Raw genomic sequence first — 57,671 nt, 5'->3', positions numbered from 1 at the left:
ACACCCGGTCAGCAGAAGGACCGCCGCCAAGAGAGCGGTTCCAGGGTGAAATGCGGGTCTGTTCAGGGTTTTTCCCCGATCTCGCGCGTGAGATCCGGTTCTACCATTCACAGCATGGGCGAGGAAGAGCAGCCGACGACCGAAACCAAGCCGTTGACCGGGCGCGACATCCGGGTCTCCGACGCGGAACGCGAACACGTCGTCGAAGTGCTGCAGAAGGCGATCGGCCTCGGGATGCTGAACCTCGACGAGTTCACCGAGCGGACCGACCGCGCCCTCGCCTCGAAGAACCGCGGTGAGCTGAACGCGGTGCTCACGGATCTGCCCGGGCTGGTGCACCCCGAAGCGGCGATGGTGCCCCGACAGCAGCAGCAGGACCCTTGGGCGCCGCCGCAACACCAGCAACAGCAGCAGTACTACGGCGCGCCGTCCGGTGAGGTCATGGAGCTCAGGGGCCAGTACTCGGCGTTGCAGCGCAACGGCCACTGGCTGGTACCGCAGTCGCTGGTGGTCCGGAACAAGTACGGGGCCACGAAGCTGGACTTCTCGCAGGCCGACATCCGCCACCCGGTGGTGCATATCGACCTGCACGCCAAATGGGGCCCGGTGGAGATCACCATCCCCGAGAGCGGCGCCGTCGACACCAACTCGATCACCGAGATCAAATTCGGCAGCCTCGACGACCGGACGCAATCGAACGGCCGCCCCGGCACGCCCCGGTTCGTCATCACCGGGCGCGTGCACGGAGGGGCCTTGATCATCAAATACCCGCGTCGGGGCTTCTTCGGCTAGGCGCCTACTGGGCTGATGTGCCGGAGGTGCTTCAGCACGAAGTACACGACTCCGGCCAGCACCAGCGCGGCCAGCCCGGACACCGCGTGCATCCCGCTGGCGAAGGCGTCGGGCGCAGGGACCGCGTCGGCGAGCTGGGCGCGGGTGACGGCGTTGCCCAGCGTCCCGACGGTCGCGATGCCCAGCGCATACCCGAACTCGTTGCCGGTCTGCGAAAGCGAAGCCGCCGAACCGGCCTTCTCCGGCGGCACGGAACCGACGATCAGGTCCGTGCCCAGGGTGACCAGCGGGCCGCCGCACAGGCAGGTGATCGCGAAGGCGATCGACGGGATCACCGGACCGGCTCCGGCGTCGACCTGGGTCAGCAGCAGGAACCCGGCGATCGCGCCGGCCAGCCCGGTGGCGATCAGGGTCGCGGGGCGGAACCGGCGGGCGAGGATCGGGGCGGACAGGAAGCTGACGGTCGAGGCGACCATGCCCGGCAGCAGCGCCAGCGCGGCGCCGACCGGCGAAAGCTCCAGCACGATCTGGAAGAACTGCGCCACGAACAGCATGGTCGTGCCGCCCAGCATGGTGAACGCGCACATCCCGCCCAGCGCCGTCGAAAACGCGCGGCTGCGGAACAGCTTCAGGTCGATCAGCGGGTCTTCGAGGACACGCTGGCGCCGCACGAACACCGCTCCGAAGCCGAGTCCGATCAGCAGCGAGGCCACCGGGATCAGGTGGACGCCTTCACGAGCGAGTTCCTTGATGCCGTAGACCGCGGGCAGGATCGTGACCAGGGACAACGCGACACTCGGCAGATCGAGGCGGCCGGCGTTCTCGTTGCGGAATTCGGGCAGGAACCTGGGTCCGACGACGAGCAGCAGCACCATCGCGGGGACGCCGAGCAGGAAGACCGAGCCCCACCAGAAGTGTTCCAGCATCACGCCGCCGACCATCGGCCCGACGATCGCGCCGACGGTGAAGCAGCCCGCCCAGATGCCGATCGCGAGCGAACGCTGGCGGGCGTCGGTGAACAGGTTGCTGATCAGGGCGAGCGTCGACGGCGCCAGCGTCGCACCGGCGATGCCGAGGATCGCGCGGGCTGCGATCAGCATCAGCGCGCTGGTGGAGAACGCCGCGAGCACCGACGCGAGGCCGAACGCCACCGCGCCGATGAGCAGCAGTTTCCGGCGGCCGATGCGATCGCCGAGGGTGCCCATGGTGACCATGAACCCGGCGATCATGAAGCCGTAGACGTCCATGATCCACAGCTGCTGGGTGCTGTCGGCGCCGAGGCTCTGGGTGAGCTTCGGCAGCGCGAGGATCAGCACGAAGACGTCGAGGGAGACCAGAAAGGCGGGGAGGGCCAGTACGGCCAGCCCGACCCACTCCCGGCGTCCTGCCCGTGTCGGGGTCTCGGTGGTCGTCATGGTCCGGTCCTTCCGTCGCTTCGACTGCTTTCACCAATGCGTCGAAGCGGTGGACCGGATTTCGACATGCCCCCCGATCCGATTTTCCGGATCGGGGGAGCAAGGGACCTTTGCTATCGCTTCGCGGCGGCTTGCCTTGCCGCCGCGGGGGTCGCCGTGGCCAGCGCGGCCTCGGCGAGCGCCTCGCATTCGGTCAGCGTCGTGGCGGCCAGGCTCGCGCCGACCGCGCGCACCGCGGGCGCGTTCATCGAGAGGCTGGTCAGGCCGAGACCGGCCAGGACGAGCGCGAGCCGCGGGTCGGCGGCGGCCTCACCGCAGACACCGGCGGGCTTGCCGGTGTCCTTCGCGGCCTGGCCGATGACCTTGAGCAGGCGCAGCAGCCCGGGCTGCCACGGGTCGTTGAGCTTGGCGACCGCGCCGAGCTGGCGATCCGCGGCGAAGGTGTACTGCGCGAGGTCGTTGGTGCCGACGGAGACGAAGTCGACCGCGTCGAGGATCTCGCGGGCGGTCAGCGCGGCGGCCGGCACCTCGATCATCACGCCCGCACGGGCGATCCCGGCGGCACGCACGCGCTCGGCGAACCAGGCGGCCTCTTCGACGGTGGCGACCATCGGCGCCATGACCGAAACCTCGGCGCCGGAGTCCTGCGCGGCACCCGCGATCGCCTCGAGCTGACGGTCGAGCACCTCGGGCCGGTCGAACGCGACGCGAAGGCCGCGTACGCCGAGCGCCGGGTTGGGCTCGACCTCGGGCGAAAGGAAGGCGAGCGGCTTGTCGGCACCCGCGTCGAGGGTCCGGACGATCACCGGCTTGCCACGGAACGGCGAGAGCACGGCGGTGTAGGCCTTGCGCTGCTCTTCGACGGTCGGTTCGGCGGAGGCGTCGAGGTAGCAGAACTCGGTGCGGAACAGACCGACGCCTTCGGCACCCGCCTCGGCCGCGGCCTGGGCGTCCGTCGCGGAACCGACGTTGCCGAGCACCTTCACCCGGTGGCCGTCGGCGGTCGCGCCGGTGCCGTCCCACTCGATGGCGCCGGCCTTGGCGGCCGTGACCACGGCGGCGTTCGGGTCGGCGACCTCGACGACGCCGGTGTCACCGTCCACCGCAAGCGCTTGCGCGTCGAGGGCGAGCACTCCTCGGACGGCGACGACGGCCGGGATGCCGAGCGCGCGGGCGAGGATCGCGGTGTGGCTGGTGGGGCCGCCCTCTTCGGTGACGAGAGCGAGCACCTGGTCCGGGTTCAGCCCGGCGGTGTCGGCCGGTGCGAGGTCGCGCGCGACCAGAACACTCGGCGACTCCAGATCGGGCACACCCGGAGGCGCGATGCCGAGCAGTTCGGCGACAAGCCTGTCGCGCACGTCTCGGACGTCGCGGGCGCGTTCGGCCATGTACCCACCGGCGGCGATCAGCGCCTCGGCGAATTTCTCGGCCGCCTGGTACACCGCACGAGGAGCCGGCAGATTCTGGGTTTTGACGAGCTGCTCGGCCGAGGAGACCAGCGCCGGGTCGGCCGCCATCGCCGCGGTGGTGATGAGGATCGTCGCGGCCTCGCCGGTCGCGATCTCGGCCAGCTTTTCGAGCCTGGCCGCCACGATCTGCGCGGCCGGGGCGATCCGGGAGGCCTCGGCGGCCGGATCGGCTGGGGCGGGCGTGCTCGCGGGCTCGCCGAGCGGCTCGGCGACCCGGACGACAGGACCGCTCGCGCGGCCGGGACTGACGGCGACCCCGGTCAGTGACTCAGACGGCATGGTCTAGACCATATCTCATAGGGGGCGTGACCTGGCTCATACCGGACAGCACAACACAGAAGAGAGCATCATTCCAGCTCAGCCGCCGTCGGGTACGAAGGCTGGGCGCCCTGGCGCGTCACGGTGATCGCCGCGACCTTCACCGCCTTACGCGCCGCGTCGGCCAGTTCCTCGCCCTTCGCGAGCGAAGCAGCGAGCGCGCCCGCGAACGCGTCACCAGCACCCGTGGTGTCGATGGCCTCGACCTTCGGCGACGACACCTCGGTGACCCCGTCCGAGGTCACCACTGCCGCACCCTTCGCGCCCAGCGTCACGACAGCGGCCTTCGGGCCGAGATCGAGCAACTGGGAGAACTCGGCGTCGTCGCCAAGAAGGAAGGCCGCTTCGTGCTCGTTGACCAGGAGAACGTCGAGCCACTGAAGCGTCTTCTTCGAAAGCTCGGCCGCAGGCGAAAGATTCAGCAGCGTTCGAACCCCGGCCTCGGCCGCCTTCGCCACCGCGTGTTCAACCGTCTCGAGTGGAATCTCCAGCGACAGCACCACGATTTCGGCGCCGTCGAGGTCGATGTCCTCGGGACGCAGACTGGAATTGGCGCCCGGCGAGACGAGAATCGAGTTCTCGCCGTCGGGAGTGACGGTGATGTACGCGATGCCAGTGGGCCGCTCGCTCGTGCGCAGCGTCGCCGTGCCGACACCGGACTCGGTCAGCGACCGTTTCAACAGCTCGCCGTAGGGGTCGTCGCCGACCGCGCCGAGCAGGGCGACGTCGGCCCCGAGCCGCGCCGCGGCGACCGCGGTGTTGGCTCCTTTGCCACCCGGCGACAAGACCGTGTCGCCACCGAGTACGGTTTCGCCACCACCAGGCCTCCGGTCGACCGGGACGACCAGATCAGCGTTGGCGGAGCCGATGACCAGTACCTGAGAAGTCATGGAGGAGACCATGCCATGACCGGAAGTTGTCCGGTCATCTCCCTTCCCAGGGCGAAGATGTGAAGAACTTTGTAACTTTCCTGGCGCGTAGTGCGACAATCATGCGAGCAGCGGAACGCCGTCACTCTTTCGGGGGATAACCTTCCCCCGGACGTCACTTCGGCGATCGTGCCCGCTCTTCAGGTGCGTTGCCGCGTTCACGCGGTGACGTTGCCCCAACCCGGCGAAAGCCGGTGCAGGGCATCGGGTCGCCGGCGTCGATCACGTAGCCCCCCGAGTGATCGGCGTCGGCGGCGCCCGGTTCGTCGCGTCTTGCCTCGTGAGCGGTAATGACGGTTAGAACCATCATTACCGCTCACGAGGCTTGAAACCGACCCATAGGTTCGCCAGACCACCTCTTCGTGCGGCAACGGGCGATCAGACCGTTTCCCGGAACTCCACACGTTCGGACTTCCGCATGCTGGTCTCGAACTCGCGCCGCGCATTCACCGTGAACGGTCTCGCCAACCGGTACCAGCCGCCACTGAGACTCTCGGACTCGTCGTCGTACGGGTTCTGCCTGGTCAACTTGGCAAGACGCGGATGCCGAAGCGGGAACATGTCCGAGCCGGGCAGGAAGTCCAGGTACGTGGAGCCATGGTCCACTCCCCACCGGACGGCTTCGATCTCATGCCACCACGCCCCTACGAAGGTGCCGTACGTCCGGAAATAGAAACCTCGAGGCCCAAGCTCAAGCACGACCTTTTGTTTCTTCTCGTGCGTCGCGCCTTCCATCCCTTCGACCAAGATGGTCACTACAAAGAGCGCGAAGAGCACCGCTAACGCGTACACGCGCATCGCAGTGCCAGCCGTGGTCGCGACGATTACCAGGCCACACACTTCGATCATCAGACACGAAAACCGAAAGGCCCACATCTTGCGCTTGTCCCAGCCGTTGACATGAATCTTCACCACATCGTCCACGACGTCGAGTGCTGCCTCGCGGGCGGAGGTCACCACCGGTTCGTCCGGAACCGTCGGCACAGCAGTGTTGTCATCCTCGATCGCTACATCGACGTGCCTGACGAGAAGAGGCAACATCTGCTCGGCGTCACGAGGCCTGAGAGCGATGTCCGATACCTGGAGATCGCCGTCAGGTTCTCGGGCCAATCCTGCGGCTTGGGCATCGAAACTCGCCCCAGGGCGAAGCACCAGCGTGAACTGATCCGAGCCACGGTTCAGACGGGAGTACTCACGGAACTTGAGGCTCAAGAAGACCTTCTCGATGTCCTCCCACCGCGCGATCCATGCCACCACACCACCCGTGATGCGAGTGATTCCGGTCACCTCGAAAATCAGCTCATCAGAAGGAGGAGGGGTGCGGAAGTTGCGTAACTCGATGGTTGCGCAATAGATGAACACCGCGCAGAGAACCCCGCCGACGATACGGACCGCCAGCTGGTAGTCGCCGAACATCGCGAAGGCCATGACCACGGTCAATGTGCCGAACAGAACGACCAGCACCAGGTGACCGATGACCCCTGGCGTTCGCGAGATCACCAGCCGATCGTCGGCCATCAAGGTTCCTCTCAGGGCTGACGATCCATCAGGTCTCAAGAACAAGGTCGTGCCCAGCCGCACGCAGAACCCGCTTCACTGCAGGCCTGCCGACCTTGTCGACAAGCTGATACTCGTCGCCCGCGCGAGGACGTACGTGCAGGGCGTAGTACCACCTGCCATTGCCGGGAGTCGACGGCTTCACGACGATGCCGTCGATGCTCGCGAGGTCGACGAAGACCTCGTTCTTCCCGGTTTCGCGCCAGGCCAGGGAATCACCGCGAACCACGAAAGTTCCGCGCCGGCCCCGATACACGGACACGGCGAGGTAGACCACCATCAGCGCGGAGATGATGAACAGATTCATGGACGTCCCGCCCGATGCGCCGATGGACAAGGACCAGATCACCAGAACGCAGGCCGTCAGCATCAGCAAGACACGGAACGCCGATGGCCGGCTTGAGGAAACCCGAGTGTCTACCTGAGTGGTTGTCCCGGCCTTCCGCCTCAGCCTGACAACCGTGCTCTTGACCGGCCTGAGCAAGCCGAGCCCGCCTCTGGTGACTTCGCGAGTCGGCCATCTCGTCAGCCCTGGCTTGAAGTTCTCGACCACTGCGGACAAGTGCTCTGCTTCTTGAAGCGGCAGGAAAGGAGTGAGGAGATATCCGTGTTCGGAAGGAGCACGGAACGGTTCGGCCAGGCCGTCAGCCGCCTCTTCGTTCACCACGGCGAGATGGACCTCGACCAAGGCATCCGACCGCTCCACGAAGACGAAGCGTTCGATCTTCGACCAGTGGATCCGACGCGGTGAGCCGTCTCGTGCGGTCTGCACGAAACCTCGAGAGGTCAACCGCGCAGGAATGTTCGTTGCCCCGTGCGCAGTCCGGACCCTTCGGCGCGCCGAAGGGATCGCCTTGAGCATCCAGGCTCCCAACAGCGCGAACGGAAGCGCGACAACGTAAACAGGCCAGTTTCCCGGCATCAACCGGAACGCGGCGATGGCCATCGCCCCGGCCAACCCAAGGAAGGCGAGGGCTGCGGCAGTGAGGACGGCGAAAGCCGCGAACATGCCGGGACGGTTTCCGCCTTCAGGAACCGGCAGTTTCAGGTCGACCGGCAGGTCGACCGACCTCATGGCAGCCTGGGAGCTTCTTGTTTCCCGCCTCATCAATGGAACAAACCAGCTGAGGACGGTCTTGTAGCCGATGACGTAACCGATCGCCCCGAGGAGTGCGATCGCCATGGGGACGATAGGGCGCATGAAAAGATAGGGGTGCGCGACGTTTCGTTGCCACTCACGATCGGCATACTTGACGAGCACTGTTTTTCCATTGTCCGCAGGCGTTAGCTCGTCAGAACTAAACTCGATCAGCCGTGTCCGGTCTCCCGCACTCGGCTTGACCTCAGCAGCGCATTCCCAGTAGTAGCCGGCGCCGAAGCCGGAAAGCGGTCCATGCCGCTCGCACTCGGTGACAGTCGCACTGGCCTCTGCACCGACCGAGTCATAGCCGTCTGTGGTGATGGGAGCACCGGACAACCGGAGCAGCGTCATCACGCCGATCACGACCAAGACGAGCAGGAACCAAGCCGCAGCACAGGCGACAAGGGGTCTGGCGGCTACCTTCATGTTGCCTCCGCGGCGACCGTCCATGCGGTGATGCCCTTGGGGGTCTTCCTGAAAGGAGACTCGGTCAATGGTCAAGTCAGCCACCCTGCGCGGTTGCCGGATCGGGCACAACACTGCCGGCGAAGTCGGATCGTGACGTCAGCGTCTCGGCCAGACGCGACGCCGCAGCAGTCGTGACCTTCTCTGCGAGAACTGACTGGGCGCCGTCACGGCGTACCGAAACCTTGACGTACTTCCGGCCGTGCTCGGGTCGAAGACTTTCCAACCGGATCTGCTGGATGCTCTCGAGGAGAACATCGACCGGCGGGATTTCGCGCGGTATGACATGTCTCGCTGGCCTGTCCCGCTCGAACCAGGTCAGAGAATCTTCGTCCAACTCGAACACGCCGGGAGTTCCGCGGAATCGAGTCTTGTGAAGCATGACTCCCCAGGAAATGGCCACAAGCGTAATGCCCGGCGACAGCCACAGGGGGATGGAATCGGCGAACTGACGAAGGGCGAACAGCAGGACGATCAGGGCGTAAAGCCCAGCGAAGCCAAGGATTCTTGCCCCTGGCATCCGCCCAGCTCGAATCCTGACCGGCTCATCTGGTCGCGTGACGTCGGCTACCGCCTCACTTGCTGCGGTCGCTCCGTCCTTCCATCGGACCAAACGCGGGCCGGAATTCTTGCCGGGCCCGAAACCACTGCGTGCGAGTTCGCGCGAGCGCCAGTGCGCCAAGCCAGGACAGAAACCTTCGATCGCCTCCGACGCCAGCTCTGCCTGTTCCCTCGTGATCTCCGGGGTCAGCAGAACTCCGTGCTTCGAGGGACGTCTGTACTCCTTGAGGAGCTTCTCCTTTGAGGCGTCGTCGACCAACGTCAGATGTGCGCTGATCCGACCGGGCCGTCCACGGTCGTCGAATACGACCGAACGGAGGGCTTCCCATGGCAGAGTCGACTCTTCTGAATCGCTGCTCTGCTTGATCCCTGCTTCTGTGAGCTCGATCGTTCGAATGTCGCCCGGCCTCTCTGGCGCGAATGCCCACCAACCAGCGGCGATCAGAGATACCAGTCCGAACAGGATGATCGTCGAGGCTGCCGCACCACCCCATACGTCAGCGCTCAGCTGTGCGTTGATGTAGAGCATCCAACCGCCGACCGCAAGCAAGAACACGCCGCTGAGCCCGAGCACCGCAGTAAGTATCGGAGTACGGCGCTTCGAGGTTCCAGGCGTCATGAATTCGACTGAAGTCCAACTTTTCGGCGCATCGCTGTTCGCTGCCTCGTCGCTTGCCGGTTTTCGGCGGAACTGAGCGATGAGCAGGAGAACCAGCCCGAGAAGGGGAACCAGAGCGGCGAGCGCGACAATGAAGTCGACCGCCACGATCGCCAGACCGGCGACATGCAGAAGGCGATAAGGATGGCTGACGTCACGTCTCCAGCTGTCGCCGCTTCGCTGGACTCCGACTCTTTCCGCCGCATCTGCCGGAGTCAGCTCGTCGGGATCGAATTTGACCGTGCCGACCGAGTGCCCGTTCACAGCGACCTCAGCGTCGCACTCCCAAAAATAACCGAACCCTTCAGAAGAAACCGGCCCGCGCCGATCGCAGGACTTGATCACCGCCGAACTCTCGCCAACCCGGGTCGGCCCGATGTTGACCTCCGGAGCACCCGCCAGCCGGAACATCGTGAGGCACACGCCAAAGAGCACGACGGCGACGAGCGGAAGCACCACTGCCGCGACCAACCACGCCCCAGCCCCGATGACTTCCTTCTTGATCCCGATCGCCACTAGAGGGAGCCTGAGATCCGTCGCCCGCCAGGCCGATCGAAGACCGGCTCTACCTTGGCTTCCCTGCCCGCGGGGTCACCGGTGTCGGCGCGCTTGCCGACGACACCGGCGTCCTTCGGGTCGATCGTGGTGTTCGTCCGGTCACGGCGCTTGTCGAGATCACTTTCGTTGTTCTCGCTTGACACACCAAGATCGAGAAGCCCCTTCACCGACTCCTTGACGACCGCGCCGCCAAGGCCCGGGAGGACATCTTTGGCAACATGCCCGAGATCCTTACCGACATTCGCGGCGTACCCCCCGATCGCCTTGCCCGCCGCCTTCGCATACTTGCCGAAGTTCTTCGCCAGCCCCTGCAACAGCTCACCCAATTGGCCGAGAATCTGTTTTGCGTTGCTGAACGCCTTCATGAGCCGCTTGACCTGCCCCATGGCCTTCGTCGCCTGCCGGACCGCGAAGGGAACACCTTCACCGGCCAGCGCACCCGGGTATCCAGGAGGCGGGTAGCGAAGGAGAATGAAGATAATCTTGGCGAGCGTATCCGTGATGAGGTCGCGGATCAGGGTGCGCACGACGTCGAGGATCATCTTGCAGATCTCGACCACGGATCCTGCGCTGGCCGCAGCATCGGAAAGCGCTCGATAGCTGTCGAGCTGTTCCTGAACGTACTGGCGATAGGCGTCGGCGGCCGGGCCTTCCCAGGACATGCAGTTCTTGCGAACCTCGTCCGTCAGCTCCTCCGCCATCTTCTGGACCTCTTTGCTGATGGCGGTCCACTTCTGCGCTTCGAGGTCCAGCGCGTCCTGATCCCCGGTCACATAGTCGAGGGGGTCCTTGAGAAAGTCGACATGTTCGATGACCCAGCCGAATCCCCAGCTCAGCAACGACTCGAAGGGGTTTCCGCCCGCTGCGATCATCCCGACATCGACACCTGCACTGCCGAGACTCAGCAGCCCTTCGGTCCAGTCACCCTGGACCAGCTTTTCGATACCGCCGGCGAGGTCCTGGATCGCCCCGGCGCCTTCAAGGGCGCTGTCTACTTTGTTCTTTTCGGAATCTGTTTCCTTCTTGGCATCGTCGAGGATCTGGTTCGAACCGTCAGCCATGACGCACCTCCCCGGCCCGGTTGACCAGGGCCACCGCAGTTTCCTCGTCGACCCTTCGAGCTTGCGCCCAGCTACGTACGGCATCCACGTGATAGTTCCCGGCTTCAACGGCCAGTCTCAGTGCCTCGGCCGCCTTGTCGGCGGTGTTGTTGCACCACGCGTCCAGCTGGACCAGGTCCCCGATGAGACCGAAGTCTTCGGACTTGATCCGGCTGCTTCGGTCTGCCTCCAATGCGGTCTGAAGCAGTTCCAAGGTCTTCTCGACCTGTTTGGCGTGACTGTCGATCTGGACCGGATCGACGTCGAAGCCCTGATCTCCCGGCATGTGAATCCCTCCCCTCAAGAACCTGCTCAGCGCAGGAAGTCGCCACCGGTGAAGTAGTCGTCCTCGTGGTCCGTCTGCTGCCGGCGCGCGGCACGCGGCGGCGCGGGCGAAGCGGGCGGCGCGGGAGGAACCGGCGGCTTAGGAGCGGGAGCGGGCCGCGGCGGAGGCGCATCGAGTTCGTCTTCGGTGACGAAGCGGTCGTCCTCGTCCGCTTCCTGGTGGCCGCCTTCGACGTAGCCGGTCGGCTCGGGCTCCGGGTACTCGGTGTGCAGCTGGCTGACCAGCTCGTTCATCGTTTCGGTGCCCGCGATCGACGGGACACCGGTCTGCATCGCGCCGGCGAGTTTGCTCTGCGCGCTTTGGACGACGCGGAGGATCTCCTGGGCGAGCGCCGGATTGTCCCGTACGGACGGACCGATCTCCAGGTCCACGAGGTTGCCCGCGTGGTTGACCTTGACCGAGATCTGGCCGTCCTTGCTGCGTTCGGACACGGAGACGCCTTCGATCTCGGTCCGCATCTGGTTCGCCTTGCGCTGCGCGTCGGCCAGCTTGGCCTCGAAATCAGCGAAGAGCTGCTCAGGGTTCGACACGCGAACCTCCCCGTTCACGTCAGTAGCCATTCGGCGACCGAGTGTGGCATACCGGTCTGACGTCGGGGAACGTTTCCGGTGCATCCGCGACCCGGTCGTGTGGATCACCACAACGACCCCCGGTTTTCCCTACCTTGGGTCGGCGGTCAGCCCGCTGTCTGCGCAGGTCAGCTGTCCATACCGTACTGATCATGACGATTTCGGACTGGAAACGCGCGGTCTACGCGCTTCTCGCGCTCCCCGGCTACGTCGGCGGCGCCAAGGCCCAGCGTGGTCTCGCGCGACGTTGGCTCGGGCGGACGAGCGAGGCCCGGCCGCGGTTCGTGGCGGCCTTCGGTCCGAGTGCGGTCGCGTTCCTTCTCGCGTTGCTGCTCTTCTACCTCGTCGGGCGGATCGCGACCTACGGGCTGTTCTGGTCGGGGAGTGGTCCGGAGGGCACGTGGGGCGGGCCGACGCTGGTGGGGGCGTGGATCGTGCACTTCTTCGTCGCGCTCGGCATGGCCGTTCCGATCTTCCTCGCGCTCCGGCCGCTCACCCGGCTCCAGGCCCGCCTTTTGAGTTGATGCCGGCATCCGCGTTTCTTCCGGGCCTGCCGTACTGACCACCTAGAATGCCTGGATGAGCAACCCCAGCCGCAGGGGTCGCGAGCGGGCTGCGACCGATCAGGACATCCGCCGGACGGCGAGGGCGCTCCTGGTCGAGCAGGGCCCGGAGGCCGTGACCTTGCGGGCGATCGCACGCGAGCTCGGCATCACCGCACCGGCGTTGTACCGCTATTACGGCTCTCGTGACGATCTTGTCGAACATCTGCGATCCGACGTCGTCGCGGATCTCGCGGCCGAGCTGGCCGAGGACATCGCGCAACTCCCGTCCGAGGGCGCGCTTCAGCTTTTCGCCATCTGTAAGGGGTTCCGGCGCTGGGCGCTGGCGCACACCAAGGAGTTCACGCTGGTCTTCGCCTCACCGGCGACGCTGGGGGGAAGCCGGTTGGACGAGCCGTTCGGGCGGATCTTCCTCGCCGCGGCGGGACGCGTGCTCGCGATGCACGACCTGGTGACCCCGTCGGACGACGTGGTCCCGGCCGAGCTGCGCGACGACCTCACCTCGTTCCAGGCCGAGCTGCTGGCCGTACTCAAGGAATCCGGTGCGACTTTCCCGCTGGAGAAGCTCGACCTCGGCGTGACGTACCTGATGATCCAGTTCTGGGCCCGGCTCTACGGGCACGTCACGCTCGAGGTCTTCGGCAACTATCCGATCCCGTTCTCGAAACCGGACGTCCTCTTCGACGCGATGCTGGCCGATCTCGCCGGCGAGATCGGCCTGACCACGGGCTAGGCCGCGTGCCCGCCGTCGACCGAGACGGTCGTCGCGGTCACGTACTTGCTTTCCGGCCGTGCCAGGAACGACACGGTCGCCGCGACCTCCGCCGGCGAGCCGTAGCGGTCGAACACCGTCATGCTTCGCTGGTCAGCGGCGTACGGGCCGTCGGCCGGGTTCATGTCGGTGTCGGTCGGGCCGGGGTGCACGATGTTGACGGTGATGCCGCGCGGGCCCAGTTCCCTTGCCAGGCCCTTGGTCAGGCCCAGCAGCGCGGTCTTGCTCACCGCGTACAGCGACATCCCCGGTCCGGGCACACGATCGGACACGCAGCTGCCGATGGTGATCACGCGCCCGCCGTCGCCGAGGTGCCGTGCCGCGGCCTGCGTGGCCACGTAGACACCGCGGACGTTCACCGCGAGCACCCGGTCGATGTCTTCCACGCTCGTCTGGTCGAGCGGGCCGACGAAGCCGACGCCCGCGTTGTTGACCAGCACGTCGAGCCTGCCGAATTCGGCGACCGCCGTCTCCACCGCCGACGAAATCGCCGCGGCGTCGGCACTATCGGCCTGGACGGCCAGTGCGCGGCGGCCGAGTGCCTTGATCTTGTCCACGACGCCGGCCGCGAGTTCGGCGTTGTTCTGATAGGTGAGTGCGACGTCTGCGCCGTCCTCGGCGAGCCGGATCGCGGTGGCGGCACCGATTCCGCGGCTGCCGCCGGTCACCAAAGCCACCTTGCCGTCGAGGGTCATGCGGTGTTCTCCGTTCGATTTCGTTGTCCTTGAACAACTCCATCGAATCGCCTCATGACCCTCGACGCTGGCGCAATTCGGTCTTGGTGTTACAGCAGCCATCGCGTCTACAGGACGATGTTGACCAAACGCCCGGGGACGACGATCACCTTGCGCGGCGTGCCGTCGCCGACCAGCGCCGCGACCTTCTCGTCGGCCAGCGCGGCCGCCTGCACGGCGTCCTTGTCCGCGTCCGCGGGCACGGTGACGCGCGAGCGCACCTTGCCGTTGACCTGGATCGGGTACTCCACGGTGTCTTCGACCAGGTACTTCTCGTCGACGACCGGGAACGGCCCCTGCACCAGGGAATCCGCGTGCCCCAGGCGCTTCCACAGCTCCTCGGCGATGTGGGGGGCCAGCGGCGCCAGCATCAGCACCAGACCCTCAACCAGTTCACGCGGAGTCGCCTCGGCCGAGCCGTAGGTCTTGGTGACGTGGTTGTTCAGCTCGATCAGCTTCGCGCCGGCCGTGTTGAACCGCAGTTCCGCGTAGTCCTCGCGGACACCGGCGATCGTCTTGTGCAGCTGCTTGCGATCCGCGTCGGTGGCGGCATGAGTGGACACCCGCAGTTCGCCGGACTCCTCGTCGACGACCAGCCGCCACAGCCGCTGCAGGAACCGCTGCGCGCCGACGACGTCCTTGGTCGCCCACGGCCGCGAGACGTCCAGCGGGCCCATCGACATCTCGTAGAAGCGGAAGGTGTCCGCGCCGTAGTCGGTGGCCATCTGGTCAGGGGTCACGACATTCTTCAGGCTCTTGCCCATTTTGCCGTATTCCTGCGTGACCTCTTCGTCGCCGAAGAAGAACTTGCCTTCGCGCTCCTCGACCTGATCGGCCTGCACGTAGACGCCGCGGGCGTCGGTGTAGGCGTAGGCCTGGACGTAGCCCTGGTTGAACAGCTTCCGGTACGGCTCGCCGGAAGACACGTGGCCCAGGTCGAACAGCACCTTGTGCCAGAACCGCGAGTACAGCAGGTGCAGCACCGCGTGCTCGACACCGCCGACGTACAGATCCGTGCCACCCGGGTCGTCGACGCCGTGCTCGGCGGGACGCGGGCCGACCCAGTAGGCCTCGTTCTCCGGCGCGACGAACACGTCGGGATTGGTCGGGTCCAGGTACCGCAGCTGGTACCAGCAGGAACCCGCCCAGTTCGGCATCGTGTTGATGTCGCGGCGGTAGGTCTTCTTGCCGTCGCCCAGATCCAGTTCGACCTCGACCCAGTCGGTGGCGCGCGCCAGCGGCGAGGACGGCGTGCTGTCCTTGTCCTCCGGGTCGAAGGTCACCGGCGAATAGTCGGCGACCTCGGGCAGTTCGACCGGCAGCATGCTGTCCGGCAGCGCGTGGATCTGGCCGTCCTCGTCGTAGACCACCGGGAACGGCTCGCCCCAGTAGCGCTGGCGCGAGAACAGCCAGTCGCGCAGCTTGTACTGGACGGTGCCGCGGCCGTGGCCGTTCTCTTCCAGCCAGCCGATGGTCGTCTTCTTGGCTTCGACGACGCCCATTCCGTCCAAGAAGCCAGAGTTGATCGCCGGACCGTCGCCGGTGAACGCCTTGCCTTCGAAGCCTTCCGTCGGCTGGACGGTGCGGATGATCTCCAGGCCGAACTTCTCGGCGAACTCCCAGTCGCGGGTGTCCTGGCCGGGGACGGCCATGATCGCGCCGGTGCCGTAGCCCATCAGGACGTAGTCGGCGACGAAGACCGGGATCTCCTTGCCGTCGGCCGGGTTCACCGCGTAGGAGCCGGTGAAGACGCCGGTCTTCTCCTTGTTCTCCTGACGGTCCAATTCGGACTTCCGTGCCGCGGCGGCGCGGTAGGCGGTGATGGCTTCGGCCGGGTTGGCGGCCTCGCCGGTCCAGCGCGCGTCGACGCCTTCCGGCCACGTCGCGGCGGTCAGTGCGTCGACCAGCGGGTGCTCGGGCGCGACCACCAGGTACGTGGCGCCGAACAGGGTGTCCGGGCGGGTGGTGAAGACCTCGATCTTCTGCTCGCCGGACTCGAACGAGACGCGCGCACCGTGCGAACGGCCGATCCAGTTGCGCTGCATGGACTTGACCTTTTCCGGCCAGTCCAGCAGGTCCAGGTCGTCGACCAGGCGGTCGGCGTAGGAGGTGATGCGCATCATCCACTGACGCAGGCTGCGGCGGAACACCGGGAAGTTGCCGCGTTCACTGCGGCCGTCGGAGGTGACCTCTTCGTTCGACAGCACCGTGCCCAGCCCCGGGCACCAGTTCACCGGCGCCTCGGAGAGGTAGACCAGGCGGTGCGTGTCGATGATCTTCAGCTGCTCGGCGCGGGTCAGCTCGCACCAGTTGCGGCCGTCCGGCGTACTGCGTTTGTCCTGCGCGTACTCGGTCTCCAGTTCGATGATCGGGCGGGCCTTACCAGCCTTCTCGTCGTACCAGGAGTTGAAGATCTGCAGGAAGATCCACTGGGTCCACTTGTAGTAGTCCGGGTCGATCGTGGAAATCCGGCGGCGCTCGTCGTGGCCCAGGCCCAGGCGCCGGATCTGGCGCAGATAGGTCTGCATGTTCTCTTCGGTGGTCTTGCGCGGGTGCTGCCCGGTCTGGACCGCGTACTGCTCGGCGGGCAGGCCGAACGCGTCGAAGCCCATCGTGTGCAGCACGTTCCGGCCGATCATCCGGTGGTACCGCGCGAAGACGTCGGTCGCGATGAAGCCCAGCGGGTGCCCGACGTGCAGACCGGCGCCCGACGGATACGGGAACATGTCCTGGACGAACAGCTTGTCCGAGGGGACCTCGCCGCTCTCGTCCGCGAGCGGGCCGACCGGGTTCGGCGCGTGGTAGGTGCCGTGGTCGGACCAGTAGTCCTGCCACCGCTGCTCGATCTGGCCAGCCAGTTCCGCCGTGTAGCGGTGCTGGGGGGCCGCGTCGGCGCCGCTGGGCGCTTCGCTCGCCTGGTTCATCGCCGAAATCCTCCGTGCTCGTCAAGCCACTCCAGAAACAACTCGACCCCTCAGCCCGGAGGGCATGAGGGGTCGCCGCGCTGGTCCCGGCCGATCGGCCAAGGTCAGCGCGGCAGGCTAAGGAGCAGCCGAGCCGTGTTCATGAGCCCAGTTTAACCCGCTGGTCAAAGCCGTTCCGAGGGGACCGCCAGAGCGATGAACTGGGTCACCTGCGTGGCGGAGAAGTTGTTGTCGCTGACGAGCACGAGACTGCGTTCGCCGTTCGGCAGCCGCGGCCCCCACGTCATCCCCTCGACGTTGTCCACAGTGGACAACTTGAAGTCCGCGAGGTCGGCGAGCAGGCGCTTCTTGACCGGCTTCACGTTTTTCGCATCGGCCAGCGACGGGAGTTTCACGATGTTCGTGGCGCCCTGGGTGTCGATTTCGTAGATGCGGATCTTGTTTCCGACACCGGTGACGAACGCGCGTTCCATCACCAGGTAGCGCGTCGGGTCGGCCTGGTCGACGGCCAGCAGCGACGAGACGCCGGTGGTCGCGAACGCACCGGGCGGGTTCGGCGCCGCGAAGACCTTGTCCTGCGGATACGCGAACTGCGCGAGCACCGGCCCGAAACGCGACTGGAGGGTGATCCGCGAAAGACCACCCGCGGTCGTGGTCGGCTCCGGGCCGTCCTGCAGCAGCGAGCCCTCGACCGAACTGGCGACGAGCGAGCCGAAACCGGCGAAAGTGATGCCCTCGAGGGCGAGGTTCTGCCGCGGCCCGGCCGTCTCGGTCATCTTCTCGTTGGCGGGGATCGGCAGGTCGCGGACGTAGGAGCCGTCGCGTTTCGCCTCCCGGATCGACGGATCGATCCGGGCGGCCGCCGACCGCTCGCCCTCCTGCGACCAGAGGTAGTGGCCGGTCCACGGGTCGACACGCAGCTCTTCGGGGTCGATCGTCTGCATGTTCTGAGGCTGCGCGGGGTCGTTCTTGGCGAGCGGCGGATACGGCGTGCCGTCGGGACGCAGCAGCGGCCGGGTGCCGGTGAAGGCGACCGGGCCGAGGCCGTCGGTGCCCAACGAGAACTTCGCCGTGTAGTACCGGGCCGGGTTGATCGCGGACCGGTCGTCGCAGATCAGCGCGTATTCGCCGGTGCGGGGATCGAAGTCGATGCTGGACAGGCCACCGACGACGGTGCCCTCGTAAGGCAGGAAGTTCGGGACGATCTGTTCGCCGATCAGGCGCAGCGGACGGTGACCCGCTTCGGCGGCGGGTGCCGCCATCAGGGTGAGGGGAACGACCCCGACGAGGGCGGTGGCTAGGACTCTGCGTGACATGGCCTGTAGCACAGTCGATCAGGGTATCCGGCAGGTTGCCAGGACGTCACGCTTATCCTCGTGGAGTGTTCGTCATAGCGCTGGTCCCGATCGTGCTGGGTGTCCTCGTCGGCTGGGGTGGCTTCCTCGGTCTGCGGGAGAAGCTGCCGCGTGAGCGTGGCGCCGGCGTGCGCACCGCCGCCACGATGCGGAGCGAGGACGCCTTCCGCCTCGGCAACAAGGTCGCCGGGCTCCCGACGCTGGCGGGCGGCGTGATCGCCGTGCTCGCGGGTGTCGCCGGGCTGGTCATGCCGACGACGTTCGGGCTGCTGCTCGGCTCCTTCGTGGGCGTCGTCGGGCTGATCGCGCTGGTCGCCGCCGGGGGAGTGCTCGGCAACCGCGCCGCCGCGACCGTTCCCGCTCCCGAACCCGCCGCGCCGGCCGCCCCGGCCGGTTGCAGCGGCTGCTCCTGCGGGACCTGCGGTGTCTTCAAGAAGACCGACACCGCCAGCGCCTAGTTTCGCTGGAGGTCGCCCGGGTGGGTGGCCAGCAACGCGAGCGGAATGCCCTGGCGGCGCAGCACCTGGCCCCAGAGGTCATGGCTCGGCGAAGCGAGGACGTCGCTGGGCAGCGCCGGGACGATCAGCCAGTCGTCACGTTCGATCTCGGTCGCCAGCTGACCGGAGTCCCATCCCGCGTACCCGGCGAAAACGCGCACGCCGCGGACCTTCGGGACCAGGATCTCGGGATCGGTGTCGAGGTCGACCAGGGCGACCGGGCCGCGCACCGCGATCACCCCGGGCACGCTCGACGCCGTCTCGCCGGTGCGGAGGGCGGCCAGGCACAGAGCCGTCTTCTTCTCCACCGGACCGCCGACGAACACCGACTGGGGTTCGGCGACGTGCCCACCCCAGTTGGGCAGCACGTCGTACACCGGAACGTCACTCGGCCGGTTGAGCACGACACCGAGCGTTCCCTCGTCCCGGTGATCTATGACGAACACGACGGTCCGCCGAAAGTTGGGGTCGAACATCGTGGGGGCGGCGACCAGGAGCGTTCCCGGTTCTACCTCGGCGTCCGCTGGCACGTCCGCCATGATCCCACTTCGAGCGGAGACAAATCGTCCGGCCAGGGAACAACAGCATCACGAGCACCGTTGGACACTCCAGGTCGGTGCGCTTTCCGTGTCCCCCGGGCTCACTGAAGAACCGCCTTTGTGGAATACCGTCCGGCTGGAGCCACACTGCGCATAGCCGCCGAGAGGCGACCTCAAAGCGCACCGGCCGCCCATTTCCGGGGAAAGGGCAGTACGTCCCCGCCCAGGGCATTAGGGTGACGCCTATCGACACCGGGTGGCGTATGCCCGGGATCAAGCACTTCCGGGGGCTTCCTTGACTACGGCCGGCGACGACAGCGCGCGCCTCGAAGCGCGCAATGCCGCCATGAAGGACCAGGTCGACACCCTGCTCGAGCAGTTCGAGCGGCAGACCGCGCAACTTCGGGACGCCCAAGAGGCCGCCTCGCAGATGTCCGCGACGGTCGTTTCGCAGGACGGTCTCGTCCGCGCCACCATCGACGCCACGGGCACGCTGGCCAAGCTGGAGATCCAGCCGAACACCTTCGAGCGGACCACTCCCGCGCAGCTGGCCAACACCGTGCTGAACCTGGTCCGCCAGGGATCGCTGCAGGTCAAGCAGCAGGTCGCCGATCTGATGGCGCCGATCACCGAAGGCCTGCCCGACCTCTCGGACCTCATCGACGGCGCGCCGTCGTTGCAGGGGCTGATGCCGGCGATCCCGGACTTCCTCGCCGACGAGGACGAAGAGGCCGCGCCGGTCAAGTCCGACGAGGACTTCGCGGACCCGTTGCTGCGCAACGACGCGACCCCGCCGACACCGCCACCGGCCCCTCCCGCGCCGCCGGCGCCGAAACCGATTCCGAAGCGCGTGCGTCAGACGCAGGACAACGATGAGGAAGAGCCGCCCTCGAGCTGGCTGACCAGGGGGGTCTGATGACCAGCGGTGGTGGCGGTGGCGGATTCACCGCGGATCCGGACGGGGCGATCACGGCCGCGGCCAAACTGGGGACGGCGGCGGACCAGCTCGACGACGCCGGCAAGGAACTCATGGCCGCGATCAACTCGCTCGGCCAGTGCTGGGGGAACGACGACGCCGGCAAGGAGTTCGCGAAGGACTACGTGCCGGGCGCGGAAGGCTCGTCCGAGGGTTTCGCGAACATCGTCGAAGCGCTGCGGGGGATGCAGCACAACGTCGAACGGTCGATGACCGCGTTCAAGAACGCCGAAGAAGAGATCAAGACGACGCTGGACAAGAAGGCCTAGCGACATGGGTATGGAGATGCCCGACGCGGTCAAGTGGCTCTTGCCGATCGTCGTCGGGGAAAGCTGGCCCGAAGGCGACGAAGACAAGCTTCGCGACCTGCGCGACGCCTGGCACAACGCTTCGAAGGCCGTTCAGCCGATCGCCGACACCGCGACCAAGGGCGCCACCGAGGTCCTCGGCAGCTGGACCGGCGAAGGCGCGGAGAAGTTCGCCGAGGCGTGGAAGAAGTTCGTCGAGGGCGACGAGGCGTACTTCAAGTCCCTCGCCGATTCTTCGCAGGCACTCGGCGACTCGTGCAACGCGACGGCGCTGGACGTCGAGTACACGAAGTACATGATCATCATTTCGCTGGTGATCCTGGCCGCGCAGATCATCGCGATGATCGCGGCGGCAGCGGTGACCTTCGGTGGTTCGACGGCCGGGATCGCGCCGGCGCAGATCGCCACCCGCATGACCGTCCAGATGATCTTCCGGCAGCTGATGCAGAAGCTCGCGCAGGAAGGCTTCAAGAAGGTCGCGAAGGAACTCCTCGAGAAGCTTCTCAAGGAGGGCCTGAAGAAGATCGGCAAGGAAGTCCTGCAGAACACGGCGATGAACCTCGCCATGGACGCGGGCATCCAGGGCCTGCAGATGGCCAAGGGCGACCGCGACAGCTGGGACGTCAGCAAGACCAAGGACTCCGCGATCAGCGGCGCCGTCGACGGTGTCGTCGGCGCGGGCAGCAGCAGTATCGGCAAGGGCGCCACCAGGGGACTTTCGGACAGCGTGGGCGGCCAGATCGTCGACAGCGCCGCCCGGGGCGCCGTGCGCGGCGCGGCCGAAGGCGTCGCCAGCACGGTCGGCCAGGCCGCCGTCACCGGTGACCTCGACAAGCTTTCGGCCAAGGACGTCCTGATGGGCGCCTCCGGCGGTGCCGTCGGCGGCGGTGTCGACGGGGCGAAGAGCCAGATCGGCGACATCCGCGCCGCGAACACCCCCGATCCGTCGACAGGCCCTCCGACGCCGGACATCGACACCGGGGATCCTGGGACGCCTTCGCGGCCGCCCTCTCCGGATTCGTCCACTCCGGACAGTGGTTCGTCTTCGGACCGCTCGTCTTCCAGCCGCGACTCTTCCAGTGGCGACTCGTCCAGCCCGGATTCGTCGAGCAGCAGCCGTTCCGGGGATTCCTCGGGCGACTCCTCGTCACGGGGATCGTCGGAGCCAGGGCCGCAGACGCGCTCCGACGGCGGGAACCAGTCGTCGCAGCAGCAGGCACCTCAGCAGGCTTCGCAGCACTCGCCGTCTTCCGACGGTGGCCCGCAGCGCGCGCCGGACAGTTCTCCGGGCAATGACCGGGTCAGCCAGTCTTCGACACAGGCGCCGGAACGCACGGCGGACGCCCCCGCGAACAACGGTGACGGCCAGCGCGCGGCTTCACCGGCGGCCGCCCAATCCCAGCAAGCACCGTCTCAGCAAGCACCGTCCCAAAATGCCCCGACGGCCGGCGACAACGGTGCCGGACAGCAGCAATCTCCGGCGGGTAACCAGCAGCAGGCACCCGCCGCGGCGGCTCAGGCTCCTGCCCAGACGCCTGCCCAGGCACCGGCTCCGGCCCAGTCGGGTGGCGCGCCTTCTTCCGGCGTTTCGTCCTCTAGTGGCGGTTCTTCCGGTGGTTCGTCGTCCGGTGGGTACGGCATGGCGTCCAACTCGGGTTCGAGCACGCCCGGGTCCTCGGGTGGCTACGGCATGGCGCCCGGCGGCAACCCGCCCGGCAACGGACCCGCGCCCGGCGGCGGGTTCCCGCCCGGTGGTGGCCACGATCCGGGCAGGCCGCGGCCGCACGACGGCGTCCAGGCCGCCGGGTTCACCGGGAACAACGGGCCTCAGCAGCCGCGGTTCGATCAGCCGCCCGCCCAGATGCCCTTCCAGGGTCAGCCGATGCCGCAGCAGGGACCGCCGCCCGGCGGGTTCCCGCCTCCGCCGCCTCCTCAGGGCGGTGGCCCCATGCCTTCACGCGGACAGTCGGGGCCGACGGGACCGCAGGGTCCGCGCCCGACGGGGTCGCAGCCCCCGCCTCTGCACCCGGGCAACGGCGGACCGATGCCGCAGGACCGGCCGCAGCAGCGTCCTCAGCAACCGCCGCAGGGCCAGCCGCCCCGGCCGCCGCAAGGCCCGCAGGGTCCTCAGGGCCAGCAGCCACCCCGTCCGCAGCAGGGCCCGCAGGCCTATCAGGGCAGGCCGGGACCGGCTCCCGGACCGAACGGCGGGGTTCCGCCGCGCCCGCAGATGCCTCCGCCCGGCCCGCCGCCGCCTGGTCAGCGCGGCCCCGGTGGCTACCCGCCGCCGCCCCAGTCGCCTCAGGGTCCTCGGCCTCCGCAGCAGGGCAACGGCCCGCTTCCGGGCAACCGTGGCCCCATGCCGCCTCCGCCTCCGCCGGGCCACCGTCCGATGGGCGGCGAACAGCCACGCTTCGGTGGGCAGCCGCCGCAACGTCCGCCGCAGTTCCCGGCGCAGCGACCTGGCCAGGACGGGAACGCGGGCCCCGGCCCGCAGCGTCCGCCGCAGCAGCAGGGCGGGCCGGTGCGTCCGATGGACCGCGCCCCGGGCCAGGCCATGCCGCAGGACACCGCGCCTCCTCGGGACCCTGCTCGGGAGCAAAGTCCGCAGCAGCAACCGGCCGAGCCTTATCGCGGGAAGCTCGACGACGACGTCGACCTGCCCAAGGACACCGAGACTCCCCAGGACGTCGACGCCCCGAAGGACACAGAGGCTCCGAACGACAACGACACCGCCACCCGCATCGACGAGCCGTACCTGACGGACCCGGGCTTCCACACCGACGACCCGGCGGCCTACCGCGCGCTGGCCGAAACCCAGATCGACAAACGGGGTTTCGACCCCGAGACCAACGAAGCGCGGAGCGAGCAGGTCCGCCGCGAAGGCCTCGCCAAACGCGACGCCCACGAGGACCCGCGCGTCCAGAACATGTCCGATCAGGGCGCGTACGCGGTGCACAGCTACACGCGCACCGACATGGCCGAGGCGATCACCCACGCCCAGCGCCACGGTGGCCCGGAACTGGACGCGCTCCGCCCGCATATCGAGGCGATCACGTCCGGCCTCAACGAGATGCCCGCGTACGAAGGCGTCGTCTCGCGGCGGGTGAACTTCCACGGCAACGAAAGCGCCATCCAGGGGTTCCTCGACGCGCACCGGCAGGGCGGCGTCCTCGTCGACCCGCAGATGCTGAGCACGTCGCGGGTCACCGACGCGCATCCGCGCAGCACGTTCCCCGGTGAAGTCGAGATGCGCATCCAGTCGAAGACCGGACGCCACATCGAGGATCTCGCCTCCATCAAGGACGAGCGCGAAGTGCTGATGAAGTCGGCGACGCAGCTGCGCGTCACCGACATCCACAAGGGGCCGGGACACCCCGACCACCCCGAATACCGGGCGAAACTGGAGGACGGCACCGCCAACGACCTCCCGAAGTGGATCGTCGAGTGCGAAGAGGTCGTACCCGGCGACGACGGCCACCTCACCCCGGACCAGGTCCAGGAGAAGGTCGCGGAGCGGCGCGACTTCAACAACGCCGAGCAGGAGCGGCTGGCCCAGGAAGAGGCCGACCGCGACGCCCAGCTGCGCCGCGACCACCCCGAGCTGTTCGGGACCGGCTTCGCGGGACTCGAGACCAAGGTGTCCGACGGCAAGGGCGGCTACGTCGACCCTCCCGCCGACGCCCCGGTCCGCCAAGCCCCGAGGCAGCACGCTCCCGAGGCCGGCTGGTCGGAACTGGCGAAGCCGCTCGAAGAGGGCGGGACGCCGGTCATCCACGCGGGTTCGGCCGAGACCCCGCATCAGCAGGTGCGGCTCCTCGCGGACGAGCTTCCCGAGGCCGGCGAGGTCAACACCCGCAACTACTACGCGCCCGATTCGTGGAAGGACGGCTACCAGACCAACTCGGCCGAGGCGCTGGTCGCGTTCGAGGACCGGATGAACGGGGGCGACGCCGTCGCCGGACCGTCGACCGGGGGCTCGCCGCTGCAGCACGTCAGCGATCAGGTCGGTGGCCAGTGGTCGGATCAGAACGGCTTCGCCGATGTCGCCCGTGACCTGGGTGAACGTCCGGTCGGCGCGCGGACCGCGGTGGCGTTCGAGCACCACGCGGCCGCCGAGCCGAACGCTCCGGAAGGCTCGCCTCGCTCCCAGGACCGGGTCGAGACCCGGATCGTCGCGGCGGTCAACACTCCGCACGGTGTGGTCTTCACCGACCCGATGACCGGGCGGCTCGCGACGCTGCCCGACAACCCGACGTCGATCAAGGCGATGCCGATGGGCGGCGGAGACGCTCCGCACGCCCAAACGCCGGAAGCGCCTTCGCAGTCCCACGCGGACAAGACCGACGAACCCGCCCGGACCGAAGACACCGGTCAGGAGCAGGCCAAGTCGCCTGCCGAGCGGCTGCGCGGCGACGACGAGCCGCCGCCGGTGGACCGGTCCGACGACCAGCCTGCACCCAAGACCGAACTCGACATCAGCGAGCGGCTCAAGGGCACCGATGAAGCACCGCCGCGGGTCGACGAGAGCTACGTCAACGACAACGATTTCCGCGGTTCGCCCGACGACCACAAGAGTCTGCGCGACCGGTACGACAACGCCGAACACGCCGAGCAGGCCCGCGCCAAGTCCGCCCAGCGGCTCGAAGCGAGCCCGCTCAAGGACCGCGTCTCGCCGGAGGCCGCGGAAGCGATCTACTCGTACTCGCGCGAACACGCCTACGCGATCAACGAAGCGAACCGCCAGGGTGAATCGCACCCCGGCTTCGAGAACGCCCAGCGCAGCACCCGGGCGATCGTCGGCGCGCTGAACGAACTGCCGGACTTCCACGGCGAGGCCATCCGCGGCATCGACACCAAGGGTGACGTGCGTGCCGCCGGGATCATGGCGGCGCACTACGAGGTCGGCCAGACGGTCCCCGAGCCGACGATGACCAGCTCCACCATCAAGACGTCGCCGGACACGAAGTCGAAGTTCGGCGAAGACGTCGAGATCCACATCGTCTCGAAGACCGCGAAGGACGTTTCGTCGCTCGCCGAGAACCCTCGCGAGAACGAGGCGATCACCAAGCCGGCGACCCAGCTTTACGTGCACAGCAAGGAGTTCAAGACTCCGCCGCTGGTCGACCGGCCGAAGTGGGTCATCCACGCCGAAGAGGTCACTGCCGGCGACCCGCGCTACCTCGACCCCGAGACCGCCAAGCAGAAGATGGACGAGCGGCGGGCCCGGCACAACGCGGAGGCGCCGGAACTCGCGCGTCTCGCGCAGGAACGGTCGATGGCGCGCCTCGGCGGTTTCGACGAGCCGACGACCCCGCCGATCACCGCCGAAAATCCGGCGGACCACGGCGTCGCGGACGCCGACAAGGGGCCCGAGTACGGCGAACAGCCCGCTCAGGACCACGACGCGACCGATCAGACGATGGAGCTGCCGGTCCCGGAGCGGGACTACTCGTCGATGGCGGTGGCGACGAACCCACCGAGCGAACCCGCGATCCACGCCGGTTCGGCGAGCCCGGAGCAGCAGGCCGCCTACGTCCGCGACCGGCACCCGCGGCTCGGCGAGGTCAACCCGCACTTCAACGACCCCGACGCGCTGGCGAACGGCTACCACTCCAACTGCACCCGGACCCCGGGCGCGTACATGGACCGGATGCAGGGCATCGACTCGACGGCCGATCCGCTGCTCGTGCACGAGATGGACAGCCGCGGCACGCTCGAGCACATCGAAGAGCGCTTCGGCAGCGAGTTCTCCGACCGGGCCGACTACGACACCGTCATCCGCGAGATGCGGGACATGCCGACCGACCATCACGCCGTCGTGGCGGTCAAGTACCTCGACGAGAACGGTGTCGAGCGCGGCCACGTCGCCATGGTGGCGAACACCCGGGACGGCGTCGCGTTCCTCGACCCGCAGTCGGGTGCGCTGATGAACCTGCCGCAGCCGCCGCTGAGCATGCGGCTGATGCACGTCGGCGTGCCGGAAGCCCCGGCGGCGCAGCACACTGACGCCCACACCACCCAGACCGACACGGCGTCGACCCGGCCGGTCGACCCGAGGGTCGCGTTCGCACGGCCGGATCAGCCCGCCGACCCGCGGATCGCCTATGCCCGGGAAGACGCGCCCGACGTGCAGCCGTCGCGGATCGGGCCGGACGGCCGTCCGATCGTGACACCGCCGCGTGACGGCGGCTACGGCATGGCCTCCCAGGCACTGCCGGAACCTCCCACGCACGTCGATCCGCAGGTGCGTGCCGACACCGACCGCCTGCTCGCCACTCCGGAATTCGAGGCGGCGCTCGCCGGGCTCGACGACACCAGGGATCGGGTCAGGATCACGACCGACGACGGTGTCCTGCACGACCTCGGGCCGCTGAGTGACTTCATCCGCGACCACCTGCCGGGGCATCCGCAGCTCGTGGAGCTGATGCTGGACCCGGAAAACCGCTACCTCAACGATTCCCTGCTGCACAATCCGAAGACCATCGGCAGCCTCCTGCAGCATCCGGAAGCCATCCCGATGCTCGCGGACGCCCTCCAAGAGGCGCACTCGAACGAATACCGCCTGATCGACGACGTCGAGCAGGCAGGCCCCGGCGAGACTCCGCTGACCACGGAACAGCGGGAACTCGCGCAGACGGCGGCCGACCTGGCCGCCGGCTCGGAGCCGAGCGAGCGGGTCCATGCCGGTTTCCCGGATGAGCACGTCGGCGACATCCCCAAGATCAAGGAGTTCCTCGCCCGCGAGGAGGCCGCCTGGGCGGAGAACCAGGGGCGGCTCAACCGGATCGTCGACGAGATCGCCGGGGACAACGACGGCACGGCGGGTGCCCGGACCGAACCCAAGACGGAAACCCGGGCGCTGGCGAAGATCGCCAAGTACCAAGGTGACGCGTCGCGGCTCGTCGACCTGGTGGGCGCGAAGATCCAGTTCAAGACCGTGGCCGACGCCTACAACGCGTTGAACGCCGTCATGGCACATCCGGACCTGAAGATCGTCAGCTTCGACGACCGGTTCGCGAATCCGCAGGCGAGCGGGTACCGCGACCTGCAGATGAACGTCCGGCTGCCGAACGGGCACGTCGCCGAGCTGAGGCTGCACCTGGAGAGCATCGACGACGTCGCCGTCTTCGAGCACGCGCTGTACGAGGTTCGCCGGGACTTCCCGACGTACAACCGGGCGATGGACGAGAACCTCGGCGACTCGGCGGGTGAAGACGCGAGGAGCCAGGGCAGGCTGACCAGGGAGCAGGCACAGCTGGAGGCCGCGTTGATCAACCAGGTGCGGGTGAAGTTCATGGAAGGCCTGCGGCTGGGGCTGCCGAAGCCCCCTGAGGAGAGCGCGTGATCGAGACACCGGCCTACTTCACCTATTACGCGCAGACCTACCGGGTCGAGGCGACGCCGGACGGCGGCCTCACCGGATACCTGCTGAACCTCCGTTCCGGCGAGTTCGAGGAGGATCCGAGTCACGTCCGCGAGGTCCTTCGCGCGATGGCGAGTTCGGATATCAGCAAGGTGCCCGAGCAGAAGTTCGTGCAGGAGACCGAGTTCGCCCGCGCGCGCTACCTCAAGGGAGAGGGGGCCGTCTTCGCGCTCTACGAGACCATCGACGGCCTGTACGACCAGGCTCGGCGAGAAGAGCGCGGGATGCAGCCACAGGAAGTGGCCTTGATCCAGTCGCTCCGCAAGCGCACCTTCAAGATGTGGGAGGACGAGCTGGCCCGCCGCGCCGCCGGAGAATCGCCGTCGTTCCGGTCTGAGCCGCGTTTCCCCGAATACAAACCGCCGGCGGAAGGGGACTCACCATGAGCCCGCTCAGCCTGCCGAACCGGGCGCGATGATTCACGTGGAACAACTCACTTCCGAGCAGCAGCGCGCACTTCTGGTCGAGATCGGCAAACTCATCCGGGCGGGTGTCACCGACACCGCACGCGCGGCGGTCGCCGATTTCCGGCAGTCCGGGGAGCACACCGAACTCGACGGGCACAACGTCAAGGCCGCCCCTGAGCTGAAAGAACTCTTCGGCGCCCTTCGCACCGGGATGTACACCACCGGACGCGGCACCTGGTTGCAGTCGAGGTTCACGCTCAAGCCCGAAGGCACCTTCGACTTCGACTTCTCCCTCGACGACGAACCGGCGTGGGCCACGGCCCCGGCTGCTTCGGTGTACCCGGACGAGCTGGCCGCCTTCCCGCGCGACGACGAGCACATCCCGGACTGGTGGCGGCTTCGCGCGCAGCTGCCGTTGCGGGTCGAGTTCCGGCACGCGCGGATCGTCGATGCCTACACCGAGGGCGAGCCGCCCGTGGTGGACAGACCCGGGCTCGACGAGGCCGAGGCACCGCTGATCGCGCAGTACCTGGAGCGCGAGCCGGCGATCCTCTCGGGCAGAGGCTTCGGCAAGGACATCTTCGCGCCCGAGGCCGAAGGCGACGTCCCGGAGAGCTACCACACCGACGGCACCTGGATCTGGCACGCGTCCGTCCCGCACTACCTGCGGAAATACGGAGTCGCACCGGAGCAGGAGCTGGTCGGACACATCCGGGGGCAGCGTTTCCAGCCGCCGTACGTCGAGCATCTCGTGCGCCGGACCGCCGAAGCGGACCTCCTGGGCAAACCGCGGCCGAAGCCGGGCCGCTCCGACGTCAAGAAGACCGAAGGCGACATCGCCGCGGAGCTGGAGACGTCACCGAATCCCACGCTGACCGACGAGGAGCTGCTGGTCGTCCTGGTCAGCAGGCTGGGTGAACACGCCGTCTGGCCGGAGGCGTACCGCATCGGGCACCGCGCGGACGGCGTCTGGTGCCTCAACTTCACCGAAAAGGGCTGGGAGGTCGCCTCCCACGCCGACGGCGCCCCGGTGTCGCCGAAGTACTTCGAAAAGCTGGAGGACGCGGCTCACCAGCTTCTCGGCGCGGTGCTCCTGCATCCGGCGAGGATGACGGCAGGGCACGAAACGCCCTTGGAGACCGCCAAGGAACTCGCCGACTGGCCGGTGGGGGCGGCACCAGGTGAGCCTCCCCTCACCTTGCTCCGCAACAAGCGCCTCAGCCGGATGGTCGCCGGTACGGTCGTACTGCGGTTCGGGGAGGAAACCGGCAATCTGGTTCACCACGGCGGGGTACGGTTCGCCACGACGTCCCTGCCGCTGGAACGGGAGCGTGTCGGTGGGACCTACCGGCTACGACGCCCGCTCCACGTGATCACCGGAGTCACCGTGCCGTGGGCGAACATGCCCGGTGGTGCGGTGGCATACGTGCTCCCGAAGACCATCGCCGAGCACGTGTCCGACGGCAGCCTGGAGAGGATCGAGTAGGTGGAATCGGCGGAAGCGGTAGCCAAGGTCGAAGAGTGGCTGCGCGCGGTGCACGGTCCGGACGTCTCCGCGCCGGGCGGCGTCGGCCTGCGGGTGAACCACGAAAAGGTCCTGCGCGTCCCTGAGGGCTGGTCGGTGCCCTACAACACGATCGCCTTCCTCGACGAGGGTCACGCCGAGAAGGAGATCTTCCCGCCGCCGTCGGTGGTCGTCCGCGAACCGGACGGCGAACTGCGCCAGACCCACCCGCATCCCGGCGGGCTCAGCGTGCCGGTCGCGTTCCCCGGCCAGGAGGCGTGGCGCGAGGTCGTCGACCCCGAATACGCCAAGGCCGGACTCGGTGACCTCGGTGTGCCGCTCCAGGTCGTCGCGGGCTGGGTGAAGGTCAACTCGGACGGCGTGCCGACCGGGCAGGAGCGGGAGAACCCGGAGTACAAGGCCGGCCCGGTCCGCCGCGGCTACCCGAAGCCGGAGAACCGGCTCGAGACCTTGCTGTCCTTCGCCAGCGTCGGCTGGCTGACCCGGGAGCAGCTGCTCATCGGGCTGCTGCGCTGCGAGGTGTTCGTCCCCCTGGACCTGGTGTCCGGCAAGACGGAGCGGTTCTACTTCAACGAAGAGCGCGCCGAGCTGAAGGTGTTCAGCTCCACCAAGAACCTGCCGTCCCGTGAGCACGGGTACTGGAAGGTCGACATCGCCACCCTGGCGGGTTACGAGAGCCCGCCCAATCTGGTGATCAATGGCGGCCCGGCGACCTTCGAGGACGTCAGCGGCGCCGAACTCGCCGAGACCGCGCACAAGTTCCCCCGCCGGGAAACCCCGGTCGACGCCAACGAACGCTGTCCCGAAGCGGATCCGGCGCTGGAGACGTTCGCCCAGGACACGGCCACGAAGATGGGGCTGTCCGAGCCCGTCCGCCTCCCGCTGGCCGCGGCCGAGCGGGCCCGCCGCCGCGGTTTCGAACTGACCGCGGAGGAATGCGAGAAGACCGTTCTCGGCCAGTCGTGGCTGGCGCGGTTCAAGCAGCCGGAACCGCCGCGCAGCCGTCCGAACGACCTGCGGGCCAACGGCCTGGCGCCCGGCTACGACAACGAAGGCCAGATCCAGCCGCGTCTGGACACCTTCGGCAAGTACTTCGACCGTGACCGCTCCAGCTCGCGTTACGGCTGGCAGCGCGTCGCGGGCGCGTACATCGGTTTCGCGCTCGGCGAGGCACTCGGCGCGGCCGTCGACAGGATGCGGCTCGACGAGATCCACGGCACCTACGGGCCCGACGGCGTCACCGATCTGCCGGTCGCGTTCGACCTGCCCGGCCGGATCGGGCCGCTCACCCAGCGGCTGCTGTTCTACACCGAAGGCGTGATCCGCAGCCCGCATCGCGAGCAGCCGGAGAACCGCGAAGCCGAACGGATGCTCGGAACGGTCACCCGGAACGCGTTGATGCGCTGGCTGCACACCCAGGGCGCGCCGCTGGACAACGCCGACGGCTGGCTGGTGAAGGTGCCGGAACTCAGGGTCCGCCGCACCCCCGACGACGCCGAGCTGAACGCGTACCACGCGCTGGCGACCATCTCACCGACGGCGGTTCCGTTGAGCGGGCCGGACGCGCTGGTCGCGGCCCTGCCGGCGGCGCTGACCGCGGCCGGTCCCGGCAGCGCGATGAGCGGCGGCGTCCGCCAGGCGGTGCGCGACCTCGTTTCGGTCACCCACCCCGGAGAGATCGACGTCGAGGCGTCCACGTACCTGACCTGGCTGTTCGAACCGGCGCTGACCGCGGAGGCGTTCAGCTACCCGGTCTGGAACATCTCCCGCGAGATCTTCAGCGACACCAACCCGCACCAGCGGGGGCCGGTATGGGCGGACCTCAAGGCGCTGGTCGCCGAGTCGGTGCCGTTCTTCGGCAAGCACGGGCTGCCCGACCTGCGGGTCCCGGAACTGATCGGCGACGGCAACGGCACGCTTTCGGTGCTGGGCCGCGCGTTCGCGGCGCTGTCCGGGTTCGAGAACTACCCCGAGCAGGCGCTGCTGCGGGCGGTCAACCACTCGGGCCGCAGCGCCATCACCGGCGCGATCACCGGCGCGCTGCTCGGTGCCCGCGCCGGCATTCCCGGCCTTCCGCAGAAGTGGGTCGAGCAGCTGGAACTGCGCTACCTGGTGGAGAACATCGCCACGGACGCGTTCTGGCACTTCGACCGGCATTCGGCGCTGACCGAGGTCGACGGCTGGGACCGGCGGTATCCCCGCTGGTGAATCAGGGATGGGGACGATGAACGAAGAGGAAGCCGTCAGCCGCGTCGAGGAGTGGCTGGCAGGTCGCGGCGTGGAGGGGACCGGCGCGCTGCGGATCCGGCGCGACTACGTCGTGCGCGCGACCGGCGGCTGGAACGTCACGTACAACACCGTCGGCTGGCTCGACGGCACCGATCCCGGCACGGGACTGTTCCCCAGCCCGGTCGCCTTCGTGCCGGACGACGGCGGTGAGATCACCCTCGACCTGGAGACGATGGCGGTGTCCGCGGCGGGCGGCGGCGCCGACCCCGACGCGTTCACCCGGTGGACCGAGATCGTCGATCCCGAGTTCGACGAGGCCGCGTTCCCCGAGATGCCCGTGCCCAAGGCGGCGATCGTGCGCTGGGAGCAGTACACGCTGTACGACCGGCCGACCGGGGCGACCCGGACGAATCCGGACCACCGGCCAGGACCGCAGTTCTCCGGGCGCCCGAAGCCGCAAAGCGACGTCGAGAAGCTGCTCGGCTACCTCCGCGTCGAGTGGATCACTCCGGAGGAGTTCGTCCACTGGATGCTCGACCACGATGTGCTGGCCCCGGCGAAGGACGGCCACCTGCAGGTCCGCGACTTCGGCGACGCCGGCGCGAGGTTCGTCGTCTACACCTCCGAGGAACAGGTTCCGGCGGAGTACACGACCTGGCAGCGTGTCCAGCCCCGGGTGCTCCTGCGACGCGCCAAGGAGGTCCCCGGCGTCGGCCTCCTGGTCAACCCGGGCCGTCCGGAGACCTTCAACGTCTATCCGGAGACCCTGAAGCAGGTCGCCGACCTGGAGCTTCCGGCGAAGGCCGAACGCCCGGAGTCCATCGGACGACCCGCCTACTTCGGCGAGGAGTACGCGAAGGCGTACGAAGCCCTTCTTGAGGAACTCGGCCAAGAAGTCGGCGCGGCCACCGCGAACCTGGCGAGCCTCGTCGCCCAGGCCAGGAACAACGGCTACACGCTGAGCACCGGCGAGCTCGTCCGCTACGTGCGGAGCGCGACGCTGTCGTTCAAGCGGTCCCGGGCGAAATACGACGGCCGTCCGCTCCCGGAACTGCCCGAGGACCCGTTCGCCCACGGTCTGGTGACACATTTCTCCGACAACGGCGATCCTCGGCCGAAGGCCTGGACGTTCGGGAAGTTCTTCGACCCCGAGCTGCCGCTGGGAAGCTTCACCTACCCCCGGATCGTCGGCGCGTACGTGGGCTTCGCGCTCGGGGACGCGCTCGGTTCAGGCGCGAATCCGGCCGACGGCCTGCCGCTCGGCGGGCTGACCCGGCAGCTGTTGTTCCACACCGAGTCCGTGATCCGCGGGCTGGACGCGACCCCGGACAAGGCCGAGATCCCGGCGTCGCTGCCCGAAGGCGGACGCCCGGACGGCTGGGTGGCCAAGGCGACCGCGGCCGCGGGCCCGGCACCCGCCGAGTTCTCGACCATGCTGGTGACCGCGCTCGCCGCGACCGTGACCGGTGGGGTGGAGGGTCCGGCGGACAACGTCGTCTACGCGATGAAGGTGGTTCGCGAACTGGTCGGTTCCGCCGCCGGGCACGAGGTCGTCCACGGGTCGGAACTGCTGGTGAACGTGTTCCGCGCCCAGCTCGCGGCCCGTGACGGCGTACCCGCGGTGGCGAACTTCCTCGAAGGGTTCGACGAGTACAGCGGCGAGGTCGACGGCCTGGTCAAGACCGTGCTCGATCTCAGGAACGACGTCGACGGCGATGACGTCGAGCAGTTCGACAGCATCGGGGACGGCCGGACGCCGCTTTCGGTGCTGGGCAGGGCGTTGTTCGCCGCCGCCAAACGGGGCCACGATCCCGAAGCGGCGCTGGCGCTGGCGGCCCGAGGCGGACCGGTGACCGGCGCGCTGACCGGGGCGATGGTCGGCGCCAGGCTCACCGTGCCCGGCCTGCCGGAAGCGTGGCTCGCGGCGTTCGGCGACCTCGGCGTCGTCGACGGCATGGCGGGCGACGCCTATTACTACTTCAACCGTTTCGGCCTGCCCCGCGAGCCCGAAGAGAAGCGCCGCTGGGACTCGGAACGGTACCCGCGAGGAGACCGGTAAGAAATGCGTGAGTGGCTTCAGGACCCGGCGACCAGGTCGCGGCTGCGCGGCAGCCTGCTCGCCGGGGGGATCGGTGACGCGCTCGGCGCGAAGACCGAATTCGACTCGATCGACCGCATCCGCGAGATCGCCGGCCCGGCCGGGATCACCGACCTCATCCCCGCGTACGGCGGGATCGGGCGGATCACCGACGACACCCAGATGACGCTGTTCACCCTGGAAGGCCTGGTCAGGGCCCATGCGGGCGCGCGCCGGGAGCAAGGGACCTTTGCTACCGCTGACACCGCCGTTCCCGTCGAGCAGTCACTGCAGCTGGCCTACCAGCGCTGGCTGCACACCCAGGGCATCGCGTGGGAGCGGGCGCGCGGCCCGCAGGAGACGAGTCCAGAACCGGACGGCTGGCTGGTCACGAACCGCGAGCTGTTCAGCCGCCGCGCACCCGGCCTCACCTGTTTCGGCGAGCTGGAGGCGTACGGGCGGACGGGGGTACGTGCCGGCGTCGACAAGCCGGTGAACAACTCGAAGGGCTGCGGCGGGGTCATGCGCGCGGCGCCGGTCGCGCTGTGGTCGGACGACCTCGCGGAGGTGTTCCGCCTCGGCGCCGAGAGCGCGGCCCTGACTCACGGTCACCCGAGCGGGTATCTCTCGTCGGGTGCGTTCGCGGTGATCGTGCACGAACTCCTGCTCGGGAAACCGCTGCTCGACGCCGTGGCGACCGCCCGCGTCGAGTTGGAGAAGTACCAGGGCCACGAGGAACAGAGCGTCGCGCTGGACCAGGCGCTCGCGCTGGCGCGGGAAGGGGCCCCGACGCCGGAAAAGCTCGAAACGCTCGGCCAGGGGAACATCGGCGAAACCGCGCTTTCGATGTCGGTCTACGTCGCGCTGACCACCACGGACGCGAATTCGGCGCTGCTCGCGTCGGTGAACCACAGTGGTGACAGTGACTCGACCGGTTCGGTGTGTGGGAACCTCGTCGGCGCGATGTACGGCGAAGAAGCGCTACGGACGGACTGGCTCGAGAAGCTGGAACTGGCCGAAGTGATCGGGCGGCTGGCGGACGACGCGCTCGCGGAGTTCGGCCCGGACGCGCCGGGTGACGACCGGTGGTACGCCCGGTACCCGGCCTACTAGATTTACCCCCGGCTTGGGGAACTTGGGGAGGGGACTAAATCGTGCGTTACCGGGTACAAGCGGCGGAGCGGCCGGATGGCCTGTACGCCGTATGGGGGGACACCGTCTTCGCGGCCCAGCGGTCGACAGAGGACGGCACGCTGTTGCTGATCGCGCCGCCTGGGGAGGCGGCGCCCGACGGCTTCGACCGTGAGTGGAACGGGCGGGCCGCCCGGGTGGTGCTGAACGGCGAGGTCGGAGCGACCTTCAGCCTGCAGACCCACGGCCGCTACGACGACGAACACTTCCTCGTCGCGCCGCACACCGGCGGCGGCGAGCTGACCTTGCGCTGGGCGGGCGAGGACGCGGCCCGCGCGGCCGAACTGGGGCTGACGGACTTCTCGACCACCGTCGGGCCTTCGCAGCTGACGGCGTTGTGGCAGACCAGGCACGACTTCGTCGAGTCTCCGGACGCACGGCCGGAGAACGGCACGGGCGACCAGTCGGCGTTCCTGCGGGCCATCGGCCGGACGCTGCTGAGCGTCCTTCCGCCGGGGTGGCAGCGGGTCGGCGCGCAGTTCCGGCAGGTCGGGGACTACGCCGAACTCGAGATCCGCTCGGTCGGCGACGAGGGCAACGGCCCGGTGTCGGTGTCGATCGCGGCCCCGCCGCGGCTCGGCTCGCTGTTCGCGCGGCTGCGGGCGGCGATGTACAGCCCGGAGACCGGCGCCTGGTTCCAGGGCACCTTCACGCTGGACTCAGCGTCGCACTTCGACTTCGATTTCGACTCCGACCAGGAACCGACCTGGCGGCTCGCGCCCAACGAAGGCGGGAAGCCGTCTCCGCGCGCGTACGCCACCGAGCTGTCAGTCTTCCCGCGCGGCAAGGAGCACGTCCCGGCCTGGCTCTCGGCGAAGGCCGGGCTGCCGCTGGACGTCGCCTTCCGGCACGCGAAGATCGCCGACTCGCACAACGAGGGCGAGCGCCCGGTCGTCACCCGGCCGCCGGTGCCGCCGGACCAGGTGCGCGGGGTGCTGGACTACCTCTTCCGCTCGCCGGTGGTGGTGTCCCGCCCGGGTCCGCAGCCCGACATCTTCACCCCGAACGGTCCGCCGGACGTGCCGAACGCCTTCCACACCGACGGCGTCTGGATCTGGCCCGCGGCCGTGCCGCACTACCTGCGCAAGTACGGCGTGCCGCCGGAACCGGAGCTGGTCGAGCACATCCGGGCCGCCGGGTTCCGGCCGGCGCTGGTCGGCGAGCTGGTGCGGGCGACCGCCGAGGCGGAGATCGCCGGCAAGCCGCGTCCGCCCCAGACCGACGCGGACCTTCCGGACGAGAGCGTCCGGACCCGCGTAGAGCGCGAAGGCGAACCTGGCCGCGACGCCCGGGCCGGCGACGTGCTGGACGTGCTGTTCCAGCGGCTGGCCGAACACGGTGTCGCGCCGACGTCCTACCGGATCGGCGCGAACGCGGTACCGGAACCGGGAATCTGGACGCTGCGCCGGACCGAGAGCGGCTGGGAGGTCTCACGCCCGCCTGCCGATGAGCCGGTGGCGTTCTCCAGTCTCGAAGAGGCGGCGCGATTCTTCCTCGGCACCCTGCTGCTGTACCCGGCACGGGCCGCGGTGGGCGCGAACGAAGAGGCCGACAACCCGGCCGACTGGCCGATCCTGCCCATGCGGGGCGAGCCGCCGCTGAACTTCTTCCGCCGCAAGCGGATCGTCGTGCTGCCCGCCGGCACCACCGTGCAGCGGTTCGGCAACGACACCGGCAACCTCGTGCACGCCGAGCCCGCCCGGTTCGTCGAGACCTCGCTGGCGGCCGACCGCGAACGGGAGCACCGCCTGTACCGCGTCCAGCGTCCGCTGCGGGTGATCACCGGGATCACCGCGCCGTGGAACGGGACGCCGGGCGGGGCCGTGGCCTACGTGCTGCCCAGGCCGATCGCGCAGCACCTCGAAAGCGGAGCGCTGTCGCGAGTCCAGTGACCGTGAAGGACTCCTTGAGGGACTCTGATTCCCTCAAGGAGTCCTTCAAGGACTTCTAGGACGCGGTGATGAGCACAGCCGGAGACCACCAGTAGTCCGCCAACGGCTCGATCCGGATGCCGGCGAAACCCGCTTCCTTGAGCTGCGAGGCCCAGTCCGTGGCGGGCTGCTCCCAGTTCGTCCGGTCCGCGCCGGGTTTGACCAGGCCCAGCAGGATCGGCAGCAGGAAGCCCTGCGCCACCAGCGACGCGTCCTTGCCGTACTCCGAGATCCCTCGTTCGTAGCGTGTGACCAGCGAAAGCAGGTACTCGGCGGAGTCTTCGTCGTGCTCTGGCACGTCGAATTCGGCCAGCACGAGACACGTCGTACGCGGCCGGAGCGCCCGTAGGACCTCGGTGCGCTCCGCCGTCGGGATCGACTGGAGGGCGAAGGTCGACTGCGTCAGCTGCCACTGCCGGTCGTCGTCGCGGGCGAGGAACTCCTGCGCGGTGGCGTCCCAGGTGTGCACGCCGTGGGTGCCGTCGAGGTGCTTCCGCGCTTCGTCGAGCAGCGCGCTCGACGGCTCGACGAGGTCGATCCGGCCGGGCTGCCGATCGGCCTGTTCGAGTGCGGGGACGACGGCGAGCCCGTCGCCGCAGCCGATGTCGAGCAGGGAACCGATGCCGCCGTAGCGCCGGGCGAGTACCTCGCTGAGCCTGCGGTAGAGCTTCACGTTCCCGCCCCCGCGGATGAACGCCGTGAAAGCGGCGGGCCGGTCGTACACCGGGCCGCCGCCGCCACCTTCGGTCAGATACCGGTTCAGTTCGGTGCCGAGCGTGGATCCGGCACGCCCGGCGAGGTCCGCCGCCTCGGCCTGGTCACCGTCGCGATACGCGGTGAGCGCTCGGGCCAGGACTTCCGTTTTCTTCATGTTCTCCTGTTTACCGTCAGAAAGGCACCCAAAGGGTGACTCTGGTGCCATTGCCTGGAGCCGACTCCACCCTGGCCGTCCCGCCGACCTCGTTCAGCCGGGCGGTGATGGACTCGCTGATGCCGAATCCGGCGGGCCGGGAATCGAGACTGAACCCGGCACCGTGGTCGCGGGTGATCACCGCGACGCCGCCTTCCTGCTCCTCGACCCGCACGACGACCTTGTCCGTCCCGGCGTGTTTGAGCGTGTTGCGCAGGGACTCGCGGACGGCGTCGCGGATGGCGACCTGCCGGACCTCCGAAAGCGTGTCGTCGTCGAGTTCCGCGATCACGAGCTGGGCACGCAGGCCGTCCCTCGCCATCTCCGCGGCCAGCGACGCGAGCTTCTCGCCCAGCGGCCGCGACCCGGCTTCGGAGCGCCCCGACGCTTCGCTCTCGATCGTCCGGCGGAGCTCCATCGACTGCGCCCGCGCCAGCCGCTGGACCTCGGCGAGCCGCTCGACGGGGTCGCCCCGGTTGGCGAGCGAGATGGCTTCGAGGGTCTGCAGCACGGAGTCGTGCAGCATCCGGTGCTGGCGGGCGCGTTCGGCGATCCGCCCGTTCCGGATCCCGTAGGCGAGGGCGAGCCGGGTGCCGAGCCCGATCAGGACGAGTGCGCCGGTCGCGGTGAAGAGCACGCCGAGGATCGGCGGAAAGGTGGCCAGGGCCTCGCCGGGCGAGGCCTGCCCGGTGCCGAACAGCGACGCGAGCATCCGGATCGGGAGGCTGACGATGACCAGTGCCGCCGCGGCGGCGATCCCCAGCGCCAAGGCCAGCAGCGCGACCTCGCCGAGCAGGTGTTTACCGGGCACCATCATGGCCTCGGTGAACACCGACGCCGGCACGAACGCGCCGACGATCAGCAGCGCGAGCAGCGTGAACACGAGATCGACGGCCAGCAACCGGGCCGCGAGGTTCGGCTGGAACGGCGCCGACTGCAGCATCCAGCGGATCCCGTACACGCTCAGCGCGACCGATCCGAGCGTCACGAGCCCGACAGGGGCGATCCCGGTCGTGCCGTGCGTGGAGACGTAGAGGCCGAACGCGCCGGGCACCGCGAAGAGCCGATAGACCAGAGGGACGAGTGCGACATACCGGGCAGCGCGCAGCAGCAGGTTGTCGCGGTAGCCCGTGTCGACCGGGCCCGCCATGTGCTGGATCCGGCGGAGTGCCCGCATCGGCGTCGGGTCGCCGACCTCGTCGGACAGCTCACTGGTGGCCGTGGCCAGCGCGGGCGCGCCGCGCCGCAGCAACGTCACCAGAAAACTCGGCGGCCGCTTCGCCATGGAATTTCCCCCCGCCCGGACCAACGGCAGGAGTATGTCGGCTATCGGCACAGCGATCCAGGGCTGAACGGCTGAAGAGGTCCTTAACGTTCAGGAAGCCGAGCCGACGCCGTTCTCCTCGGCCCACTTCTTCAGCTCGGCGACGGCGTCGTCGTGCTCCAGCGGGCCGCGGTCGAGCCGCAGTTCCTTCAGGTGCTTCCACGCCTTGCCGACGTCCGGTCCCGGCTTGAGGCCGAGGATCCGCATGATCTCCTCGCCGTTGAGGTCCGGCCGGACCCGGTCGAGGTTCTCCTGCGCCTGGATCGTCGTGATCCGCTGCTCGAGGTCGTCGTAGGTCGCCTGCAGCGCGGCCGCCTTCTTCCGGTTGCGCGTCGTGCAGTCTGCGCGCACCAGCTTGTGCAGCCGGGGCAGCAGGTCACCGGCATCGGTGACGTAGCGCCGCACCGCCGAATCCGTCCACTCACCCTTGCCGTAGCCGTGGAACCGCAGGTGAAGGAACACGAGCTGGCTGACGTCCTGGACGATCTCCTTCGAGAACTTCAGCGCGCGCAAACGCTTGCGCACCATCTTCGCACCGACGACCTCGTGGTGGTGGAAGCTCACGCCGCCGCCGGGCTGGAACTCGCGCGTCGCGGGCTTGCCGATGTCGTGCAGGAGCGCCGCCAGCCGCAGGATCAGGTCCGGCTCCGACGTCGGCTCGTGCGACTTCTCCAGTTCGATCGCCTGGGCGAGCACGGTCAGCGAGTGCTCGTAGACGTCCTTGTGCTGGTGGTGCTCGTCGATCGCGAGCCGCATCCCGGGCACTTCCGGCACCACCCGGTCGGCGAGCCGGGTTTCGACCAGCAACTCGATCCCGGGCCGCGGGTCGCTCGCCAGCAGCAGCTTCGACAGCTCGGCCTGGACGCGCTCGGCGGTGATCCGGTCGATCTCCTCGGCCATCGACGTCATCGCGTCGATCACCCGCGGCGCCGCGGTGAACCCGAGCTGGGCGGAGAACCGCGCGGCCCGCAGCATGCGCAGCGGGTCGTCGGCGAAGGACTCCTGAGGGGTCGCGGGGGTGTCGAGTACCCGCTCCTCCAATGCCTGCAGCCCGTCGTACGGGTCGACGAAGGTCTTGTTCGCCAGGTCGATCGCCATCGCGTTGACCGAGAAGTCGCGGCGCAGCAGGTCGCCCTCGATGCTGTCGCCGAAGGTGACCTCGGGGTTGCGGCCGACCCTGTCGTAGCTGTCGGCGCGGAACGTGGTGATCTCCAGCGTCATGCCCTGTTTGGTGACGCCGACCGTGCCGAAGGCGATGCCGACGTCCCACACCGCGTCGCCCCAGTTGCCGACGATCTTGAGGACCTGGTCGGGCCGCGCGTCGGTGGTGAAGTCGAGGTCGTTCACCGGACGGCGGAGCATCATGTCGCGGACGCTGCCGCCGACCAGGTACAGGCTGTAGCCCGACTTGGCGAAGAGCGTGGCGAGTTCATCCGCCAGTGGGGAGATGCGCATCAGCTCTGTCACAGCGTTCTGCATTGCGGCGCTCTTCCCCGCAATCGCCTGCCCGGCGACCACCTTGTTCACGACAATCCCACCACGATTTGGATGTACTTACCGAGACACTTACTACGACCCGGCCCAACACGGGCACGGAGAGCCAGCGTACCCGTACCGCCGTTTGCTCTAGCATCGCAGCATGTCTGGATCCGCCGGCCGCTCCGGCGCCTCGAAGCCGGGCCGCCGGCGCAGGCGCAGGCGGGGAAGGCGGCTGACCACGGTCGACGAGACGTCGGCCGGCGGCCTCGTCGTCGATGCCGAGCGCGCCAACGCGGCGCTGATCGGACGGCTCGACAGGCACGGCAGACTGCTGTGGTCGCTGCCCAAGGGCCACATCGAGGACGGTGAGACGGTGGAGCAGACAGCGGTGCGCGAGGTGAAGGAAGAGACCGGCATCTCCGCGCGGGTTCTGCAGCCACTGGGCACCATCGACTACTGGTTCGTGGCCGAGCGACGCCGGGTGCACAAGACAGTGCACCATTTCATCCTGGAATCCACCGGCGGTGAGCTTTCGGACGAGGATGTCGAGGTGACCGAGGTCGCCTGGGTCCCGCTCGCCGACCTGGAAACCACCCTCGCCTACTCCGACGAGCGCAAGCTGGTCCGGAAGGCCAAAGAACTCTTCGCGCAGCAACGCCCACACCGCCGAGGGAGCACCTGAGTGAAGCGGCTTGCCGCCACTGTCCTGTCGATCCTGTTCCTGGCCTTGCCCGCGTTGTTCGGGGCGATCGCGCAGGCGCAGGAGCAGCCCCGGCTGCGCGTGGACCTCGATCAGCTGAACCCGCGAGTGGTCACCACGACCACGACGTCGCTGACCATCACCGGCCGGGTCACCAACATCGGCGACCGCAAGATCAGCAAGCTGGGCGTCCGGCTGCAGCTGGGCAGCAGGCTGGCGACCGAGCAGCAGATCGGCGACGTCCTCGCCGGCGGCAAGTTCAAGGACCTGTCCGCCACCGACTTCGTCGACCTCGAATCGGACACGCTGGAAGCGGGCCAGAGCGCCGGGCTGAACCTGACCGTGCCGCTCGGCCCGTCCTCGAAGCTGCAGTTTCCGCGGCCCGGCGTGTACCCGCTGCTGGTCAACGTCAACGGCACCCCCGACTTCGGCGGCCCGGAGCGGCTCGCGGCGGTCAGCCTGCTGATGCCGGTGCTCGGCATCCCGGGCAAGGCACCGGCCTCGCGTCCGACCTCGCAGCCCGCGACGGGTCTGCTGTGGCCGATCGCGAACAGCACGGTGCACGTCGTCTCGGCCCCGCTCGGTGGCCCGCTGACCCTGGCCGACGAGCGGCTCGCCGACGAGATGAACGACGGCGGCCGCCTGGATTCGCTGGTCGGGGCCGCACGCGCGGCCGAGGCCGACACGAAGGTCTCGTCGTCGTTGTGCCTGGCCATCGACCCCGATCTGGTCGCGACCGCGGACTCGATGACCCGCGGCTATCAGGTCGCCACCGGCGGGGGCCCCGCCCAGGGCAAGGGCGCCGAGATCGCGAAGAACTGGCTCGGTGAGCTGAAGGCGCTGGTCGCGGGCCGCTGTGTGGTCACCCTCCCGTTCGCCGACGCCGACCTCACCGCGCTGACGAAGGTCCGCGCGGGCGACGCCACCGACTCCGAGCTGCTGAACAGCGCGATCGGCGGGGCGACGACGATCAAGAACCTTCTCGGCGTCCAGCCGCAGGACGGCGTCCTCTGGCCGGGCGGCGCTCTCGACTCGCAGACCGTCGACACGATCGGCAAGGCCGGGGTCAAGACCGTGCTCACCGATTCGGGCAAGCTCCGGGCCGGGTCGCCGGTGCTGGGCGGCGTCTCGATCGAAGGGACGGACCTGCGCGCGCAGCCGATCGACTCACTGATCGCGAGCGCGCTGAACGGGTCGACCGGTTCCACCGGCGGAGTGCTCGACGCGTCCGCGCTGCGCTCGGTGTCCACCCAGAACGGGCTCGGCGCGATCGCCTTCCGGGCCGGGCTCGGCGGGCAGACGGCCGGGCAGGAGCGCTCGCAGCTGCTGATCGCGCCGCCGCGGCACTGGGATCTGCCCCGCGCCGAACTCACCACGTTCCTCGATCGGCTCGGCGACTTCTTCCAGGCCGGCCTCGCCACGTCGACGCCGTTGCCCGACCTGCTCGACAAGAAGCAGTCCGGGGCGGCATCGGTCAACTACGACCCCCAAGATCTGGCCTCGGCCACGAGCGGCGACGTCACCGCGAAGATGTCCCAGATCGACAACGAGACGCTCGGCCTGTCGTCGGCGATGACAATGGATTCCACCAAACGAGTGAATCCGGCCGACGTGATCGCCCCCGTCCGGCTCGCCCTGCTGCGGGCCGCCTCGACGTCGTGGCGGGGCTCGGACTCCGGGGTCGCCACCGGCAACGCCCGCGCGGACCTGGACGCCATCCGTAGCCAGGTGACCGTGGAGCGCCCGAAGCAGACGATCGCGCTGGCCTCCGGCGCGTCGCCGCTGCCGGTGTACATCACCAACAGCCTGCCGGTCGGCATCAACGTCCGCGTCGAACTGAAGAACAACGTCGGGCTACGGCCGACCGCGGCGGTCCAGACGCAGCCGATCGTGGCCAACGGCGCCGCTAACAGGCTGCTGCCGGTCGAGGCGCTGCGAGCGGGCCGATTCAGCGTGGACGTGGCGCTGAGCACGCCCGACGGGACCAAGCTCGGTTCCGACGCGCGGTTCGAGCTGACCTCGACGGAGTACGGCGCGATCACCATCATCGTGACCCTCACCGCGGCCGGCGCGCTGCTGCTGCTCTCGTCCCGGCGGATCTACCGGAGGATCAAGGAGTCGCGAGCCGTTCGGGCGAACGAAGGCGTCGAGCGTGTGACCGAGGACGCACAGGTTTAAGCCTTTCCGGCCGTTGCCGATTACCCTGGGTCGAACGATGCCGCCGGGCATCCCCAGAGCAATGTCGAGCACCGTCGAGCACCGAGGATTGGGCACGCGTGGAAAGAGAGCCGGGTGTACCGCCCGAGCGTGCAGGCCGTCCCCGGCGCGAAGGAACTCCTCCACCGCCCCGTCGAACCGATGGCCCGGCACGCCGTCCGGAGCGTCGTCAGCCGCCTCCGCAGCAGGTCCCGCCTGAGCGCGGCGAGCGCCCACGCCGGGCGACGCCGCCGCCGGGCGTGCCTGGCCAACCGCCTGCGCAGCAGCCGCCGGACGGCCGCCGCCAGCGGGTCGCCGGCCGTCCCGACGACGAGACCAGGCGACTGAGGCCACCCCAGAACCCGCCGGGGGGCCAGCCCCCGCCGCGACAGGGGCCTCCGCCCACGACACCGCCTCCGCCGACCCGGCGTCAGCAGGTGCCCCCGGGCCAGCCGCTGCCGCAGCCGTCCCAGAACCAGCCCCCGAACCAGCCGCCCCAGCGCCGCCCACCGGCGCCGCCGCCGCAGGCGCTGCACCAGACCCCGCCTCCGCCGCATCGGGGGCGCCGCCAGCCACCACCGGTCCGCCCGTGGCAGCAGGACCCGCGCGACGAACCCGACGCGACGCGGTTCATCCCGCGCACGCCCGGCGTCCCGATGGGGTCACGCTGGCCGGTCGCCGACCCCGACGTCCTCCGCCCGTACGACCAGCTCGCCACGCAGGTCATGCCGGCGATCAAGGACGCGCCGCTGGTCAAACCGCGGCCGGGGCACACCGGCGAACAGGACGTCGTCGCCCCGGCGAAGGCGCCGTCGATCGCGAAGTCCAGCGGCCGGATGGCGATCGCCTCGCTGATCAGCCGGATCACCGGCTTCGCGTGGAAGCTGCTGCTGGTCGCGGCCATCGGCGCGCAGGTCGAGAACGACTCGTTCAACGTCGCCAACACGATGCCGAACATCATCTTCGAGCTGCTGATGGGCGGCGTGCTGTCCAGCCTCGTCGTCCCGCTGCTCGTGCGGTCGCAGGACGACAAGGACGGCGGCGAGGCGTACACACAGCGGCTGGTCACGGTCGCCGGGACGCTGCTGGTCCTCGGTACGACGGTCGCGGTCCTCGCGGCGCCGCTGATCACCAAGCTCTACGTGGACGACAACGGTGACGCCAATCCCGCACTGGTCACCGCGTTCGCGTACCTGCTGCTGCCGCAGATCTTCTTCTACGGCGTGTTCGCGCTGCTCTCGGCGGTGCTGAACGCGAAGAACGTCTTCGGCCCGACGGCCTGGGCGCCGGTGATCAACAACTTCGTCGTCATCTTCACCATCCTCGTGGTGTGGATCATGCCGGGGAACATCTCCACCGATCCCGTGTCCATCACCGACCCGAAGCTGCTGACGCTGGGCCTCGGCGTGACCGCGGGCATCGTGGCGCAATCGGTGCTGCTGATCCCGCCGCTGCTGCGGTCCGGGTTCAAGTTCAAGTGGCGCTGGGGCATCGACAAGCGCATGAAGGAGTTCGGCGGGCTCGCGATCTGGACCGTCGGCTACGTCGCGGTCAGCCAGATCGGCTACACGGTCACGACCCGCGTGCTGACCAGCGGTACGGCCGGTGGTGTGACGGCGTACAGCAACGCGTGGCTGCTCTTCCAGCTGCCGTACGGCGTCATCGGCGTTTCGCTGCTGACGGCGATCATGCCGAGGATGAGCCGCGCGGCCGCCGACGGCGACCACAAGAAGCTGATCGGCGACCTCTCCTACGCGTCGCGCATCTCGACGGTGATGCTCGTGCCGATTTCGGCCGTGATGACCGTTGTCGGCGGTTCGGTCGGTATCGCCCTGTTCACCTTCGGCAAGGGCACCGTCGAATCCGCGTCGCAGATGGGACAGGCGCTGGCCATCTGTGCCTTCGCGCTGCTGCCGTACGCGCTGGTCATGCTGCAGATGCGGGTGTTCTACGCGATGAAGGACGCGCGGACGCCGGTGCTGATCATGATCGTGATGACCGTGGTGAAGGTGCCGCTGCTCTATCTGTGCCCCGCGCTGCTGTCGCCGGAGAACATCGTGCTCGGCGTGATGATGGTCAACGGCCTCACGTTCGTCATCGGCGCGATCCTCGGTCAGGTGTGGCTGTGGGTGACCCTCGGAAATCTCCGAAGCAAGCGAGTTCTCGGGGTGATCCTCTTCACCCTCGTCGGAAGCGTGCTCGGAGTCGGCGCGGCGTGGCTCGCCGGGCAGGTCGTTCCTGACTCGTTCGGGGTTACTTTCCAGGCCTGGGTGAAACTTCTCCTCCAGACCGTCGTCGGGATCGCGGTCTCGTTCGGCGTGCTCATGGCCCTCAAGGTGGAGGAATTGAAGCCCGCCACGGACCGCATCACCCGGTTGATCAAGCGCGGATAACGATTCACGCACGGATGGCGCGCGTTCACGCGTCGTATTCTGGGTACCCTCGGGGCGGGAGCTACGCGGGAGAGTGCGGTGGATACGAGACGGAGCGAACAGGCAGGGGAGTCGAGCCAGCTGGGCGTCCGAGCCCAGGGTGGTTCACTGGCCCCTGGCCGGGTCGTCGGTGACGGCCGGTATCGCCTGCTCGCACAGTTCGGGGTGGACGAGCGGGCCGCCGCGCACCTTTGGCGTGCGCGCGATGGCCAGCTGAAGCGTGATGTCGCGCTGACCTTGCTGGTCGGCGACCCGGCGGACGCGGAAGCGGCGAGGCTCGCGCGCCGGACGCTGGAGCGTGCCGCGCACGCGTCGAAGTTCGGCCATGGCGGGGTCGCGCGCGTCCTCGACGTGCTCAGCCTCGGCAGCGGCGTCACCTCGAGCGAAGGTCTGCTCGGTGTCGTCGTGGCGGAATGGACCAAGGGCAGCGACCTGGTCGACCTCGTGTCGCAGCGTCCGGTGGCGCCCGCCGCGGCGGCCCGGATGGTGCAGGCGCTGGCGGAAGCCGTCGACCATGCCCACCAGAACGGCCTGGTCCTCGGCCTCGATCACCCGCAGCGGCTGCGGCTCACCCCGGACGGCACGCTGAAGCTGGCCTTCCCCGGTCCGCTGCCCGAAGCGACCCTCCGCGACGACGTCAAGGCGCTCGGCGCGGTCCTGTACCTGCTGCTGACCGGCCGCTGGGCCCTGCCCGGCGGTCCCTCCGCGATTCCGGCGGCACCGCACGCGCCGACCGGCCGGGTCATCCCGCCGCGGTCGCTGGTCCCGACGGTCCCGGTGGAGCTGTCCTCACTCGCCGTCCGCACCATCGAGGACGGCGACCACGGCGGAATCCGCACCAGCGCCGCCATCCTGCGCATGCTGGGCCAGGTCGCCGAGGCCGAGGAACGCACTCAGCTGATCAAGGCCGTCGGTGAGGAAGAAACCCCCGCCGAAGGGGACGGCACGGTCTGGACGACGAAGAAGCCGATCAAGGACGTCGCGCGCCGCAAGAAGCTGGCGTTCGGCGTGACCGTGCTGGTCGTCGCGACCGTGGTGATCCTGGCCTGGGTCGGGATGATGCTGATCAACCTGTTCCAGGGCGAGTCGAAGTCGAGCGGGCCGCAGATCAACGTCGCCGCGTCGACGTCCCAGTCCGCGCCCCCGGCGGGGCAGCAACCGCCGCCCGCGCAGCAGCCACCGCCCGCGCCGGCACTCGGTGCCCCGGTGAAACCGTCCGCGGTCGCCGTGTTCAACCCGGGCAGCAAGGGCGACAGCCCAGGCCGCGCGAAGAACGCGACCGACGGCGAAGCGGGCACGGGCTGGAAGACCGACGAGTACGACAAGCAGTTCCCGGTGCTCAAGGACGGCGTCGGGCTGATCGTCACCTTCAAGGACCCGATCACCCTGAGCCAGATCAAGATCGACGCGGGAAGCCCCGGCTCCAAGGTCGAAATCCGCTCGGCCGACAAGAAGAACCCCAAACTCGACGAAACGAAGGTCGTCGGGAGCGGGGACCTCGCCGCGGGCGAATCGACCATCGCTTTGCAGCAGCCGCAACAGGGTCAGTACTTCATCATCTGGATCACTCAACTGGGTGAAGATGAGGACGGCAAGTTCGTGACGGAACTCAAAGAGCTGACGTTCCTGCCTGCGGGGTGACGCCGAACACCGGGTCAGTAGGCTCTCCCGGGTGACAGCTGCAGCTCCCACGGACGCGGATCTCATAGCGGCGCATGCCGCTGGGGATCCGCACGCGTTCAGTGAACTGGTCCAGCGACATCGAGACCGCATGTGGGCGGTGGCCCTGCGCACCGTGCGGGATCCCGAAGAAGCCGCGGACGCCCTGCAGGACGCCTTCATCTCCGCGTTCCGCGCAGCGGGCAATTTCCGGGCCGAATCGCAGGTCACGACGTGGTTGCACCGCATCGTCGTGAACGCGTGCCTCGACCGCATCCGGCGAGGCAAGGCCAGACCGACCGTTCCGCTGCCCGAGACCGGGCAGTTCAACGAGCCTGCCTCGCCGCGCGACTCGATGTCCGAGCGCGAGACGAGTCTCGTGGTCAAGGAAGCCCTCGACCTGCTTCCCGAAGAACAACGTGCCCCGATCGTGTTGGTCGACGTCGAGGGATACTCCGTCGCTGAGACGGCGAAGATGCTCGGTATCGCCGAGGGCACGGTCAAGAGCAGGTGTGCTCGGGGTCGCGGAAAGCTCGCGAAGGTTCTCGGACATCTGCGGAACCCCGATGCGATTGCGAACGTCCCAACTCACGAAAGCAAACGCGAACGCGCCACCCCGAATCGGGGTGCCAGGCGTCCTCAGGGCACGCCGGGTGACGGGGAGGGACGATGACAGACGAGAGCAGGGGGATCGGTGGGACCGTCGGTCCGCCGTGGTCTGTCGATGTGCTCGCCGACCTGCACGCAGGTGTGCTGGGCGAGCGAGAGGCGGCCGAACTCTGGCCGCTGGTGAACGCCGACCCCGAAGCACTGGCGATCATCGAAGCACTTGAAGCGACCACGGCCGATCTCGCGGAACTCGCGAACGAGCCGGTCGCACCGATGCCCGCGGAATTCGCGGCCCGGATCGACGCCGCACTGGCCGCCGAGATGCGGACCTTTCAGGCGTCGCCTGCGTTTCAAGGCACACCTGAAGGGCAGGAGCAGGTCGCCCCGGTGGTGGACCTCGCGGCGGCACGGCGGCGGCGGAACAAGCGGATCGGCTGGGGCGCGGGGATAGCGACCGTGGCAGCGGCGGCCATCGCCGCGGTCGCGATAGCCATTCCCAGTACGCGGCAACCGGACACCGGCGGGATCGCTCAGCCCGCGCCCTCTCCTGTCGGCCCTTCGGTCGGCGGAGACGGCGGAGGAGCCGAAGCACTCGTCGGCAAGGCGATCGGCGTCCGCGACTTCGGCCCACTGAAGACCGAAGAGCAGCTCGACGCCTGTGTCGCCGCGGCCGGCCTGGACCCCGACGTGCGGCCGGAGGGAATCCGGCCGGTGAACGTCGCGGGCAAGGACGGCGTCATGGTGATCTACACCACAGGCAAACTCGCCCAGTTCCGCATCGTCGCGTTCGGCGCCGACTGCGGTCCGGGAAAGCCGGCGATCCTCTTCGACAAGATCATCGGACAGAAGTAGCCGAAGGCGATAGCAAAGGTCCCTTGCTCCCACCTGCCTCGATGCAGGCGGGAGCGGGGGACCTTTGCTATCGCCGCCGCAGGCCCGGAGAAGTAGCGCCGGTCACCTCGGGAACACCGGCACCTACGATCGTGTTGAGCCTGGTGAACAGGTCACTACGAGCGGAGGTCCACGGGTGGCTGCCGAGGAGATCAGGAACCTGATCATTGTGGGATCAGGGCCTGCGGGATACACCGCCGCTGTCTATGCGGCACGAGCGCAACTCGAACCGTTGGTGTTCGAGGGCACTCAGTTCGGCGGTGCCCTGATGACGACTACGGAGGTCGAGAACTTCCCCGGCTTCCGCGAAGGCATCCAGGGTCCCGACCTCATGGAAGAGATGCGCGAGCAGGCGAAGCGTTTCGGCGCCGACCTGCGCCAGGAGGACGTCGAGTCCGTCGAGCTGACCGGTGACGTCAAGTACGTCGTCGCGAACGGCAAGCGCTACGCGGCCCGCGCGGTGGTGCTCTCGATGGGTGCCGCGGCCCGCTACCTGAACGTCCCGGGTGAGCAGGAACTGCTCGGCCGTGGTGTTTCGGCCTGTGCCACCTGCGACGGCTTCTTCTTCCGCGATCACGACATCGTGGTCGCCGGCGGCGGCGACTCCGCGATGGAGGAGGCGACCTTCCTGACGAAGTTCGCCAAGTCCGTCACGGTCGTGCACCGTCGCGAGGAATTCCGCGCCTCCAAGATCATGCTGGAGCGGGCCCGCGACAACGAGAAGATCAAGTGGGCGCTCAACAAGGAGATCACCGAAGTCGCCGGCGAGGGCAAGGTCGAGGGCCTGAAGCTCAAGGACACGCTGACCGGCGAGGAGTCCCGGCTGGACGTCACCGGTTTCTTCGTCGCGATCGGTCACGACCCGCGCAGCGAACTGGTGCGCGGTCAGGTGGACCTCGACGAGGACGGCTACGTGCTCACCCAGGGCCGGACGTCCTACACGAATCTGCCCGGCGTTTTCGCGGCGGGCGACCTGGTCGACCGCACCTACCGGCAGGCGATCACCGCGGCCGGCTCGGGCTGCGCCGCGGCGATCGACGCGGAACGATGGCTGGCGGAACACGCCGATGTCGAGGCCGCGCAGGAGACCCCCGAACTGGTCGGCGGCGGCTACGGCGCCTCCAACTGACTTTCGCAGCACCGGAGTTCACCACCCCCAGGAGGAGACACCATGGCCAACACCGTGACGGTGACCGACAAGACGTTCGTCGACGACGTGCTGACGAGCGAGAAGCCCGTCCTGGTCGACTTCTGGGCGACGTGGTGCGGCCCGTGCAAGATGGTCGCCCCGGTGCTCGAGGAGATCGCGGCGGAGAACGGTGAGAAGCTGACCGTCGCGAAGCTGGACATCGACGCGAACCCGAACACGGCGCGTGACTACCAGGTGATGTCGATTCCGACGCTGATCCTGTTCCAGGGCGGCAAGCCGATCAAGCAGATCGTCGGCGCCAAGCCGAAGGCCGCGCTGCTCTCGGACCTCGCGGACGTCCTCTGATCTCGTGTTTCACCTGCCGAAACCCGGGGCCTTCCCAGGCTCCGGGTTTCGTCGTTCTCCGGGCCGGGTATTTTCGGTCGTCACGGCAACATGATCATGGCGCTCGGACGGGTTCCACGATCGGGCTCTTGACGCACCGACCGGGCCTCCTCGCTCACCGAGAGTTCACAGGGCACAATAGAGCACCGGGGTTCTCCCCGCAGAGTTTTCACGTCGCGCATCGAGTTCGTTCGGTGCCCCAAAGGGAAGAGCGAGGAGTGCATGCGGGTACTCCGCCGCGGTGACGCCGGACCGGACGTCGCCGAGATCAGGTCCACGCTTGCGGCGATGGAGCTGCTTACGCCGGTGACCGAATCCGGGGAGTACGAGACCTACGACACGGCGATGGAATCCGCCGTACGGGCGTTCCAGCAGCGCCGTGGGCTCATCACCGACGGTCTGGTGGGTCCGGCGACCTATCAGGCGCTTCGTGGCGCCGGCTTCCACCTCGGCAGCCGCCCGCTCGCCTACATGTTCTCCGCGCCCATGCAGGGCGACGACGTCTTCGCGCTCCAGGAGCGGATGACGGAGCTCGGCTTCGACGCCGGCCGCCCGGACGGGCACTTCGGCGCCCAGACCGAGCGTGCGCTCAAGACCTTCCAGCGCGACATGCGCCTGGTCGCCGACGGCATCTGCGGGCCGGCCACCATCCGCGAACTGCACCGCCTCTCGTCGCCCCGCGCCCGCGGTGGCCGCCCCGTCTTCCTGCGCGAGCAGGAGCAGGTGCGCCAGGCGGGCCCCCGGCTGCGCGGCAAGCGCATCGTGATCGACCCGGGCCACGGCGGCGAGGACCTCGGCGTCGTCGCCGGCGACCTGCGTGAAGCGGACCTCGTCTGGGACCTGGCGCGGCGGCTCGAAGGCCGGATGCAGGCCACCGGCATGGAGGCGCTGATCTCGCGCGGCCCGAACCAGAGCCCCACCGAGGGCGAGCGGGCCAAGTTCGCGAACGAGGCGGGCGCCGACCTGTTCCTTTCGCTGCACAACGACAAGAACCCCTCGCCCGAGGCGCAGGGTGTCGCGAGCTTCCACTTCGGCACCGGCAACGGCACCACGTCGACGGTCGGCGAGCTGCTGGCGGGCTTCATCCAGCGTGAGCTGGCCGCCCGGACCGGCATGCTCGACTGCCGCACGCACTACAAGACCTGGGAGATCTTCACCCGCACCCGCTGCCCGGCCGTGCGCATCGAAATCGGCTACCTGACCAACCCCGAGGACAGCGGCAAACTGGCCGACCCGGCTTTCCGCGACGTCGTCGCCGAAGGCATCCTGGTCGCCGTGAAGCGCCTGTATCTCCTCGGCGAAGGCGACCAGCCGACCGGCACGTTCACCTTCGCGGACGTCCTGGCTCACGAACTCGCCAAAGCGGAGTAGCCACTCCTCCACACCCGCACGCGGGCGCACATTTCCACTGCCGACACCCTCGGCACAACCGGTTGTGTGCCCTCTTGCCGGACCACGCCACCCCTAGCTCCGAATGGTGCGCAGCCCCCACCCTTCCCGGGGGGCGTCCCCGAGTCCAGCCTACCCATCCACAGATTATCCACCGCTCCTATCAGCGATCTGTGGATAACTCGGCCGGTTACCCACAGCTGTCCCCAGGCGGGGGATGGCTGCTGCGCGCACGCGAAAAACCTGCTAGAGGCGTGTCATGAAAGGGTCTTTCAGGACACTTTTCGTCCTGAAAGACCCTTTCATGACATACGCGAGAGAAGGGCGGAAAGTCAGGCGCGACCCAGGCTCGGCTCGGCGGTCGTGATGGAGACCTGGCCGAGCAGCCGCTCCAGCGCCGCCTCGACGTCTTCCTTCCACGAGATCGCCGACCGCAGTTCGAGCCGCAGCCGCGGCCACCGCGGGTGCGGCCGCACGGTCTTGAACCCGACGCTCTGCAGGAACGCCGCGGGCAGCACGCAGCTGTGGCCGCCGTCCGGGTCGGTCTCGTCGGGCTTGGCGTCGCCGAAAGCCTCGATGGCGCGGACACCGCGCTTCGTCAGGTCCTTCGCGACGGCCTGCACCAGCATCCGGCCCAGCCCGCCGCCCTGGAACTCGGGGAGGATCTGGAAGGCGGTCAGCAGGACCGCGTCCGGCCCGGGAGGCGACGTCGGGAAAGCCAGCGAGCGCGGGACGGCGTTAGGCGGTGCGTAGAGCACGAAGCCGACGGGCAGGGTGTCGCTGTAGACGATGCGGCCGCAAGAGCCCCATTCCAGCAGCACGTTGGAAACCCAGGCTTCTTTTTCGACCTCTGTCGCGCCGTACTCCTCGGCCTGCGCCTTCATATGCGGCGCCAGCTCCCAGTACACGCAGCGGCGGCAGCTCTTGGGCAGGTGCTCCAGGTTGTCCAGGGTTACGCCCACAACGCGACGCGACACCAAGAACCTCCCTGAACAAAAACGACCCGACACAGCCCTGTCCCGAGCAGGGCTCGCTGAAGGGACCCTGACCGAGGATAGGCCGATGTGATGAACACCGGAAGGCCAGGGCCCCACAAGGGAGGGTGGTTACACTCGATGGAACTACCAGTCGGTAGCGACTATGTCCACTTCGAAGCACGGGTGAAGCGCCTGATGACCGAGAATCGCCCTGTACGGCCGCAGACCGGCCGCCACAACCTCGACCCGCATCTCGACCGCTACGCAGCGCGTACGGCCGGAATGACCGCTTCCGAGATCAGGGCTTTGTTCGCGGTCGCCAGTCGTCCCGAGGTGGTCTCGCTCGCCGGCGGGATGCCGAACCTCGCCGCGCTGCCGCTGGACACGCTGTCCACGCAGGTCGGCGAACTCATCGCCGAAGAGGGCCTGGTCGCCCTTCAGTACGGCTCCGCGCACGGCGTCCCGGCTCTGCGCGAGCAGATCTGCGAGATCATGGCCCTCGAGGGCATCAAGGCGCACCCGGACGACGTCGTCGTGACCGTCGGCTCGCAGATGGGCCTCGACATGGTCACCCGGCTGTTCTGCGACCCGGGCGACATCGTCATCGCCGAGGGCCCGTCGTACGTCGGCGCGCTCGGCTCCTTCTCCGCGTACCAAGCGGACGTCGTCCACGTGGCGATGGACGACCACGGCCTGGTCCCCGAGGGGCTGCGGGCCGCGCTCGCGGAGACCAAGAAGTCGGGCCGGCGGGTCAAGTTCCTCTATACGATCCCGAACTTCCACAACCCCGGCGGCGTCACGATGGCCGTCGAGCGCCGCGCGGAGATCGTCGAGATCTGCCGTGAGAACGACATCCTCATCGTCGAGGACAACCCGTACGGCCTGCTCGGCTTCAACGGGCAGACGTACCCGGCGCTGCGCTCGATCGACCCCGACAACGTCGTATACCTCGGCTCGTTCTCGAAGACCTTCGCCTCCGGCCTGCGGGTCGGCTGGGTCCTCGCGCCGCACGCCGTCCGAGAGAAACTCGTGCTCGCCGCCGAGTCTGCGACGCTCTGTCCGCCAACGCTTAACCAGTTGATCGTGTCGCGATACCTCTCGACTCACGACTGGATGGGGCAGATCAAGACGTTCCGCGAGAACTACCGGGAGCGCCGGGACGCGATCCTGTCCGCGCTCGATCAGCACATGCCCGCCGGCTGCAGCTGGACCAAACCCGACGGTGGATTCTACGTCTGGATGACCGTTCCCGAAGGCGTGGACACGAAGGCGATGCTGCCGAGGGCCGTCACGGCCCGGGTCGCGTACGCCTCCGGAACCGGTTTCTACGCCGACGGCTTCGGCAGCCGGCAGCTCCGCCTTTCCTACTGCTACCCGACGCCGGAGCGGATCCGCGAAGGCGTCCGGCGACTCGCCGCGGTGCTCGAGTCCGAAATGGATCTCGCGCGTACTTTCGGTAGCGTGACCCCCCGCGCGATGTCGGGGCCGCAGAACCCCTCTCCGGACACGGTCTGATCGACCGGCCGTCCACAAACAGACTTAAGGAGTCCTCGGTGGTCGACCGCACCGTTGCCGTGCTCGCAGGTGGGCTTTCCCACGAACGCGATGTGTCCCTCCGCTCCGGGCGCCGGCTTTCCGCCGCGCTTCGGTCCGAAGGTCTCGTAGTCGAGGAGTGGGACACCGACGCCGGTCTGCTCGAACGCCTTCGCACGCGTCGTCCCGACGCGGCCGTCGTGGCCCTTCACGGCGGCGAAGGGGAGAACGGGTCGGTGCAGACGATCCTGGAGATGCTCGACGTCCCGTACGTCGGCACCGGCTCGCAGGGTTGCCGCCGCGCGTGGGACAAACCGACGGCCAAGGCGCTGATCGCCAAGGCGGGCTTCGCGACACCCGACTGGGTCGTGCTGCCGCACAGCACCTTCCGCGAACTCGGCGCGCAGGCCGTGCTGGACGCGATGGTCGAGAAGCTGGGCCTGCCGCTGATGCTCAAGCCCGATCAGGGCGGTTCGGCGCTCGGCACCCAGGTCGTCAACGTGGCCACGGACCTGCCCGCCGCGATGGTCGGCTGCTTCGCCTACGGAGACACCGTTCTCGCCGAGAGGTTCGTAGAAGGCGTCGAGGTGGCCGTAACGGTCATCGAAGGCGAAGAGGGACCCGAAGCCCTTCCCGCGGTGGAGATCGTCCCGGAGAGCGGCGTGTACGACTACACCGCTCGCTACACCGCCGGGCTGACCGATTTCTTCACCCCCGCGCGGATCACCGACGACGCCGCCAAGGCAGTCGGTGAACTGGCCGTCGCCGCACACCGGCAACTGGGGCTGCGCGACATCTCCCGCACCGACGCCGTGGTCTCCGACGACGGCACGGTCTACTTCCTCGAGGTGAACCTGTCGCCGGGCCTCACCGAGACGTCCACGGTCCCGATGGCGATCGAGGCGGGCGGCGCGACGCTGGGTTCGGTCTTCGCCGACCTCGTCGGCCGAGCGGTTTCCCGCAAGAGCTGACTCAGACACGACGAAGGGGACTTGCCCAGTACGGGCGAGTCCCCTTTTTGTTCAGAGGCAGAGTTCATGCCTCGGCAGAGCGACGACCTGGAACTCGTCCTCGTAGATGATCGGCCCCGGATCGGCCGACCGCACCGTCTCGCACGAGAGCGCGTGCGCTTCCAGGATCGCCAGGTAGCCGTCGACCCGCTCGATGAAGATGCGCGCCGTCGCCTTGAACCACGCCGAGGCACCGGGATTGACCGCGATGTCGTAGACGCTCGGATCGCTGTGCGCCGGGTTGATGAAGTTCGCGTCGTACCAGTCGTTGTTCGCCCGCCGGAAGCTCTCCTGTTCGACGGTGAGGTGCCCGGCTCGCGCCAGTCCGTTGACGAGACCGAAGACTCCGGTGAAGGTGCCGCGCTCGTTGCGCGTCGGGCTCTGGAAGCGAACGAACGTCATCGCCGCGGCCACCCGCTCACCCAGGCGAGCAGATCCTCATCGCGCAGGGAATCGAGAACGACGTCGGCAGGGAAGTCCTGATGCTTCAGCGTCGGCACCCCGATGACGGGCACCCCGGCCGCGCGCGCCGACCGGAGACCGGTCATCGAATCCTCGAACGCCAAGGCGTCCGCCGGAGCGACGCCCAAGAGGGTGCAGGCGGTCAGATACATCTCTGGATCCGGCTTCGGCGCGGCCACTTCGTCGGCGGCCAGTTTCACGGGAAACATTTCCGAAAGTCCGCCTCGCCGGAGTGCGGCTTCCAAGAGCGCCCGGGGCGAGTTACTCGCGACGGCGACCGGAACGGCGGCGGCGGTCAGTTCGACCAACTCGCGCGCGCCGGGCATCGCCTCCGCCTTCGCGGTGACGACCTCGGTAACCAACCTCAGCAACTCGTCCGCGATCGCGGCGCCGGCCTCCGGCTCGCCGAAGACCTTCGCCATCGCGTCTGCGGCCGCCGGGAGCGACTTGCCGATCACCAACGCCTTCTCGTCCGGACCGAACGGCAGACCGCGCCGCGCGAACAACTCGGTCTCCGCCACCGACCAACACGGCTCGGTGTCCATGAGCAGTCCGTCGCAATCGAAGACCACCGCATGCGGAATTCGGCCGTCGAAGAACCCTTTCACACTTGCCCCCAGTTCAAGTACCCAGCGTTACTTCGTGATCATCTCTCAGCAATCGTCACCGTGACAAAACGACCTGGTGTAATCACTCATCGGTTTTCGATGTCTGATTTGCCTGATTTTTGTCCATCAGCGCGACAATGCGTTCAAGATCGTCTACCGAGCCGAATTCGAGCGTGATCCGCCCCTTTCGGCGGCCGAGGTCGACCTTTACGCGCGTGTCGAACCGGTCCGAAAGCCGGTTCGCGAGTTCCTGGAGACCGGGCGCCTGGATCGGCTTGCGGGGAGCGGCCTTCGGCTTGGCCGGCTTCTCGCTCTTTTTGAGCGTGACGGCTTCCTCGGTCGCGCGGACCGACATGCCTTCCGCGACGATCCGGACGGCCAGCTCTTCCTGACTGTCGGCGTCTTCGAGGGAGAGCAGCGCCCGCGCATGGCCCGCCGAAAGCACCCCGGCGGCGACCCGTCGCTGGACCGCGAGGGGGAGTTTGAGCAGACGGATCGTGTTCGTGATGACCGGGCGGCTGCGCCCGATACGGCCGGCCAGCTCCTCGTGGGTGACCGCGAACTCGTCGAGCAACTGCTGGTACGCGGCCGCCTCTTCGAGCGGATTGAGCTGAACGCGGTGGATG

General features: G+C 68.4%; 46 protein-coding genes (2 of these 46 only partly in view). 25 read left to right on the top strand and 21 right to left on the bottom strand.

Translation table 11 applies throughout. The features are described from left to right. A protein-coding gene (locus ACLJRL_RS38455) for a hypothetical protein (RefSeq protein ID WP_410661318.1) crosses the window boundary here: on the bottom strand, positions 1-30 show its 5' portion. Its footprint begins 1,002 nt before the window's first position; only the first 30 of its 1,032 coding nucleotides appear in the window; it begins with the start codon at positions 28-30; its stop codon lies off the left edge, out of view. Positions 31-114: 84 nt separating this feature from the next. Here ACLJRL_RS38455 and ACLJRL_RS38450 point away from each other — a divergent pair, with 84 nt between their 5' ends. After that, complete coding sequence (locus tag ACLJRL_RS38450) at positions 115-792, top strand: DUF1707 domain-containing protein (protein WP_410661317.1); 678 nt, start codon at positions 115-117, stop codon at positions 790-792. On the opposite strand, the gene ACLJRL_RS38445 is transcribed toward ACLJRL_RS38450, so the two are convergent. The 9 genes from ACLJRL_RS38445 to ACLJRL_RS38405 form a co-directional block, all read right to left on the bottom strand. Next, entirely contained in the window at positions 789-2,207 is a 1,419-nt protein-coding gene (locus ACLJRL_RS38445) for an MFS transporter (protein ID WP_410661316.1), read from the bottom strand. The two genes, ACLJRL_RS38450 and ACLJRL_RS38445, sit on opposite strands and share 4 nt — an antisense overlap. Positions 2,208-2,320: 113 nt before the next feature. Then, positions 2,321-3,955, bottom strand: a complete 1,635-nt coding sequence (gene ptsP / locus ACLJRL_RS38440) for a phosphoenolpyruvate--protein phosphotransferase (RefSeq protein WP_410661315.1) — start codon at positions 3,953-3,955, stop codon at positions 2,321-2,323. Positions 3,956-4,023: 68 nt separating this feature from the next. Then, positions 4,024-4,884: a ribokinase gene (locus tag ACLJRL_RS38435; protein WP_410661314.1), complete on the bottom strand. Its 861-nt coding sequence runs from the start codon at positions 4,882-4,884 to the stop codon at positions 4,024-4,026. Between the two features lie 417 nt (positions 4,885-5,301). Next, a complete protein-coding gene (locus ACLJRL_RS38430; RefSeq protein WP_410661313.1) occupies positions 5,302-6,441 on the bottom strand; it encodes a hypothetical protein in 1,140 nt (379 codons plus the stop codon). Between the two features lie 28 nt (positions 6,442-6,469). Next, a complete protein-coding gene (locus ACLJRL_RS38425) occupies positions 6,470-8,047 on the bottom strand; it encodes a DUF6346 domain-containing protein (protein ID WP_410661312.1) in 1,578 nt (525 codons plus the stop codon). 76 nt (positions 8,048-8,123) lie between these two features. Beyond that, entirely contained in the window at positions 8,124-9,821 is a 1,698-nt protein-coding gene (locus tag ACLJRL_RS38420) for a DUF6346 domain-containing protein (RefSeq protein ID WP_410661311.1), read from the bottom strand. Then, the gene (locus ACLJRL_RS38415; RefSeq protein WP_410661310.1) at positions 9,821-10,924 is read right to left on the bottom strand and encodes a WXG100 family type VII secretion target; all 1,104 of its coding nucleotides are present in this window, start codon (positions 10,922-10,924) and stop codon (positions 9,821-9,823) included. The genes ACLJRL_RS38420 and ACLJRL_RS38415 overlap by 1 nt, the downstream gene beginning before the upstream one ends. Beyond that, the gene (locus tag ACLJRL_RS38410) at positions 10,917-11,249 is read right to left on the bottom strand and encodes a hypothetical protein (protein ID WP_410661309.1); all 333 of its coding nucleotides are present in this window, start codon (positions 11,247-11,249) and stop codon (positions 10,917-10,919) included. The genes ACLJRL_RS38415 and ACLJRL_RS38410 overlap by 8 nt, the downstream gene beginning before the upstream one ends. Before the next feature lie 26 nt (positions 11,250-11,275). Then, positions 11,276-11,839: a YbaB/EbfC family nucleoid-associated protein gene (locus ACLJRL_RS38405; protein ID WP_410661308.1), complete on the bottom strand. Its 564-nt coding sequence runs from the start codon at positions 11,837-11,839 to the stop codon at positions 11,276-11,278. Between the two features lie 191 nt (positions 11,840-12,030). Here ACLJRL_RS38405 and ACLJRL_RS38400 point away from each other — a divergent pair, with 191 nt between their 5' ends. Then, positions 12,031-12,402, top strand: coding sequence for a hypothetical protein (locus tag ACLJRL_RS38400; RefSeq protein ID WP_410661307.1), 372 nt, complete (start codon positions 12,031-12,033; stop codon positions 12,400-12,402). A 55-nt stretch (positions 12,403-12,457) separates the two neighbouring features. Further along, positions 12,458-13,174 (top strand): TetR/AcrR family transcriptional regulator, encoded by a 717-nt coding sequence (locus tag ACLJRL_RS38395; RefSeq protein WP_410661306.1) that lies wholly within the window; start codon positions 12,458-12,460, stop codon positions 13,172-13,174. On the opposite strand, the gene ACLJRL_RS38390 is transcribed toward ACLJRL_RS38395, so the two are convergent. The 3 genes from ACLJRL_RS38390 to ACLJRL_RS38380 all read right to left on the bottom strand — a co-directional run bounded on the left by ACLJRL_RS38390 (position 13,171) and on the right by ACLJRL_RS38380 (position 18,187). Beyond that, the gene (locus tag ACLJRL_RS38390; RefSeq protein WP_410661305.1) at positions 13,171-13,908 is read right to left on the bottom strand and encodes a 3-oxoacyl-ACP reductase family protein; all 738 of its coding nucleotides are present in this window, start codon (positions 13,906-13,908) and stop codon (positions 13,171-13,173) included. The two genes, ACLJRL_RS38395 and ACLJRL_RS38390, sit on opposite strands and share 4 nt — an antisense overlap. Positions 13,909-14,015: 107 nt before the next feature. Then, positions 14,016-16,871, bottom strand: a complete 2,856-nt coding sequence (gene leuS, locus ACLJRL_RS38385) for a leucine--tRNA ligase (protein WP_410661304.1) — start codon at positions 16,869-16,871, stop codon at positions 14,016-14,018. Between the two features lie 164 nt (positions 16,872-17,035). Continuing rightward, the gene (locus tag ACLJRL_RS38380; RefSeq protein ID WP_410661303.1) at positions 17,036-18,187 is read right to left on the bottom strand and encodes an esterase-like activity of phytase family protein; all 1,152 of its coding nucleotides are present in this window, start codon (positions 18,185-18,187) and stop codon (positions 17,036-17,038) included. Between the two features lie 65 nt (positions 18,188-18,252). Here ACLJRL_RS38380 and ACLJRL_RS38375 point away from each other — a divergent pair, with 65 nt between their 5' ends. Then, on the top strand, positions 18,253-18,684 hold the full coding sequence (locus ACLJRL_RS38375; RefSeq protein WP_410661302.1) for an SdpI family protein: 432 nt from the start codon (positions 18,253-18,255) through the stop codon (positions 18,682-18,684). Here ACLJRL_RS38375 and ACLJRL_RS38370 read toward each other — a convergent pair. Then, complete coding sequence (locus ACLJRL_RS38370) at positions 18,681-19,262, bottom strand: YqgE/AlgH family protein (protein WP_410661301.1); 582 nt, start codon at positions 19,260-19,262, stop codon at positions 18,681-18,683. The two genes, ACLJRL_RS38375 and ACLJRL_RS38370, sit on opposite strands and share 4 nt — an antisense overlap. Before the next feature lie 295 nt (positions 19,263-19,557). Here ACLJRL_RS38370 and ACLJRL_RS38365 point away from each other — a divergent pair, with 295 nt between their 5' ends. From ACLJRL_RS38365 to ACLJRL_RS38325, 9 genes are read left to right on the top strand one after another with little or no spacing between them, the layout of a single operon-like run. Then, positions 19,558-20,178 carry a YbaB/EbfC family nucleoid-associated protein gene (locus ACLJRL_RS38365; RefSeq protein WP_410661300.1) on the top strand — a complete coding sequence of 207 codons (621 nt, stop codon included), beginning with the start codon at positions 19,558-19,560 and terminating at the stop codon, positions 20,176-20,178. After that, complete coding sequence (locus tag ACLJRL_RS38360) at positions 20,178-20,507, top strand: WXG100 family type VII secretion target (protein WP_410661299.1); 330 nt, start codon at positions 20,178-20,180, stop codon at positions 20,505-20,507. Before ACLJRL_RS38365 ends, ACLJRL_RS38360 begins: the two co-directional genes overlap by 1 nt. 10 nt (positions 20,508-20,517) lie before the next feature. Beyond that, positions 20,518-27,894, top strand: a complete 7,377-nt coding sequence (locus ACLJRL_RS38355) for a toxin glutamine deamidase domain-containing protein (protein WP_410661298.1) — start codon at positions 20,518-20,520, stop codon at positions 27,892-27,894. Then, complete coding sequence (locus ACLJRL_RS38350) at positions 27,891-28,358, top strand: hypothetical protein (RefSeq protein ID WP_410661297.1); 468 nt, start codon at positions 27,891-27,893, stop codon at positions 28,356-28,358. The genes ACLJRL_RS38355 and ACLJRL_RS38350 overlap by 4 nt, the downstream gene beginning before the upstream one ends. Positions 28,359-28,395: 37 nt before the next feature. Further along, the gene (locus tag ACLJRL_RS38345; protein ID WP_410661296.1) at positions 28,396-29,865 is read left to right on the top strand and encodes a TNT domain-containing protein; all 1,470 of its coding nucleotides are present in this window, start codon (positions 28,396-28,398) and stop codon (positions 29,863-29,865) included. After that, entirely contained in the window at positions 29,866-32,112 is a 2,247-nt protein-coding gene (locus tag ACLJRL_RS38340) for an ADP-ribosylglycohydrolase family protein (RefSeq protein ID WP_410661295.1), read from the top strand. It begins immediately after the preceding gene. A gap of 16 nt (positions 32,113-32,128) precedes the next feature. Further along, entirely contained in the window at positions 32,129-34,192 is a 2,064-nt protein-coding gene (locus tag ACLJRL_RS38335; protein WP_410661294.1) for a YrhB domain-containing protein, read from the top strand. A gap of 3 nt (positions 34,193-34,195) precedes the next feature. After that, positions 34,196-35,323, top strand: a complete 1,128-nt coding sequence (locus ACLJRL_RS38330; RefSeq protein ID WP_410661293.1) for an ADP-ribosylglycohydrolase family protein — start codon at positions 34,196-34,198, stop codon at positions 35,321-35,323. 41 nt (positions 35,324-35,364) lie between these two features. Then, entirely contained in the window at positions 35,365-37,293 is a 1,929-nt protein-coding gene (locus ACLJRL_RS38325; protein WP_410661292.1) for a TNT domain-containing protein, read from the top strand. A 55-nt stretch (positions 37,294-37,348) separates the two neighbouring features. Here ACLJRL_RS38325 and ACLJRL_RS38320 read toward each other — a convergent pair whose 3' ends face one another. The 3 genes from ACLJRL_RS38320 to ACLJRL_RS38310 all read right to left on the bottom strand — a co-directional run bounded on the left by ACLJRL_RS38320 (position 37,349) and on the right by ACLJRL_RS38310 (position 41,045). Further along, the gene (locus ACLJRL_RS38320; RefSeq protein ID WP_410661291.1) at positions 37,349-38,203 is read right to left on the bottom strand and encodes a class I SAM-dependent methyltransferase; all 855 of its coding nucleotides are present in this window, start codon (positions 38,201-38,203) and stop codon (positions 37,349-37,351) included. Positions 38,204-38,219: 16 nt separating this feature from the next. Continuing rightward, complete coding sequence (locus ACLJRL_RS38315) at positions 38,220-39,527, bottom strand: sensor histidine kinase (RefSeq protein ID WP_410661290.1); 1,308 nt, start codon at positions 39,525-39,527, stop codon at positions 38,220-38,222. A gap of 90 nt (positions 39,528-39,617) precedes the next feature. Next, positions 39,618-41,045 carry a CCA tRNA nucleotidyltransferase gene (locus tag ACLJRL_RS38310; RefSeq protein WP_410661289.1) on the bottom strand — a complete coding sequence of 476 codons (1,428 nt, stop codon included), beginning with the start codon at positions 41,043-41,045 and terminating at the stop codon, positions 39,618-39,620. Between the two features lie 160 nt (positions 41,046-41,205). On the opposite strand from ACLJRL_RS38310, the gene ACLJRL_RS38305 reads away from it, so the two are divergent. The 10 genes from ACLJRL_RS38305 to ACLJRL_RS38260 all read left to right on the top strand — a co-directional run bounded on the left by ACLJRL_RS38305 (position 41,206) and on the right by ACLJRL_RS38260 (position 52,437). Beyond that, the gene (locus ACLJRL_RS38305) at positions 41,206-41,727 is read left to right on the top strand and encodes an NUDIX hydrolase (protein ID WP_410661288.1); all 522 of its coding nucleotides are present in this window, start codon (positions 41,206-41,208) and stop codon (positions 41,725-41,727) included. Further along, positions 41,728-43,923, top strand: coding sequence for a DUF6049 family protein (locus tag ACLJRL_RS38300; protein WP_410661287.1), 2,196 nt, complete (start codon positions 41,728-41,730; stop codon positions 43,921-43,923). A gap of 114 nt (positions 43,924-44,037) precedes the next feature. Beyond that, positions 44,038-44,289, top strand: a complete 252-nt coding sequence (locus tag ACLJRL_RS38295; RefSeq protein WP_410661286.1) for a hypothetical protein — start codon at positions 44,038-44,040, stop codon at positions 44,287-44,289. Between the two features lie 308 nt (positions 44,290-44,597). Further along, positions 44,598-46,334: a murein biosynthesis integral membrane protein MurJ gene (gene murJ / locus ACLJRL_RS38290; protein WP_410661334.1), complete on the top strand. Its 1,737-nt coding sequence runs from the start codon at positions 44,598-44,600 to the stop codon at positions 46,332-46,334. 120 nt (positions 46,335-46,454) lie between these two features. Beyond that, positions 46,455-48,014, top strand: coding sequence for a protein kinase family protein (locus tag ACLJRL_RS38285; RefSeq protein ID WP_410661333.1), 1,560 nt, complete (start codon positions 46,455-46,457; stop codon positions 48,012-48,014). A 31-nt stretch (positions 48,015-48,045) separates the two neighbouring features. Continuing rightward, positions 48,046-48,705: an RNA polymerase sigma factor SigM gene (gene sigM, locus ACLJRL_RS38280; RefSeq protein WP_410661285.1), complete on the top strand. Its 660-nt coding sequence runs from the start codon at positions 48,046-48,048 to the stop codon at positions 48,703-48,705. Further along, on the top strand, positions 48,702-49,493 hold the full coding sequence (locus ACLJRL_RS38275; protein WP_410661284.1) for a hypothetical protein: 792 nt from the start codon (positions 48,702-48,704) through the stop codon (positions 49,491-49,493). Before sigM ends, ACLJRL_RS38275 begins: the two co-directional genes overlap by 4 nt. A 175-nt stretch (positions 49,494-49,668) precedes the next feature. Further along, positions 49,669-50,661: a thioredoxin-disulfide reductase gene (gene trxB / locus ACLJRL_RS38270; RefSeq protein WP_410661283.1), complete on the top strand. Its 993-nt coding sequence runs from the start codon at positions 49,669-49,671 to the stop codon at positions 50,659-50,661. A gap of 42 nt (positions 50,662-50,703) precedes the next feature. Continuing rightward, positions 50,704-51,027, top strand: coding sequence for a thioredoxin (gene trxA, locus ACLJRL_RS38265; protein ID WP_410661282.1), 324 nt, complete (start codon positions 50,704-50,706; stop codon positions 51,025-51,027). A gap of 261 nt (positions 51,028-51,288) precedes the next feature. After that, on the top strand, positions 51,289-52,437 hold the full coding sequence (locus ACLJRL_RS38260) for an N-acetylmuramoyl-L-alanine amidase (protein WP_410661281.1): 1,149 nt from the start codon (positions 51,289-51,291) through the stop codon (positions 52,435-52,437). A gap of 350 nt (positions 52,438-52,787) precedes the next feature. On the opposite strand, the gene ACLJRL_RS38255 is transcribed toward ACLJRL_RS38260, so the two are convergent. Beyond that, positions 52,788-53,432 (bottom strand): GNAT family N-acetyltransferase, encoded by a 645-nt coding sequence (locus tag ACLJRL_RS38255; RefSeq protein WP_410661280.1) that lies wholly within the window; start codon positions 53,430-53,432, stop codon positions 52,788-52,790. A gap of 195 nt (positions 53,433-53,627) precedes the next feature. Here ACLJRL_RS38255 and ACLJRL_RS38250 point away from each other — a divergent pair, with 195 nt between their 5' ends. Further along, positions 53,628-54,947, top strand: coding sequence for a PLP-dependent aminotransferase family protein (locus ACLJRL_RS38250; RefSeq protein WP_410661279.1), 1,320 nt, complete (start codon positions 53,628-53,630; stop codon positions 54,945-54,947). Between the two features lie 38 nt (positions 54,948-54,985). After that, positions 54,986-55,936 (top strand): D-alanine--D-alanine ligase, encoded by a 951-nt coding sequence (locus ACLJRL_RS38245; RefSeq protein WP_410661278.1) that lies wholly within the window; start codon positions 54,986-54,988, stop codon positions 55,934-55,936. 51 nt (positions 55,937-55,987) lie between these two features. Here the strand turns inward: ACLJRL_RS38245 and ACLJRL_RS38240 are convergent, their stop codons facing one another. From ACLJRL_RS38240 to ACLJRL_RS38230, 3 genes are all read right to left on the bottom strand, one after another. Then, a complete protein-coding gene (locus tag ACLJRL_RS38240; protein WP_410661277.1) occupies positions 55,988-56,377 on the bottom strand; it encodes a hypothetical protein in 390 nt (129 codons plus the stop codon). Beyond that, positions 56,374-57,009, bottom strand: coding sequence for an HAD family hydrolase (locus tag ACLJRL_RS38235; RefSeq protein ID WP_410661332.1), 636 nt, complete (start codon positions 57,007-57,009; stop codon positions 56,374-56,376). The genes ACLJRL_RS38240 and ACLJRL_RS38235 overlap by 4 nt, the downstream gene beginning before the upstream one ends. A 118-nt stretch (positions 57,010-57,127) precedes the next feature. After that, positions 57,128-57,671: the 3' portion of a ParB/RepB/Spo0J family partition protein gene (locus tag ACLJRL_RS38230; protein WP_410661276.1), read on the bottom strand. It continues 476 nt past the right edge of the window; 544 of the gene's 1,020 nt are visible here — the last part of the coding sequence; its start codon lies beyond the right edge, outside the window — the gene reads right to left on this strand; the stop codon is at positions 57,128-57,130.

The sequence above is a fragment of the Amycolatopsis sp. lyj-112 genome (genome assembly GCF_046549055.1).
Classification (GTDB): domain Bacteria; phylum Actinomycetota; class Actinomycetes; order Mycobacteriales; family Pseudonocardiaceae; genus Amycolatopsis.
The sequence above is the reverse complement of the archived record's forward strand: the minus strand, read 5'-3'. Positions and strand labels throughout refer to the sequence as shown.

Coding starts and splice junctions, on each gene's coding strand:
- ACLJRL_RS38450 (WP_410661317.1), top strand. CDS start 115: ATGGGCGAGGAAGAGCAGCCGACGACCGAAACCAAGCCGTTGACCGGG.
- ACLJRL_RS38445 (WP_410661316.1), bottom strand. CDS start 2,207: ATGACGACCACCGAGACCCCGACACGGGCAGGACGCCGGGAGTGGGTC.
- ptsP (WP_410661315.1), bottom strand. CDS start 3,955: ATGCCGTCTGAGTCACTGACCGGGGTCGCCGTCAGTCCCGGCCGCGCG.
- ACLJRL_RS38435 (WP_410661314.1), bottom strand. CDS start 4,884: ATGACTTCTCAGGTACTGGTCATCGGCTCCGCCAACGCTGATCTGGTC.
- ACLJRL_RS38430 (WP_410661313.1), bottom strand. CDS start 6,441: ATGGCCGACGATCGGCTGGTGATCTCGCGAACGCCAGGGGTCATCGGT.
- ACLJRL_RS38425 (WP_410661312.1), bottom strand. CDS start 8,047: ATGAAGGTAGCCGCCAGACCCCTTGTCGCCTGTGCTGCGGCTTGGTTC.
- ACLJRL_RS38415 (WP_410661310.1), bottom strand. CDS start 10,924: ATGGCTGACGGTTCGAACCAGATCCTCGACGATGCCAAGAAGGAAACA.
- ACLJRL_RS38410 (WP_410661309.1), bottom strand. CDS start 11,249: ATGCCGGGAGATCAGGGCTTCGACGTCGATCCGGTCCAGATCGACAGT.
- ACLJRL_RS38400 (WP_410661307.1), top strand. CDS start 12,031: ATGACGATTTCGGACTGGAAACGCGCGGTCTACGCGCTTCTCGCGCTC.
- ACLJRL_RS38395 (WP_410661306.1), top strand. CDS start 12,458: ATGAGCAACCCCAGCCGCAGGGGTCGCGAGCGGGCTGCGACCGATCAG.
- ACLJRL_RS38390 (WP_410661305.1), bottom strand. CDS start 13,908: ATGACCCTCGACGGCAAGGTGGCTTTGGTGACCGGCGGCAGCCGCGGA.
- leuS (WP_410661304.1), bottom strand. CDS start 16,871: ATGAACCAGGCGAGCGAAGCGCCCAGCGGCGCCGACGCGGCCCCCCAG.
- ACLJRL_RS38380 (WP_410661303.1), bottom strand. CDS start 18,187: ATGTCACGCAGAGTCCTAGCCACCGCCCTCGTCGGGGTCGTTCCCCTC.
- ACLJRL_RS38370 (WP_410661301.1), bottom strand. CDS start 19,262: ATGGCGGACGTGCCAGCGGACGCCGAGGTAGAACCGGGAACGCTCCTG.
- ACLJRL_RS38360 (WP_410661299.1), top strand. CDS start 20,178: ATGACCAGCGGTGGTGGCGGTGGCGGATTCACCGCGGATCCGGACGGG.
- ACLJRL_RS38355 (WP_410661298.1), top strand. CDS start 20,518: ATGGAGATGCCCGACGCGGTCAAGTGGCTCTTGCCGATCGTCGTCGGG.
- ACLJRL_RS38335 (WP_410661294.1), top strand. CDS start 32,129: ATGAACGAAGAGGAAGCCGTCAGCCGCGTCGAGGAGTGGCTGGCAGGT.
- ACLJRL_RS38330 (WP_410661293.1), top strand. CDS start 34,196: ATGCGTGAGTGGCTTCAGGACCCGGCGACCAGGTCGCGGCTGCGCGGC.
- ACLJRL_RS38320 (WP_410661291.1), bottom strand. CDS start 38,203: ATGAAGAAAACGGAAGTCCTGGCCCGAGCGCTCACCGCGTATCGCGAC.
- ACLJRL_RS38315 (WP_410661290.1), bottom strand. CDS start 39,527: ATGGCGAAGCGGCCGCCGAGTTTTCTGGTGACGTTGCTGCGGCGCGGC.
- ACLJRL_RS38310 (WP_410661289.1), bottom strand. CDS start 41,045: ATGCAGAACGCTGTGACAGAGCTGATGCGCATCTCCCCACTGGCGGAT.
- ACLJRL_RS38305 (WP_410661288.1), top strand. CDS start 41,206: ATGTCTGGATCCGCCGGCCGCTCCGGCGCCTCGAAGCCGGGCCGCCGG.
- murJ (WP_410661334.1), top strand. CDS start 44,598: ATGGGGTCACGCTGGCCGGTCGCCGACCCCGACGTCCTCCGCCCGTAC.
- ACLJRL_RS38275 (WP_410661284.1), top strand. CDS start 48,702: ATGACAGACGAGAGCAGGGGGATCGGTGGGACCGTCGGTCCGCCGTGG.
- trxA (WP_410661282.1), top strand. CDS start 50,704: ATGGCCAACACCGTGACGGTGACCGACAAGACGTTCGTCGACGACGTG.
- ACLJRL_RS38260 (WP_410661281.1), top strand. CDS start 51,289: ATGCGGGTACTCCGCCGCGGTGACGCCGGACCGGACGTCGCCGAGATC.
- ACLJRL_RS38250 (WP_410661279.1), top strand. CDS start 53,628: ATGACCGAGAATCGCCCTGTACGGCCGCAGACCGGCCGCCACAACCTC.
- ACLJRL_RS38240 (WP_410661277.1), bottom strand. CDS start 56,377: ATGACGTTCGTTCGCTTCCAGAGCCCGACGCGCAACGAGCGCGGCACC.